The organism is Methylophilaceae bacterium (assembly GCA_018398995.1).
GTDB lineage: Bacteria > Pseudomonadota > Gammaproteobacteria > Burkholderiales > Methylophilaceae.
This window is the reverse complement of the sequence record CP073759.1, coordinates 804,717-862,387: the sequence shown is the minus strand read 5'-3', so window position 1 is coordinate 862,387 and position 57,671 is coordinate 804,717. Positions and strand designations below refer to the sequence as shown.

61 protein-coding genes, 1 tRNA gene, 2 pseudogenes and 2 riboswitches (2 of these 66 cut by a window edge) are annotated in these 57,671 nt (G+C 41.4%); of the genes and pseudogenes, 25 read left to right on the top strand and 39 right to left on the bottom strand.

Translation table 11 applies throughout. The features are described 5' to 3' along the window. Positions 1-543: the 3' portion of a hypothetical protein gene (locus tag KFB94_04500; GenBank protein ID QVL46357.1), read on the top strand. 447 nt of this gene lie to the left of the window's left edge; only the last 543 of its 990 coding nucleotides appear in the window; its start codon lies beyond the left edge, outside the window; it ends in the stop codon at positions 541-543. A 360-nt stretch (positions 544-903) separates the two neighbouring features. On the opposite strand, the gene KFB94_04495 is transcribed toward KFB94_04500, so the two are convergent. After that, a tRNA-Phe gene (locus KFB94_04495) sits at positions 904-979 on the bottom strand. A 264-nt stretch (positions 980-1,243) separates the two neighbouring features. Here KFB94_04495 and cobT point away from each other — a divergent pair. Genes cobT through cobC form a run of 3 tightly spaced genes read left to right on the top strand, consistent with a single transcriptional unit; the run spans position 1,244 to position 3,662 of the window. Further along, entirely contained in the window at positions 1,244-2,299 is a 1,056-nt protein-coding gene (cobT, locus tag KFB94_04490) for a nicotinate-nucleotide--dimethylbenzimidazole phosphoribosyltransferase (GenBank protein ID QVL46356.1), read from the top strand. Beyond that, complete coding sequence (locus KFB94_04485; GenBank protein ID QVL46355.1) at positions 2,293-3,099, top strand: adenosylcobinamide-GDP ribazoletransferase; 807 nt, start codon at positions 2,293-2,295, stop codon at positions 3,097-3,099. The genes cobT and KFB94_04485 overlap by 7 nt, the downstream gene beginning before the upstream one ends. Next, on the top strand, positions 3,096-3,662 hold the full coding sequence (cobC, locus tag KFB94_04480; GenBank protein ID QVL46354.1) for an alpha-ribazole phosphatase: 567 nt from the start codon (positions 3,096-3,098) through the stop codon (positions 3,660-3,662). The genes KFB94_04485 and cobC overlap by 4 nt, the downstream gene beginning before the upstream one ends. 4 nt (positions 3,663-3,666) lie before the next feature. Here cobC and KFB94_04475 read toward each other — a convergent pair whose 3' ends face one another. The 6 genes from KFB94_04475 to KFB94_04450 form a co-directional block, all read right to left on the bottom strand. Then, positions 3,667-3,888, bottom strand: a complete 222-nt coding sequence (locus tag KFB94_04475; protein QVL46353.1) for an RNA-binding S4 domain-containing protein — start codon at positions 3,886-3,888, stop codon at positions 3,667-3,669. A 2-nt stretch (positions 3,889-3,890) separates the two neighbouring features. Further along, positions 3,891-4,418, bottom strand: coding sequence for a bifunctional adenosylcobinamide kinase/adenosylcobinamide-phosphate guanylyltransferase (gene cobU, locus KFB94_04470; GenBank protein ID QVL46352.1), 528 nt, complete (start codon positions 4,416-4,418; stop codon positions 3,891-3,893). 1 nt (position 4,419) lies between these two features. Continuing rightward, the gene (locus KFB94_04465) at positions 4,420-5,214 is read right to left on the bottom strand and encodes a cobalamin-binding protein (GenBank protein QVL46351.1); all 795 of its coding nucleotides are present in this window, start codon (positions 5,212-5,214) and stop codon (positions 4,420-4,422) included. Beyond that, entirely contained in the window at positions 5,211-5,885 is a 675-nt protein-coding gene (bluB, locus tag KFB94_04460) for a 5,6-dimethylbenzimidazole synthase (protein ID QVL46350.1), read from the bottom strand. Before bluB ends, KFB94_04465 begins: the two co-directional genes overlap by 4 nt. Before the next feature lie 82 nt (positions 5,886-5,967). Continuing rightward, on the bottom strand, positions 5,968-6,534 hold the full coding sequence (locus KFB94_04455) for a hypothetical protein (GenBank protein QVL46349.1): 567 nt from the start codon (positions 6,532-6,534) through the stop codon (positions 5,968-5,970). 73 nt (positions 6,535-6,607) lie between these two features. After that, a complete protein-coding gene (locus KFB94_04450; GenBank protein QVL46348.1) occupies positions 6,608-8,473 on the bottom strand; it encodes a TonB-dependent receptor in 1,866 nt (621 codons plus the stop codon). Between the two features lie 151 nt (positions 8,474-8,624). Then, positions 8,625-8,842: riboswitch (cobalamin riboswitch) on the bottom strand. Between the two features lie 125 nt (positions 8,843-8,967). On the opposite strand from KFB94_04450, the gene KFB94_04445 reads away from it, so the two are divergent. Further along, positions 8,968-9,153 (top strand): hypothetical protein, encoded by a 186-nt coding sequence (locus tag KFB94_04445; GenBank protein QVL46347.1) that lies wholly within the window; start codon positions 8,968-8,970, stop codon positions 9,151-9,153. Next, positions 9,150-9,455 (top strand): cell division protein ZapA, encoded by a 306-nt coding sequence (locus KFB94_04440; GenBank protein ID QVL46346.1) that lies wholly within the window; start codon positions 9,150-9,152, stop codon positions 9,453-9,455. The genes KFB94_04445 and KFB94_04440 overlap by 4 nt, the downstream gene beginning before the upstream one ends. Positions 9,456-10,003: 548 nt before the next feature. Here the strand turns inward: KFB94_04440 and KFB94_04435 are convergent. Further along, positions 10,004-10,363 (bottom strand): DUF2237 domain-containing protein, encoded by a 360-nt coding sequence (locus tag KFB94_04435; GenBank protein ID QVL46345.1) that lies wholly within the window; start codon positions 10,361-10,363, stop codon positions 10,004-10,006. Between the two features lie 97 nt (positions 10,364-10,460). Between KFB94_04435 and KFB94_04430 the strand changes: the two genes are divergently transcribed. Continuing rightward, positions 10,461-10,613, top strand: a complete 153-nt coding sequence (locus tag KFB94_04430; GenBank protein ID QVL46344.1) for a hypothetical protein — start codon at positions 10,461-10,463, stop codon at positions 10,611-10,613. A 57-nt stretch (positions 10,614-10,670) separates the two neighbouring features. On the opposite strand, the gene KFB94_04425 is transcribed toward KFB94_04430, so the two are convergent. Together KFB94_04425 and ilvA are read right to left on the bottom strand one after the other, a co-directional pair. Then, on the bottom strand, positions 10,671-11,810 hold the full coding sequence (locus tag KFB94_04425; protein QVL46343.1) for a beta-propeller fold lactonase family protein: 1,140 nt from the start codon (positions 11,808-11,810) through the stop codon (positions 10,671-10,673). Positions 11,811-11,965: 155 nt separating this feature from the next. After that, the gene (gene ilvA, locus KFB94_04420) at positions 11,966-13,489 is read right to left on the bottom strand and encodes a threonine ammonia-lyase, biosynthetic (protein ID QVL46342.1); all 1,524 of its coding nucleotides are present in this window, start codon (positions 13,487-13,489) and stop codon (positions 11,966-11,968) included. Between the two features lie 75 nt (positions 13,490-13,564). Between ilvA and rpiA the strand changes: the two genes are divergently transcribed. After that, positions 13,565-14,230 (top strand): ribose-5-phosphate isomerase RpiA, encoded by a 666-nt coding sequence (rpiA, locus tag KFB94_04415; GenBank protein ID QVL46341.1) that lies wholly within the window; start codon positions 13,565-13,567, stop codon positions 14,228-14,230. 54 nt (positions 14,231-14,284) lie between these two features. On the opposite strand, the gene KFB94_04410 is transcribed toward rpiA, so the two are convergent. Both KFB94_04410 and KFB94_04405 read right to left on the bottom strand, forming a co-directional pair. Beyond that, a complete protein-coding gene (locus KFB94_04410) occupies positions 14,285-14,614 on the bottom strand; it encodes a glutaredoxin family protein (protein ID QVL46340.1) in 330 nt (109 codons plus the stop codon). 38 nt (positions 14,615-14,652) lie between these two features. Next, positions 14,653-14,925, bottom strand: coding sequence for an oxidative damage protection protein (locus KFB94_04405; GenBank protein QVL46339.1), 273 nt, complete (start codon positions 14,923-14,925; stop codon positions 14,653-14,655). Between the two features lie 88 nt (positions 14,926-15,013). Here KFB94_04405 and KFB94_04400 point away from each other — a divergent pair, with 88 nt between their 5' ends. Next, entirely contained in the window at positions 15,014-15,415 is a 402-nt protein-coding gene (locus KFB94_04400; protein QVL46338.1) for a diacylglycerol kinase, read from the top strand. Between the two features lie 54 nt (positions 15,416-15,469). Here KFB94_04400 and KFB94_04395 read toward each other — a convergent pair whose 3' ends face one another. From KFB94_04395 to dapF, 7 genes are all read right to left on the bottom strand, one after another. Next, a complete protein-coding gene (locus tag KFB94_04395) occupies positions 15,470-17,530 on the bottom strand; it encodes a TonB-dependent receptor (GenBank protein QVL46337.1) in 2,061 nt (686 codons plus the stop codon). A 63-nt stretch (positions 17,531-17,593) separates the two neighbouring features. Next, entirely contained in the window at positions 17,594-17,902 is a 309-nt protein-coding gene (locus tag KFB94_04390) for a hypothetical protein (protein ID QVL46336.1), read from the bottom strand. 32 nt (positions 17,903-17,934) lie between these two features. Next, a complete protein-coding gene (locus tag KFB94_04385) occupies positions 17,935-18,762 on the bottom strand; it encodes a mechanosensitive ion channel family protein (protein QVL46335.1) in 828 nt (275 codons plus the stop codon). 332 nt (positions 18,763-19,094) lie between these two features. Next, entirely contained in the window at positions 19,095-19,679 is a 585-nt protein-coding gene (locus KFB94_04380) for a superoxide dismutase [Fe] (GenBank protein ID QVL46334.1), read from the bottom strand. A 133-nt stretch (positions 19,680-19,812) separates the two neighbouring features. Further along, positions 19,813-20,694, bottom strand: a complete 882-nt coding sequence (xerC, locus tag KFB94_04375) for a tyrosine recombinase XerC (protein QVL46333.1) — start codon at positions 20,692-20,694, stop codon at positions 19,813-19,815. Positions 20,695-20,724: 30 nt separating this feature from the next. Next, the gene (locus KFB94_04370; GenBank protein ID QVL46332.1) at positions 20,725-21,375 is read right to left on the bottom strand and encodes a DUF484 family protein; all 651 of its coding nucleotides are present in this window, start codon (positions 21,373-21,375) and stop codon (positions 20,725-20,727) included. A gap of 39 nt (positions 21,376-21,414) precedes the next feature. Then, positions 21,415-22,245 (bottom strand): diaminopimelate epimerase, encoded by an 831-nt coding sequence (gene dapF / locus KFB94_04365; GenBank protein QVL46331.1) that lies wholly within the window; start codon positions 22,243-22,245, stop codon positions 21,415-21,417. A 193-nt stretch (positions 22,246-22,438) separates the two neighbouring features. Here dapF and metK point away from each other — a divergent pair, with 193 nt between their 5' ends. The 4 genes from metK (at position 22,439) to metF (ending at position 27,760) form a co-directional block, all read left to right on the top strand. Then, a complete protein-coding gene (gene metK, locus KFB94_04360; protein QVL46330.1) occupies positions 22,439-23,602 on the top strand; it encodes a methionine adenosyltransferase in 1,164 nt (387 codons plus the stop codon). Between the two features lie 101 nt (positions 23,603-23,703). After that, positions 23,704-24,924 carry an HD-GYP domain-containing protein gene (locus tag KFB94_04355; protein ID QVL46329.1) on the top strand — a complete coding sequence of 407 codons (1,221 nt, stop codon included), beginning with the start codon at positions 23,704-23,706 and terminating at the stop codon, positions 24,922-24,924. A gap of 37 nt (positions 24,925-24,961) precedes the next feature. After that, a riboswitch (S-adenosyl-L-homocysteine riboswitch) is annotated at positions 24,962-25,035 on the top strand. An 86-nt stretch (positions 25,036-25,121) separates the two neighbouring features. Further along, a complete protein-coding gene (locus tag KFB94_04350) occupies positions 25,122-26,531 on the top strand; it encodes an adenosylhomocysteinase (protein QVL46328.1) in 1,410 nt (469 codons plus the stop codon). 377 nt (positions 26,532-26,908) lie between these two features. Beyond that, complete coding sequence (metF, locus tag KFB94_04345) at positions 26,909-27,760, top strand: methylenetetrahydrofolate reductase [NAD(P)H] (protein ID QVL46327.1); 852 nt, start codon at positions 26,909-26,911, stop codon at positions 27,758-27,760. On the opposite strand, the gene KFB94_04340 is transcribed toward metF, so the two are convergent. The 3 genes and pseudogenes from KFB94_04340 to KFB94_04330 all read right to left on the bottom strand — a co-directional run bounded on the left by KFB94_04340 (position 27,752) and on the right by KFB94_04330 (position 30,441). After that, a complete protein-coding gene (locus KFB94_04340) occupies positions 27,752-28,210 on the bottom strand; it encodes a DUF494 domain-containing protein (protein ID QVL46326.1) in 459 nt (152 codons plus the stop codon). The genes metF and KFB94_04340 overlap by 9 nt on opposite strands. 13 nt (positions 28,211-28,223) lie before the next feature. Further along, positions 28,224-29,330: a DNA-processing protein DprA gene (gene dprA / locus KFB94_04335; protein ID QVL46325.1), complete on the bottom strand. Its 1,107-nt coding sequence runs from the start codon at positions 29,328-29,330 to the stop codon at positions 28,224-28,226. A gap of 12 nt (positions 29,331-29,342) precedes the next feature. Beyond that, positions 29,343-30,441, bottom strand: a pseudogene (locus tag KFB94_04330) (LysM peptidoglycan-binding domain-containing protein). A 103-nt stretch (positions 30,442-30,544) separates the two neighbouring features. Here KFB94_04330 and def point away from each other — a divergent pair. The 7 genes from def to KFB94_04295 all read left to right on the top strand — a co-directional run bounded on the left by def (position 30,545) and on the right by KFB94_04295 (position 38,449). Next, positions 30,545-31,060 carry a peptide deformylase gene (gene def, locus KFB94_04325; GenBank protein QVL46324.1) on the top strand — a complete coding sequence of 172 codons (516 nt, stop codon included), beginning with the start codon at positions 30,545-30,547 and terminating at the stop codon, positions 31,058-31,060. A 12-nt stretch (positions 31,061-31,072) separates the two neighbouring features. After that, a complete protein-coding gene (fmt, locus tag KFB94_04320) occupies positions 31,073-31,996 on the top strand; it encodes a methionyl-tRNA formyltransferase (protein ID QVL46323.1) in 924 nt (307 codons plus the stop codon). Positions 31,997-32,104: 108 nt separating this feature from the next. Then, positions 32,105-32,956 (top strand): zinc metalloprotease HtpX, encoded by an 852-nt coding sequence (gene htpX, locus KFB94_04315; protein QVL46322.1) that lies wholly within the window; start codon positions 32,105-32,107, stop codon positions 32,954-32,956. 123 nt (positions 32,957-33,079) lie between these two features. Then, complete coding sequence (rsmB, locus tag KFB94_04310) at positions 33,080-34,363, top strand: 16S rRNA (cytosine(967)-C(5))-methyltransferase RsmB (protein QVL46570.1); 1,284 nt, start codon at positions 33,080-33,082, stop codon at positions 34,361-34,363. After that, positions 34,341-34,904 carry a DUF4390 domain-containing protein gene (locus KFB94_04305; protein ID QVL46321.1) on the top strand — a complete coding sequence of 188 codons (564 nt, stop codon included), beginning with the start codon at positions 34,341-34,343 and terminating at the stop codon, positions 34,902-34,904. The genes rsmB and KFB94_04305 overlap by 23 nt, the downstream gene beginning before the upstream one ends. Position 34,905: 1 nt before the next feature. Then, entirely contained in the window at positions 34,906-37,044 is a 2,139-nt protein-coding gene (locus KFB94_04300; GenBank protein ID QVL46320.1) for a HAMP domain-containing protein, read from the top strand. Between the two features lie 142 nt (positions 37,045-37,186). Beyond that, the gene (locus KFB94_04295) at positions 37,187-38,449 is read left to right on the top strand and encodes a sigma-54-dependent Fis family transcriptional regulator (GenBank protein QVL46319.1); all 1,263 of its coding nucleotides are present in this window, start codon (positions 37,187-37,189) and stop codon (positions 38,447-38,449) included. Between the two features lie 10 nt (positions 38,450-38,459). Here the strand turns inward: KFB94_04295 and xth are convergent, their stop codons facing one another. The 16 genes from xth to KFB94_04215 form a co-directional block, all read right to left on the bottom strand. Further along, positions 38,460-39,227 (bottom strand): exodeoxyribonuclease III, encoded by a 768-nt coding sequence (gene xth, locus KFB94_04290; protein QVL46318.1) that lies wholly within the window; start codon positions 39,225-39,227, stop codon positions 38,460-38,462. A 94-nt stretch (positions 39,228-39,321) separates the two neighbouring features. After that, positions 39,322-39,906 (bottom strand): 3'-5' exonuclease domain-containing protein 2, encoded by a 585-nt coding sequence (locus KFB94_04285; protein QVL46317.1) that lies wholly within the window; start codon positions 39,904-39,906, stop codon positions 39,322-39,324. A gap of 287 nt (positions 39,907-40,193) precedes the next feature. After that, positions 40,194-40,643, bottom strand: a complete 450-nt coding sequence (locus KFB94_04280) for a hypothetical protein (GenBank protein QVL46316.1) — start codon at positions 40,641-40,643, stop codon at positions 40,194-40,196. A gap of 169 nt (positions 40,644-40,812) precedes the next feature. Next, complete coding sequence (locus KFB94_04275) at positions 40,813-42,843, bottom strand: M3 family metallopeptidase (protein ID QVL46315.1); 2,031 nt, start codon at positions 42,841-42,843, stop codon at positions 40,813-40,815. 22 nt (positions 42,844-42,865) lie between these two features. Next, on the bottom strand, positions 42,866-43,210 hold the full coding sequence (locus tag KFB94_04270) for a DUF4870 domain-containing protein (GenBank protein ID QVL46314.1): 345 nt from the start codon (positions 43,208-43,210) through the stop codon (positions 42,866-42,868). A 27-nt stretch (positions 43,211-43,237) separates the two neighbouring features. After that, on the bottom strand, positions 43,238-44,968 hold the full coding sequence (gene ptsP / locus KFB94_04265) for a phosphoenolpyruvate--protein phosphotransferase (protein QVL46313.1): 1,731 nt from the start codon (positions 44,966-44,968) through the stop codon (positions 43,238-43,240). Next, entirely contained in the window at positions 44,969-45,238 is a 270-nt protein-coding gene (locus tag KFB94_04260; protein ID QVL46312.1) for an HPr family phosphocarrier protein, read from the bottom strand. It lies immediately after the preceding gene. After that, complete coding sequence (locus KFB94_04255; protein QVL46311.1) at positions 45,235-45,639, bottom strand: PTS fructose transporter subunit IIA; 405 nt, start codon at positions 45,637-45,639, stop codon at positions 45,235-45,237. The genes KFB94_04260 and KFB94_04255 overlap by 4 nt, the downstream gene beginning before the upstream one ends. A 60-nt stretch (positions 45,640-45,699) precedes the next feature. After that, positions 45,700-46,536: an RNase adapter RapZ gene (rapZ, locus tag KFB94_04250; protein ID QVL46310.1), complete on the bottom strand. Its 837-nt coding sequence runs from the start codon at positions 46,534-46,536 to the stop codon at positions 45,700-45,702. A gap of 174 nt (positions 46,537-46,710) precedes the next feature. Then, on the bottom strand, positions 46,711-47,037 hold the full coding sequence (gene raiA, locus KFB94_04245; GenBank protein ID QVL46309.1) for a ribosome-associated translation inhibitor RaiA: 327 nt from the start codon (positions 47,035-47,037) through the stop codon (positions 46,711-46,713). 134 nt (positions 47,038-47,171) lie between these two features. Continuing rightward, positions 47,172-48,719 (bottom strand): RNA polymerase factor sigma-54, encoded by a 1,548-nt coding sequence (locus KFB94_04240; GenBank protein ID QVL46308.1) that lies wholly within the window; start codon positions 48,717-48,719, stop codon positions 47,172-47,174. Between the two features lie 12 nt (positions 48,720-48,731). Continuing rightward, positions 48,732-49,454, bottom strand: coding sequence for an LPS export ABC transporter ATP-binding protein (lptB, locus tag KFB94_04235; protein QVL46307.1), 723 nt, complete (start codon positions 49,452-49,454; stop codon positions 48,732-48,734). Positions 49,455-49,463: 9 nt separating this feature from the next. Further along, on the bottom strand, positions 49,464-50,081 hold the full coding sequence (lptA, locus tag KFB94_04230; protein ID QVL46569.1) for a lipopolysaccharide transport periplasmic protein LptA: 618 nt from the start codon (positions 50,079-50,081) through the stop codon (positions 49,464-49,466). Between the two features lie 16 nt (positions 50,082-50,097). Beyond that, complete coding sequence (gene lptC / locus KFB94_04225) at positions 50,098-50,676, bottom strand: LPS export ABC transporter periplasmic protein LptC (protein QVL46306.1); 579 nt, start codon at positions 50,674-50,676, stop codon at positions 50,098-50,100. A 16-nt stretch (positions 50,677-50,692) separates the two neighbouring features. Continuing rightward, entirely contained in the window at positions 50,693-51,154 is a 462-nt protein-coding gene (locus KFB94_04220; protein QVL46568.1) for an HAD hydrolase family protein, read from the bottom strand. Positions 51,155-51,246: 92 nt separating this feature from the next. After that, entirely contained in the window at positions 51,247-52,254 is a 1,008-nt protein-coding gene (locus tag KFB94_04215; protein ID QVL46305.1) for a KpsF/GutQ family sugar-phosphate isomerase, read from the bottom strand. 138 nt (positions 52,255-52,392) lie between these two features. Between KFB94_04215 and KFB94_04210 the strand changes: the two genes are divergently transcribed. Next, complete coding sequence (locus tag KFB94_04210; protein ID QVL46304.1) at positions 52,393-54,375, top strand: cation:proton antiporter; 1,983 nt, start codon at positions 52,393-52,395, stop codon at positions 54,373-54,375. After that, entirely contained in the window at positions 54,375-55,379 is a 1,005-nt protein-coding gene (locus KFB94_04205) for an FAD-dependent oxidoreductase (protein QVL46303.1), read from the top strand. Before KFB94_04210 ends, KFB94_04205 begins: the two co-directional genes overlap by 1 nt. A gap of 1 nt (position 55,380) precedes the next feature. Here KFB94_04205 and moaC read toward each other — a convergent pair. Then, positions 55,381-55,539, bottom strand: a pseudogene (moaC, locus tag KFB94_04200) (cyclic pyranopterin monophosphate synthase MoaC). A 240-nt stretch (positions 55,540-55,779) separates the two neighbouring features. On the opposite strand from moaC, the gene KFB94_04195 reads away from it, so the two are divergent. The 3 genes from KFB94_04195 to KFB94_04185 all read left to right on the top strand — a co-directional run. Further along, positions 55,780-56,451 carry a hypothetical protein gene (locus KFB94_04195; protein QVL46302.1) on the top strand — a complete coding sequence of 224 codons (672 nt, stop codon included), beginning with the start codon at positions 55,780-55,782 and terminating at the stop codon, positions 56,449-56,451. Between the two features lie 12 nt (positions 56,452-56,463). Then, a complete protein-coding gene (locus KFB94_04190) occupies positions 56,464-57,006 on the top strand; it encodes a site-specific integrase (GenBank protein ID QVL46301.1) in 543 nt (180 codons plus the stop codon). Positions 57,007-57,124: 118 nt separating this feature from the next. Next, on the top strand, positions 57,125-57,671 hold the 5' portion of the coding sequence (locus KFB94_04185; protein ID QVL46300.1) for a porin. 614 nt of this gene lie beyond the right edge of the window; 547 of the gene's 1,161 nt are visible here — the first part of the coding sequence; its start codon is at positions 57,125-57,127; its stop codon lies beyond the right edge, outside the window.

The window sequence follows — 57,671 nt, the reverse complement described above, 5'->3', positions numbered from 1 at the left end:
CTGATGCCTATTATTGAACTAATTAATCATTCACCTGATGGTAAGCAATATCTTGCCAGTGAGGGTGTAAAATTTGTGGGCACATTTAAGGGGGAAGTTTTAGCCTCTTATCACGGGAGTTTTGATGCCATACATTTTTTTAGAATTTATCACTTCAATTCACAATCTACTACCGTCTTATCTTGTGACGTCAAAATAGATGTGCCAGATCTTGGTTTAATCAACATCTCTAGATTTGATGCGATGGTTGATATTAAAGATGGTGTTATTACACCAAGGATGCTTAAAAATAAGAATGGCATCCAAATTGATTTTGTCGAGCTGGTAAACAATAAAAATAAACTATCACCAAGAAAGGTATTTATCGATGGTTTAAGCCAGTTTAATGTTACTTTATTAGTAGCCAATCAAATATTTGACGGCTTAATTGAACATAATCGTAGGGCTTATGCTGACTTTATTAGTGAGTGTAGATTATCAGATAATAAAGTAGCAAAACAACTTGAGTCCATTGCATTAAATCAGTTGAAACTTCTTAACTAAATTTTTGCTAATTAATCATCTGAACCTGTTGACATATGGAGCCACCTAAAGCCGCAAGTAATTTTGCAATTATTTATAAAAGTGCTCCAAAAAACGACGCTTGTGATCATTGTTTTGAACAACATTAAGATGGTTTGACACTATCGGGATGGACTACAAATAAAATTTATAGACATAAAGCTATAAGTTTTCACACCGGTAAAGTGTGTGATGGGTGTGTGATTGAATGAAGTTTTACTAGAGGCCCGTAAGTTCACAGTTTAATGGGCTTTGATGGATGTCTTCGTATGATATCTCCGCGGACACGCGGATTAAAATTTAAATGACCAGATAGAATGTCACGTAAGTCATTGATTTTACTGGTGGCCCGAACTGGAATTGAACCAGTGACACGCGGATTTTCAATCCGCTGCTCTACCAACTGAGCTATCGGGCCGTTGCGACTAATGAAATTAATTGCAAGTCGCGCATTATAGCAAATATTATTCAACTGGGAACATTTAATGATATTTAATGTTTGAAAAATGATAAAAAATAAGTCTGGCATTGTACTTTGGTGATGAGTTAATCAGGTTGGCATGACTGGAGGGTTGTTTGCTTTAAAGGAGTCGAATAATAATTGAGTGATGTATTATTTGTCTATCAGTACAGAAAAGTCTGTGCGGGCTTTTTTGTTGGTTATCAATTATAGTAATGCTGTATGCAAACAATTCAATTTTCTGATATTTGTGTTGATCCTATCAGTACAGAAATCACATCCATTTTACTGCAAAAAATCAATAGCAAAACAAAGCCCTTAGGTGCGTTAGGTGCGTTAGAGTCGATTGTACTGCAAGTGGGTGCAATTCAAAATACACAGTCTCCGCAATTGCATCGGCCTAGTGTGTTGGTGTTTGCTGGTGATCATGGCATTGTAGAGGAGGGCGTGAGTCCTTATCCGCAGGCGGTAACTGCGCAAATGGTGATGAATTTTTTAGCGGGTGGCGCAGCCATTAATGTGTTTGCCAAGCAGCATGATATGGCTTTGCAGGTGATTGATAGTGGCGTTAATTTTGATTTTAATCATACGCCACATTTAATCAATACCAAAATTGCATTTGGCACACAAAACTTTTTGCACACGCCGGCGATGACTGCGCATGAGTGTGAGCAGGCGCTAATTGCTGGGCAGGCAATTGTAAAGCAAGAATTGGATGCGGGCACCAATATTGTTGCTTTTGGCGAGATGGGGATTGGTAATACTTCTTCTGCAAGTTGTATGATGAGCCTATTGTGCAACTTACCAATTACGCAATGTGTTGGGCGCGGCACAGGGTTGAATGATGAAGGGCTGCTTAAAAAAACAGCGGTATTGCGCCATGCGCTTGATCAGCATGAGTTGGATAATGCCGACCCATTGAAAGTATTAATGACTTTTGGTGGATTTGAAATCGCCATGATGGTTGGTGCAATGTTAGGCGCTGCGCGGGGTAAAGCAGTGTTGTTGATTGATGGTTTTATTGCAACTTCGGCACTGTTGGTTGCGGCAAAAATGCAACCGAATATAGTGCAATATTGTATTTTTTCGCATTGCTCGGATGAGCTGGGGCATCAATTAATGTTAGATTATTTAAATGCAAAACCATTATTGAATTTGGGTTTACGGTTGGGTGAAGGCACGGGCGCTGTGCTTGCCTATCCATTAGTGCAATCTGCCGTGAACTGTTTAAATGAAATGGCGAGTTTTGAAAGTGCTGGGGTGAGCAAACAATGTTAAGTCGCTTTACATTAGAGTGGCGCTATTTTTTATTGGCAGTTGGCTTTTTTACACGGGTGCCAGTGCCTAGTTTTACAAATTTTAAGGTTGAAGACTTAAATCATTCGGCCAAATATTTTCCATTGATTGGTATTTTAGTTGGCGCAGTAGGCGCTGGTTTTTATCTATTGAATGCAAGATTTTTGCCCCAAACCCTTGCTGTATTAATCAGTATGGCAAGCACAATTTATTTAACGGGCGCCTTTCATGAGGATGGCTTGGCGGATAGTGCAGATGGTATGGGAGGCGGATGGAAGCGTGAGCAAATACTTACTATCATGCAAGATTCTAGGCTGGGTACTTATGGCGCAATTGCTATATTTTTAGCGTTATTTGTTAAGTTTGAATTGTTATCAAGCTTGAGTCATCAGCTTGTTGCTTATGCATTAATAATGGGTCATGCGCTCAGTCGTTTAAGTGCAGTATGGATAATGGCGACATTGCGCTATACAAAAATGGAAGGTAAAGCAAAGCCGCTGGCTACATACATTAACCGACCCGATTTAGTGTTGGCTAATGTGTTGGGCTTGTTGCCTTTTTTAGTTTTTATTGCCTACCAATATGCTCATCATGGTCTTACGCAATCGCTTTTGAATGTTGCATTATTAACGCTTCTCCCCATGCTGTTAGTTGGTGTGTGGTGGCATCGTAAAATTAACTATTGGTTAGATGGTTATACGGGAGATACGCTGGGTGCCATGCAGCAAATGGCAGAAATTGCATTTTATTTTGGTTTGGTTTTATGGAGTATGTCTCGTTGAAATTGACTTTAATTCGCCACACAAGCTTGCAAATTGCACCGGGTGTTTGTTACGGGCAAACAGATGTTGATGTTTCTGTTAACTTTATGCAAGAAGTGTTAATCACGCAAAAAAAATTATCTACTATGCCGATTGATGCGGTATTTTGTAGCCCATTACAACGTTGCGTTAAATTAGCTGAAGCACTTAATTTAAATAATATCAGGCAAGATGATCGTTTAAAAGAGCTGCATTTTGGCGATTGGGAAATGCAAGCGTGGGATGATATTCCGCGTGATTATTTTGATGAGTGGGCGCAGAACTATGCACACATGCCACCACCGAATGGCGAGACCTTTAATCAACTGCAAACCCGTGGCATCGCCTTTATTAATGAAATCCTCAGTCAATATCACAAGCAACATGTGCTGCTTGTGACCCATGGCGGCATGATTAGAGCTTTGCTTGCCTATGTGCTGAGTATGGAATTAAAAAGCTTGTTTAGATTTAATATTGATTATGGCAGTCTGACGCAACTCGATTTTAGTGGTGATAGTCCAAAAATTAATTTTGTGAATCACTAACGAATCATTGTTTATTAGCGGCAATCACTTTTACTTGTTGCCCTAAACATTCAACCATTTGCCCAGCACGAATTTTAGCTGTTTTACGTAATTCTATTTCACCATCTACCGTGACAATACCCTCCGCCACCATGGCTTTGCCTTGGCCCCCACTCTCTGCAATGCCTTCTGCTTTCAATAAATCGCATAAGGCGATATATTCATCTTTTAGTACAAATTCAACCATGGCTATCCTTTTAGTTGTATTGGCAAACCAGCAGCGATAAAGCTTACTTTATCTGCTAATGTTGCTATCGATTGATTTAAACGACCTTGTTCATCTTGAAATTGGCGATTAATTTCACCCAAGGGCACAATGCCCATGCCAACTTCATTGCTCACTAAAATGACATCGCCTTTAAGATTCGGCAAGACATTAATGAATGCCGCCCGCTCATTTTCCCAGCTCACCTTTGCGGGTAATGCACAATCGGGGCAAATGCATTGTGCTAGCCATAGTGTGAGGCAATCTACAATAACAACGGTATATTCTTTTGCTTGTGTTGCTAATACCGATGCAAGATTGAACGGGGCTTCAATCAGTTGCCAATCTGCGGGGCGACGTGCTTGATGGTGTGCAATGCGTTTTGCAAATTCGTCATCGTACACTTGCGCAGTTGCAATGTAAGTGACTGATAACTGACTAGTTGCCGCAAGTTTTTCTGCAAAAGCGCTTTTGCCAGAGCGCGCGCCACCTAACACCAAATGCACTGCCATCTTATTGTGTCTTTCCCCATTGTTGCATAATGGTTTGTAATTGCTGTAGACCATGTAAAAATATCGAAGGACCAGGCTGCAAAATATCTGCAGATTTTATCTCAAATACCATCTTATTTTTTACGGCAGGCATGACATGCCAACCTGGTCGCGATATGATTTCTGTGGGCTTAAATTTTTTACCACACCAAGAGCCAATCACAATATCTGGCATGCGTTCTAGCACTTGGGCGGCTGTGACAATACGTTCAGTTGCACTGTGTAATTGGCTTAATTCAGGAAAACAATCTTCTCCGCCAGCTATATCAATCAGTTCAGCTGCCCAGCGTATGCTACACATCATGGGGTCATTCCATTCTTCAAAGTAGACCTTGGGCTTACGCGGCAATGTGCTGGCACTGTTGCGTGCCGCAGCAATTTGACTTTCTAATGCTTGAACAATATTTTCCGCTTTCGATGTTGCCCCAACGAGGCGACCCGTGGTGATAATCATGCGAAAAATATCTTCTATAGAACGCTGATTGAATACGTGCACTTCAATACCAGCGCGTATGAGTGCAGCAGCAATATCGGCCTGTAAGTTAGAAAAGCCTAATACTAAATCTGGTTTTAGCGCTAAGATTTTATCTATTTTAGCGGTCGTAAAGGCAGCGACTTTTGGTTTTTCTTGACGTGCAATAGCAGGACGCGTTGTATAACCAGAAATGCCAACAATGCGATCTTGCTCGCCTAGCATATAAAGCACTTCTACAGTTTCAGTAGTCAGACAGATAATGCGTTGCGGTAGAGTGTTCATTTGATCTCAGAATCACTGTCCCAATAATTTTCCATTAACATTTCGCTCAGTGGTTTTTCTGTTGCCCAACCTTCTTCAACTAACATTGGCGCTTTATAAAAGCTGTTGACATAACCTAAACATAAAACGGCAATTGGTTTTGCGCCTGTCGGCATTTTTAATAAGCTGGCGAGTTTTTCTGGGTCAAATAAACTCACCCAGCCCATGCCTATGCCTTCTGCTCGTGCTGCCAGCCATAAGTTTTGAATCGCACAGCTTACCGATGCCATATCCATTTCAGGGATGGTGCGGCGACCGAAAATATACTTCTCTCTATCATTGCATAAAGTGACTACAAGTAACTCACCGCAGTCTAAAACGCCTTCTACTTTCAGCCGCATAAACTCAGCCATGCGCGCTGTGGTTTCATATTCACCAATCGCTGCTGCTGTTTTGATGCGCTCTTCATTAACCTGCTGATGGATCTTTTTACGCAGCGCTATATCATTAATTCGAATAAATCGCCAAGGCTGCATAAGCCCAACACTGGGTGCTTGATGGGCGGCTTGTAATAGTTTGGTCAATAACGCAGTTGGAATAGGGGTAGGCAGAAAGTGACGCATGTCACGCCGTTCGGCAATGACTCTGTAAATCGCTTCTTTATCTTGCTCAGAATAACTGTGTTTTTTCATCTTTATAATTAAAAAGCCGCGTTAGAACTTATTGCTAACGCGGCTTATGTTTACCATATCATTGGATGATGAACCAACGGGGTTATGAACTAGAAGCAGCCGCACGCAGATTAAGGGTTGGCAATACTCGAGCCAGCACCCAAAATACGATGAGATACATCAAGGTATAACCCATATAACTTGGTAAGTATTCCCAGCCATGCTTTAGCGATTCTATCAAGCCATTAGCAGGAAAGCGCCCAGAGAATAGATAATAAGTTTGAGTTGAAATGACAAAAGCGAACAATGTTGACAATACGCTAGTGACGGCATATTTCAGCAAGTGATATGGCTTGCTTTGCTGACCTAACCAAAGCCCTGCAACCCACATCACAGCGTAAGTTGGCAACATACCCCAATAACCATCTGTTAAACAAAAAGCCTGAAAGCTATCAATCGCCGCTGCACCAAAATCAATGCTTGTTGCAAGCACAACAAAAAAAGCAAACCAAACAGCCCTTTTTAAATAAAGACCACCAATCAGTAATAACGCCAAACTGGCATCAGGAAGTGCTACATGCGTCATGACATGGCTACCGCGCGTGAGTAACATGAAAAAAGCCAAGATGGCTGCAATGGTTAAAGGGCTGATGATTGGTGATTGCTTCATAAACTTCTCCGTATTCGTAGACAACATCATAACATTTTTTAAAAAAAGCACGCTAATGCTGGTGGTAAATTAACTACTTTGATTCCCATCTAAGGTTGACAAATAAGTTGGCGCCTGGCACTTGATAGGGCAAGTTATTAAAATCTAAACCAAAGGTGTATTCTTTATTCAATACATTATTTAAACGGGCTTGTATTTTTAAGTTGCTATTGAGTAGATACTCAGTATTTAGGTTAAGCACGCTATAACCCGCTAATCTGCGTGTATTTGCTTTGTCATTAAACCGATGTGAACTTGCTAATATTTCAGAACCGAATCGCCAATTGCGTAGTTGGTAGCTTAAGTTAAGTTGCGCATGACGGTTTGCACGTCTGGCTAAGATGAGGTTGCTAGTGTCATCTGTTGGTGATTGTATGTCAATACTACCCCCCAGCGTAAACGGTCCTGTTTGATAATCTCCGTATAGGCTAATGCCTTTAATCGTTACATTACCTAGGTTTACCGCAGTATCAGCAGGGATACCTTGTGCAGGCAAAATAAGATTGCTAATTGTATTTTCAAAAGCAGTGACATTGAGGCCAGTATTACCATCGTTATAGGATAATGTGATTTCTTTGTTTTTAGACTTTTCAGGTTGCAAATTAGGGTTTCCTTGATAGCTAAAGCCAAAACCAAAATCTTCGAAAGGGTAGTATAGGTCATTAAAAGTAGGAACCTTATAAGCTGTCCCATAGCTACCGCTAACACGCCATGCAGGCGAGAGTTTAAAGCCATATCCAATATTGCCCGTACTCGCTTGACCAAACTGTGAGTTAAGATCACGTCTGAAACTTGTTTGAAAGCTATGGTTACCATAATCTGCAAAATAACTGGCAACGTAACCATTATTGACTCGCTCAGTTTGGTCATAAACCGTTGTCGAAGTCACTTCTTCCTCTAGACGATCATACATTAATGATAAAACACCTACTGGCAAACTGAAGTCATGTTGCCAATTGATTTGTGTTTGTTCAGTATCAAATCTACTGCGCGCAATGGCACCAATAAAATCTTCATCAACGTTAGATTGTTGATCTTGGCTCATGCCAACGCGTAATTTTGATTGCCAAAAAGATAGCCATTGATTATTGGCGGTAAAATTGATTGATCTTTGTAGTAACTTTGTTCTTGAATCGAAGTTTGTTAAATTAAAGCTATCATCAAAAGCTGTCTCACCTTTGCTTTGAAAAAACTGCATCCCAAGTTCATGACCTAAAGCAATTGTTTGATTCAGTCTAAAATTAACTGCAAGATTGTCATAGCCATCATTATCTTGAATGTTTGGATTATTATTTTTTATGCTGTCAAATCCATTTGTATTAACACCAGATAAGCCAACTGTAAATGCCGTATCATTCACCTTTCCGGAAGCGCCAATATCACCTTGAAATGTGTTGTATCGGCCATAACCTAAACTGCCATAAAATGAGGGTTTATTGTAGTTTTTACGGGTAAAAAGTTGAATGACACCTCCTATTGCATCTTGACCATATAAACTTGTTGCTGGACCACGTAATATTTCAATTCTTTCAAATTGAGCTAATGGCAAATTCTCTATTGCAGTTGTGCTAAAAGTTGCTGAGCTAATTCTCATGCCATCAATTAAAATAACTACATGACTGCTATTGGTGCCTCGCATAAAAATGCTGGCAGGCTTTCCTAAGCCGCCGCTATTACTCACTTCTATACCATGTTGCATTTGCAATAAATCAACCAAAGTAGATTGCCCAGAGCGATCAATCATTTCTTGATTAATCACTGTGACGTCAGCTATTACACTTTCACGCGGTTGCGATACGCGTGCAGCAGTCACTACAATATCTTGAAGAGCGATATTTTCATTGGCGTAAAGAGGTGTAAATGCCAGCCCGAATAGGCTGGCGATGATGGTTTTTTTCATTATATTTTCCCTATTAACATGCGACCCCGCATGCGTGTGATTTAAACTAGGGAATACAGAAGGTTGGTGGATAAACAAAAAAAGCACGCTGAAATGACAGCGTGTCAGCTTTTGGTACCGTCACCCCGCGGTATGTCCTAGCGTGCCTACAGTAGGCAGGTCGTTGTGAGGCCGGTCTCCGGGCTTGTGAGCTCTGATAGTGCGCCTTCCCAAGTTTTACACTCAGTGGCTGATAGCAGTATCATGAATAACGCTCACTTACCGTTGCGGGGGCAGCATAGGACTTATTAAATGTTATTTAATGCACCTATTTCCCAGTTTCACCTTATTGTTTAAAACAATAAAGGCACCTAACAATGCTTCGAATTATAAGCGATGTGAGAGAGAAAACAACCAAAACTTGAAAACAACAGAATGGGTATTTTTATTAAATTACTTTGAATGGCGCTTGTTAACTATTGACTAGTATGAATTTTTTAAATTATAGTTGGGTAATGGACGCAGATATAAAAGAGTTGGAAGTAAAGTTGGCAAAGCTGGTTGATTTGTGTGCCTTGTTGCGCGCAGAAAACATGCAATTACGTGAAAAAACAGATGCATTAAACAGCAAAATAGTGCAGGCCAGTACTAAGCTTGAAGGTTTATTAAGCACATTGCCAGAAAATGAAGAGGTTGCATGAGTATCGCAAAATCAGTAGATGTGCAAATTATGGGACGCGAGTTTACTGTGTCTTGCACCGATGAGGAACGTCAAGGATTAATGGATGCTGTTGCTTATCTTGACAAAAAAATGCGTGATATACGTGATTCTGGCAAGGTAGTTGGTGCGGAACGTGTTGCAATCATGGCGGCGCTGAATCTATCGCATGAAGTGTTGAATACCAAGAGTGGTAATATTGATATTGGGGATTATAGGCGTAGGATTAGTGCAATGCAGAATCAAATTGATGATGCGATTGCTGAGCAAAGTAAGCTACTTTAAATTATCAAAATACACAATCTGTTATATTTCAAACTGATTATTCGCTTGTTTTCTCTGGTGTTGCTTGGGTCTAATATTCCTTGAACTAGTCTTTGTTATAGGTTTCGGCTCATCAAGTTGCGGTGTGATCGCTCTAAGTTGGGTTCACTTTTAAGTGACCCTTGGCGAGCGAACCTAATGCGCTTTAGGCTGTTACCACCTGAACTTATTTGGTTCAGGATTAACGGCCCAGGCAACACCAGAGCAAACAGTTTTTGTTTTTAATGCGAAATTACTGCGTTGTTCTACGCTTGCCGTACCAGTTGTACCGTCGGCGCTAAAACGCCTTGTACTCTCGCATTAACAATCAAAAAAAATTTTAATTGTTTAACACAATTGCGACGTTATCTTACCTTGTTGTACTAAATGTACTCCCTGCGGTTGGATGCCTTGCACTTGCATCAATAAAACCAAAATTAACTGTCTTAATCCATCCAATTGATACAATGATTTTTTGCTTCTCATGCTAGACGTAATTTCACATAAAAATGCACAAAGATACTTTGATTTTAGCGTAATTCGTGATATTTCAAGTCTGACAAACTGACAATAGCTAAACATTTTTCATGACTGGACTCTAAGATAACTGGCGGTGCAAACCCCGCTTCACTCGCTTCTAGCCAACGTGCTGCACAAATACACCAACGATCACCAGCTTGTAGGCCTTCAAAACCATATTCAGGACGCGGTGTGCTTAAATCATTACCTTGCGCTTTGGAAAAGGCGAGAAACTCGTCAGTTACTTGAGCGCATACCGTATGACTGCCGACATCTTCAGCACCCGTTTCACAACAGCCATTGCGAGTGAATCCAGTGAGTGGCGTTAAGCTGCACACTTGTAATTCGGTTCCTAGTACATTGCGCGCCATACTTTTACCTTATAGTGAAAACTCTATTTATCATACCAAAAAATAACTGTATTTCATTAATAAATAGCCTAATAGGAATTAACAATGCGTGGACGTTATGAAGAAACGCCGTGCAATGCAGGCTGATTTTGAAGCGCCAGTCATAGCGGATGCCGTTAATGCGATGATTGTGATGCCAGACTTGGCATCAAAAGCAGGATTGATCTCACCAGATGAATATGGTGAGCTTGTCATGATAGGTAAAGGGTAAAAAATGGGCACTTAGTTATTAAGTGCCCATGGCGTTTGTTGGTGCAGTTTATCTCGATTAAAGTTTGGTATCTAAACTACCCATTGATTTAGGATAAGTCACAATTCCCCAAGGCATACCAGGTGTTGGTATTTCTTTTGTTACTGCTTGGGTTTCAGTATCGATTACAAAAGTTGCATCGGATTTACCGCAGGCCAACAAAATTTGTTTGTCATCTGGTGTAAAACTAAAATGCCAGCAACGGTTGCCAGTTGGAATATCTTTAATTTTTTCGTAAGTTTTTGCATCAAATACTTGCAATACTTTGTCTTTATTCGCAGCCACATAAATGTGATCACCAGTTGCATCAAAAGAAACGCCATATGGTACGTTGCCAGTATCTACTGTACGAATAAGATTAAAGTCTTGATCCAGAACCATTAATTTATTGCCATACTCTAAGGTTGCAACATAGGTTTTGCCATCTGGCGATATTTTGATGCCGCGAGGGCGGTCGCCATACTCATGCGTATGAATTGTTTTAACTAACTCACCAGTTTCAATATTATGGACGGTGATTGTGTTATCCGCTTCATTGGTGATGACGATTTGTGTGCCGTCGCCTGAAAATTCGATACCTTCAGTTTCTGGTCCACCAACAATCTCTTTGATTTTTTCACCTTTGTTTAAATCAACAATGGCAATGCGTGCTGGTGTTTTGTCATCGTCATCATCGTCGTCGTCATCTTCCTCTTTTGATCCAGGTTTTGGTGGAGGGCCACCAACCGCGCTTGGTTCTGATGAAACAAACGCGAAATTACCACGAATACGCACAAATTCTGGGTTTTTGCCGACATTGATTTGTTGGATAACTTCACCAGTTTCTGTGTCAATAACAGCAATACTTTCATTTTCTCGGGTAGCAACAATTAATTTTTTGCCATCATCTGTGATGCCTAAGCCACGCGGACTTTCAGCTTTTACATCAATATTCTTGATGATTTCCATTGTGCTCAAATCTACCACACTCACACCAGCATTTTGGCTAGTGATGTAAGCTACACCTGCACTATTAGCCGTCACTTCAGTGGCTTGTGCTGGTGTTTCCGCTGCTGTCACTTCATCAGCATTTTGCTGATTACAAGCACTAAGCGTTGTGATGAGTGTAATTAACATTAAACTTACTCGCGTTTTACTAAACGCTATACTTTGTTTCATCCCGATTCTCCATTGTCGTTATTTACTAAGGTATTTTTACTAAATACCGATGCCAAAATGATGCAAAAGTTCTGATTGAATTATAAAGGAAAATGCACCATCCGTTTTAAGCCTATCTGACCAGTTAGGATAGTCCACTAAGTAAAAGCTTGAATTTAACCCAGGAATAAAGCATAGGCTGGGTTATTGGACTCATCCCAATAGGGGTAGCCTAGGTTCTCTAAGAAAGCATGGAATAGCTTGAGTTGGTGTGGCGGTACCTGCATACCAACAAGCACGCGACCAAAATCGGCACCATGATTACGATAATGGAATAAGCTGATATTCCAATCATGTTGCATGGCATTTAGGAATTTTCTGAGTGCGCCTGGTTTTTCAGGAAATTCAAATCTGAATACCACCTCATTATCTGCTTGTGGTGCTCTACCGCCGACTAAATGGCGTAAATGTAATTTTGCTAACTCATTATCAGTCAAGTCTAGGGCGTCTAAACCTTGCGCTTTAAGGTTTTTAATCAATGATTGTGTTTCCATTACATCAACGATGGCGATACCCACATAAATATGTGCTATTGCTGAATCGGCATAGCGATAATTAAACTCGGTGATATTATGATTACCTAATAAACTACAGAATGACTTAAAAGCACCTGGTTTTTCAGGAATAGTAACGGCTAAAAGCGCCTCTCTCTTTTCACCCACTTCGGCTCGTTCTGCAATAAAGCGCAGACGGTCGAAATTGACATTCGCGCCAGAAGCAATGCCAATTAAGGTTTTGCCAGTTATTTTTTGTTGTTCAACATAGGTTTTTATGCCGGCCGTTGCAAGTGCCCCAGCAGGCTCTAAAATACTACGCGTATCTTCATAGACGTCTTTAATCGCAGCGCAAATAGCATCATTGTCGACTACAATCATTTCATCTACATAATGCTGGCATAAGGCAAAAGTATGTTCGCCGACTTGTTTAACAGCTGCACCGTCTGCAAATAAACCAACCTGTTCTAGCATGACGCGGTGACCAGTTGCTAGGGATTGGGTCATGGCCTCTGCGTCTTTGGCTTCTACACCAATAATCTTGATTTCGGGTCGTTTTGCTTTGACATAAGCTGCAATACCAGCAACTAGACCACCACCACCAACGCAGCAAAAGATTGCTTCAATAGGCTCAGGATGCGCATTTAGAATTTCCATCCCAATCGTGCCTTGCCCAGCAATCACATCAGGATCGTCATACGGATGCACAAAAGTCAGGTTCTCGGATTGTTCTAATTGCAAGGCATGCACATAAGCATCTGAATAGCTATCGCCGATTAGGATGACTTCAGCGCCACGACTTTTGACGGCATTAATTTTAATGTGTGGGGTAGTGGTTGGCATCACAATCACGGCACGGCAATTAAGTTTTTGTGCTGCCAAAGCAACGCCTTGTGCATGGTTACCAGCGCTGGCCGCAATCACACCACGACTGAGTTGCTCGGCAGATAAATGGGCCATTTTGTTATACGCGCCGCGCAATTTAAACGAAAACACTGGTTGCATATCTTCGCGCTTTAATAAGACGCGATTGGATGTGCGCGTCGATAAAATAGGCTGTAAATCTAATGGTGTATTGATGGCCACATCATACACCCGGGCGTTTTCAATCTTGCTGAGATAATCTGGTATGGGTAGTTTTGACATTGTTTAAATTTTATAGAGCAGTGTATAGTTACGCTTTGGTTATATTATAAAGACTTTGTTAAGGATCTACTTAAAATGGCATATACGCAAGATGAATTAAAACAACAGGTCGCTAAAGCAGCGGTTGAATATGTTAAAGAAGGCATTATAGGCGTTGGTACAGGCTCTACAGCTAATTTCTTTATTGAAGAGCTGGCGAAGGTGAAACACAAAATTGAAGGTGCTGTAGCAAGTTCTGAAGCAACGGCTGCACGCTTGCGGGGACATGATATCGAAGTGTTTGATTTGAATAGCGTTGATGGTATGGATATTTATGTTGACGGTGCGGATGAAATTACCGAGCACATGCATATGCTAAAAGGTGGTGGTGGTGCATTAACCCGTGAAAAAATTGTGGCGGCGGTGGCAAAAAAATTCATCTGTATTTGTGACGAAACCAAATATGTACCTGTGTTGGGTAAATTTCCATTGCCAGTAGAAGTGTTACCAATGGCTCGCTCACAAGTAGCGCGCGAGTTAGTTAAGCTGGGTGGTCAACCAAAATTGCGTGACTTTACAACCGATAATGGCAATATCATTTTAGATGTACATAACTTAACAATTTCAGATCCTGTTGCAATGGAAGCGAAAATCAATCAAATTGTTGGGGTGGTGACAAATGGTTTATTTGCCGCGCGTCCAGCTGATATATTATTGTTAGCGACTGCTGAAGGCGTTAAAACGCACCAGTCAAAAAAATAAACAATGCATACAATCAAAAACCCGCTAATAGCGGGTTTTTTGTCTAAAAGCAAGCTACATTAAATGCAAAGTACTTAATACATGTTTGGTATTTTTCATGTCATAGCCATAAATAATCGTGCCTTTGATATCGAGCACTGGAACGCCTCTGGCATTAAGCGCAGCATATTGTTGGCGTCCTTGTTCTGATTTTTCAATATCATATTCGGTATATTGAATATGATTTTCGTCCAAAAATTGACGGGTTTTTGCACAATAACCACACCAATCCGTTGCATACAAAATGATGTCATTATGTTTAATAGCGCCAACTTGTATCGTTTCATGTTGGTAAAACCGCTGAAACAAAAAGAAAGCCACCAGTAAGAAAACAACTTTTTTCACAGGTTCCTTAAGTTTTTTACAGCAATAAGAAAAACGATTTATTTGTTTTCTGGCACATAACCTTCTGCCACATCAGCACCTTCTCCAAAGAAATATTTCTCTGTTTGCTCTTTTAAATATTGGCGTGCAGTAGGATCAGCTAAACTGAGACGATTTTCGTTGACCAGCATGGTTTGTTGTTTTAACCAAGCTGCCCATGCTTCTTTGGAAACTTCCAAGTAAATGCGTTTACCGAGCTCGCCAGGATAAGGTGGAAAATCCATGCCTTCTGCCTCTTTACCTAATTTGATGCAATTTACCATACGTGCCATGTCACAAAACCTTTACTATGTAGATGTTCAAGAAAACAACATAATAACGCATGTTAAAATATAGCGAATATTTTTTTGGTGATGCATCATGAACAAATCCGACTCAAACAATCAAGCACATACAGAAAGTCCGTTTAAAGGCAAAACTGGATTGCGGCGTTTGATGAATGCGCTTGGTTATTCTTTAGAGGGTTTTAGGGCAGCGTTTAAGCATGAGGATGCGTTTAGACAGGAAGTGTTTTTGGCGGTGGTGCTTATTCCGCTGGCGCTCTATCTGACCCCTGAAGTCATTCACCGTATTTTGATGATTGGTAGTGTGCTTTTAGTGTTAATCGTTGAGTTGTTGAACTCTGCGGTAGAGGCGGTAGTTGACCGTGTTTCTATTGAGCGACATGCATTAGCAAAACGCGCTAAAGATATTGGTAGTGCGGCCGTTTTTGTTGCACTTGTTAATGTGGTCATGATTTGGGGTTTAATTCTACTGGCTTAAAAACAGGATTGACATCATAAGATGCCAACCCTGTTTTTTCATTTTACAACGTTTTTAAAAATCTGCGCGAGCACCTATCAATATTGAGCGCTCACCAGCTGGCGCTACGTCTTTCAAAAATGAGGCGTGTTCACGTATCTCATCATTCAATAGGTTATTGGCTCTGGCAAACAACTCCATGTTAAACCTGGTTCGTAATTTGTAAGCAATCAGCGCACTGACGTTGGTGTAGCCATCGGTAGCCAATTCATTATTCGCAGTGTTATTTTGATTGAAGGCGCGTAAGACATCCATGCGCGCACTGAATCCGTTCAACTGGTATTGCAATCCAGCGCCCAAACGCAAGGGTGAAATACGCGGTAGATAATCGTTGTTACGGGTATCTCTGGCATGAACGTAATCACCACGCACGTTTAGGTTGAGTTGGTCATTCAGCGCGAAACTACCTTCTGCCTCTAGGCCTTTGAATGTGGCTGGCACTGCAGAGAATCGTGCTTCTGGCACATCCGGTTCTGGAAATACGCCGGTATTGAATAAGCCAATAAAATTACTAAAGCGGGTGTAGTAAGCGCCTAAACTGAAGCTGTGTTTTGCATCTTTCCAGCGTATCTGTGCGTCAACGCCACGCGAGCGTTCCACATCAAGATTGCTATCGCCCACCTCAAACACGCCAACAGCCTTGTGCTCGCCATCGGCAAATAATTCAAAGTAGCTTGGTGCGCGCTCGTTGTGCGATAAGTTGCTGGTGAGCGACCAGTTTTCATCAATTTTATACAAACCACCCAATGCAAAACTGTTGGGATTAAAGGTATTGTTAATGCCAGGGCCAAATCGGTCACTATTGCTTGAATCCACACTGGTATGCCCCAAACGACCACCAAAGGTAATTTTGTGTTGGTCGATGGCTAATTCCTCATAGAGATAAACCGCTTTATTTTGCGTGTTGACACTCGGCACAAAAGCCTCTTCTCCAGAAGCTTCAAAATTGGTATTGCTAAATTGAACGCCGATTAAACCGTTTAAGTTACCAATACTGGCATGACCGGCCTCAAATGCACCTTCAACACCGCGGTTTTTAAATGTGGTTTCCACCACGCCCTCTTCAATTTCTTGATGTTGATAATCCGTATACGCAAGGCGAACCTTAACACGGTTAATCAATCCACCAAGGTCGGTGAATTCACTGGCGATATCCCAGCGGTCGCTGGTCATGTCAATACGCACATCATCTTTTGCGACAACGCCATAATTATTATTTAAGGTAGAAACCGAAGCGCCCACATAACCATTATCAAAGGTTAATGAAGCCCCTAATGCTGCACCATCAGCTTCAGCACTGCTGTTCGCCAATCTACCGCGATTCTCACGTGGTGTTCCATCGGCTTGGCTTTTGCGACGAGAGACAGCATAACCTGGGATATCTAGGTCGTTTGTTTCACGTTTGTAGGCATCAATATGCATAGCAAATTGACCATTACCGATATCGATGACGGCTGCACCATTACGCTGATCATCTGGACCACCAAATCGTGCTTCTGCGCGTCCAACGATTCCCTCTAATGATTCTGTTGGGATGCGATGATCAATTGCATTGACTATACCGCCCACAGCACTTCCCCCATACAGTAATGCTGCTGGGCCACGAACCACGTCAATTTGCTCAATAATCAATGGATCTATGCCCACTGCATGATCGAAACTGAGGCTGGACGCATCCAAAATCCCCACCCCATTTTGCATAATGCGTACACGCTCAGCATCTAAGCCACGAATAACAGGGCGTGATGCGTTCGGGCCAAATTGTGTTGCAGTAACACCTGGAATACCGTTTAGCGTTTCACCTAATGTACTTTCTCGACGCAGACTCAGTTCGCGTCCATTGAGCACAGATACCGGGACAACAAGCTCATCTGATCGAACACCTAATGGGTTGCCAGTAACAGGAACGGGTGCAATATTGAGGCTGTTATTTCTCGGTAGATTGTCTTCTGCTGCCCAGCTTAACGCGCTTGTTGTTAAGCACCCAGCAAAAGTGGCAGTAATGGCAATAAAAATTTTGCTATATTCAATAGCAGGGTTTGTCGCGGCTGAGCGCGACGATTGTTTATACAGCATTGTATAATCCTCACAAAATAATCAATAAAACGAACATTGCAAACGCAATACTCGCGTAACAAGTTATTGTTGTGAGATGGGTGGTGCGCGCGCACTATAAAAGGCAGATGTAACTGATAAGCTGTTAGTCAGCGCTTTGCTAGTAAAGAGATGTTCAGCTGGGTTAAGCTCAAAGCTAAAAACAGATGCTAAGTCTGCTATGTTGGCATGGCTATCACTTAAACATTGTTTACATTGACTGTTATGGTTGTGCTGTTCTTCCTGATGCTGCTCAGTTTCATTGAGGTGGCTAATTTCATGCGTAACTACCCCAATTTGCGTGAAAGCAAATAAGACAATTAAGCCTATGTGAATGATTACTCGATGCAACATCGCATTATATTAACACAGACTATCTGAGTTGTTTATGAGGCTTGCTTATCATTGTGCTTGACATTGAAAGCAGGAGATAACCCGTCACGATTGACGCCTGGATAAATGGTTAAGTGTGGGAATGGAATCTCGATACCTTGTTCATCAAAAGCGGCTTTTAAGCGTTTGAAATACTCTCGCTTGATCAGCCATTGTGACAGCGGGATGACTTTAAACCGACAACGAATCATGACTGCTGAATCAGCGAGTTGATCGACGCCTGCCATTTCCATGTCGTCCAATATATTGTGTTTAAACGATTCGTCTAGTCTGAGTGTTGCCCCCACCGCTTCCATAATGCGCATCACTTGCTCGATATTTTCACGGTAAGCCACACCAACATCAATCACCGCAAAAGCAAACTCTCTGCTCATATTGGTTACTGTTGTAATATTGCCGTTTGGGACATAGTGCACGTTGCCACCATAATCGCGCATTTTGATATAGCGTAGAGTAACCTCTTCAACAAAGCCACTTTTGCTACCAACCTCTACAACATCGCCTTGCCTTACCTGATTCTCGAGTAACAGCACGAAACCAGTAAAATAGTCTTTAACAAGGCTTTGCGCACCAAAACCAATAGCGACACCAACCACGCCGGCTGCTGCTAAAACAGGTGCGATAGAAATACCTAGCTCATTTAGAATTTGAATAATCGCTATGACTGTGATGACGATAGTTGCGATATAACGAAAAACCCTGCCTAAGCTATCAATGCGTTTATATTCTTCTAAATTGTCTTCAGCCTTAACTTTTAAATAGTTTTTGAGTTTATTAATTAAGCGACTGGCGATTAATTTAATCACGAATGCCACTGCCATAATAATGACAATATTTAATCCTGTTTTGGTTAGGATTAAAAATGATTGCTATCAGTTAAACCAATAGAAATTAAAAAGTCTTGCATGTGTTTCCTCCTAAATCATAAACAGCCTAATGATGAATAGTCAGGACGAAAAGCATCTTGGCTTTCAATCAATAAAACAATCACGCTTAAAGGGAAGATTTGAGGCTTTTTTGCTGATACATAGGCTTTTTACCCGCGTATCGATTGCGTAATATTGATGATATTGCTTATTATCAATAAGCAAAGTTGCAGTAAGCAAAAAAAGCCAAGTAGGATTTACTTGGCTTTCAATTGAACTATTGCCAGTTAAGCGGCAAAATTTGTGCTTGCAAAGTCCCAGTTCACTAAACTTGTTAAGAATGTTTCAACAAACTTAGGACGCGCATTGCGGTAATCGATGTAGTAAGCGTGCTCCCATACATCAATACAAAGAAGGGCAGTATCACCAGTTGTTAATGGTGTACCAGCAGCACCCATATTCACAATATCTACTGTGCCATCTGCTTTTTTAACGAGCCATGTCCAACCTGAGCCAAAATTGCCAACCGCTGATGCTTGAAAGGCCGCTTTAAAGTCTTCGTATGAACCCCATTTTGCAGCAATTGCATCGGCAAGTGCACCCGTTGGTGCAGCGCCGCCATTTGGCTTCATGCAATGCCAAAAAAAGGTGTGATTCCAAATTTGCGCTGCGTTATTGTAAACGCCACCAGATGCTTTTTTGATAATGTCTTCTAGTGCAGCATTTTCAAACTCTGTGCCAACAATTAATTTGTTTAAGTTAACCACATAAGCATTGTGGTGCTTGCCATAGTGAAAATCTAAAGTCTCGGCAGAAAGGTGTGGCGCTAATGCATCTTGCGCGTAAGGTAATGCTGGTAATGTATGTTCCATGGTAATCCTTATTTTGTGAACGATTGATATTTTGATTTTATGTTGCTTATTTTGCCATAATTAATGCGACATAAAAACCATGATTTAGTTGCGGTCTAATTGATGCATGGCGCAACAATACAGCGCTAAATTTTTATTTTTTCTTCGCTCTAGGATGTGCTGTGTCATAGACTTCCGTTAAGTGCTGGTAATCTAAATGCGTATAAACTTGGGTGGTGCTGATATTGGCGTGACCTAACATTTCTTGAACTGCTCGTAAGTCACCGCTAGATTGTAAAACATGCGAAGCAAAGCTATGTCTTAACATATGCGGGTGAACAGAAGAATCTAATCCTTGTTTAATCGCCCATGCTTTAAGTCGGTATTGAATGTTACGCGCAGACATACGCTTGCCTTGCTTGCCAATAAAAACAGCTTTTTCCTCAGCAGCGTTGATGTGTAAGCTTGTTCGTAACTTTAACCATTGTTGCATAGCAATAATTGCATGATTGCCCAATGGAACAATGCGCGTTTTATTACCTTTACCGGTAACCGTAATCGTGCCCTCTGTAAAATCCATTTGATTCATATTCAGATTAATAAGCTCACTTAAACGCAAGCCCGATGAGTAAAATAATTCTAAAATAGCATGATCTCTGACACTTAATACATCATCACCTTTGACATCAACCAGTTTAATTGCTTGCTCAATTGAGAGTGCTTGTGGCAATGTTTTTGCTGACTTTGGTGCACGTAATCCTTTCACAGGATTGTTGGGATAACCGTGGCGTAACATTAAATAATCAAAGAAGCCACGCCAGCTTGATAGCATGCGCGCAATACTTTTGCCGCCTAAGCCCTTGCTATGTAAGCGAGCAATATAGTGACGGACTTGCGCTGTCTGTAATGCGTTTAGCGCAGTAGCATCGCTCAGTGTGCATAATTGTTGAATATCGCGCGCGTAATTTTCTCTTGTTAGCGGACTCAAGCCACGTTCGAAAGTCAGAAATTGTAGATATTCGCTTAATAAATCCACAAGATTGGTGGTACGTTAAATATTGTTAGTTTAATCGAGATAACGAGAAAGTGCGGCACTTACATGGTTGCCGAGCTTTTGTAAAAAATCCGTACCCATGCCAAGATAAAAGCGTTTTTGTTGGTCGCTAGCCAATGCTAAATAACCATAAACTGCTTTATTTTTTAGTGGTAATACCGCAATAGACTGGGCGGGAACCATAAACCAATCATCGATACTGATGCTTGCAGGAGTTTCTCCACAATACACGTTGTGAATGTCATTTACCCAACTGCGAATAGACTCGGGTGTTGCTGAGAAGACTAAATTTGCGGCATCTTTGCTGTCGGCTGGACTTGTCCAAATACGCAGGCAAGTATCTGTCATATTAAAGTCCTCAGTTAGATTGTGGCTAATTAATTGCTCAACGGCATCAAAATTTTTGGCTTGTTGTAATAGCACAAAAAATTGATGCATCTTGTTGGTTATTTTGTCATTTTCTTGCGCATTGTTTACCAGCTCAGCGTAGCGTTCTTCTAATGCGGTTATTTTGTCACGCTGTGCAAGTTGTTGGCGTTCTGCAAGTGAAATGGTGCCATTGCCATGTGGGCTGGGTAGATGAATCTGCGCAAGTAAGTGCGCATTTTTTTCAAAAAATGCTGGATGTGCTTTTAGATAATCGATGATTTCATTTTCTTGCATGACTAATCCTCATGTTTGATCTGCTTAAATGCTAAATACTTAGAGTTGTATTTCGCCTTCAAATACAATCACTGCTGGACCTGTCATCATCACTGCAGATGATGCTCCCTGCCAGGTGATATGCAGTTGTCCACCGCGGGTATTAACGAATACAGGTGATTGTAGCAAATTTAATTGTATGCCACTCACAACAGCAGCGCATGCACCCGTTCCACAGGCTAGCGTTTCGCCACTGCCACGTTCAAATACACGTAGATGAATTTCATGTGGATTGACTATCTGCATAAAGCCAGCATTGACACGTTGTGGGAATTGCGAATGTGATTCGATTTGTGGCCCAAGCTCAGCTACTGGTGCGGTATTGATATCATCCACGACTATTATTGCATGAGGGTTCCCCATAGAAACAGCCGCTATTTGCAGGGTCACGCCGTTAAGTGGGAGCAAATATTGCAGTTGTTGCTTGTCTGCAAGAAAAGGGAGCGCTTGAGGATTGAAATTTGGTGGCCCCATATTAACCGTTACTTCCCCATTTTCTTCTGCTGTTAGTTCGATAACACCGCTCGCTGTTTCTACAGCAATAATTTTTTTATGCGTTAAGCCTTTATCAATTACAAAGCGCACAAAGCAACGAGCGCCATTACCACATTGCTCAACTTCGCCACCATCAGCATTAAAAATGCGATAGCGAAAGTCGACATGTGGTGTATTGGTTTTTTCAACCATGAGTAACTGATCGCAACCCGCACCAAAATTGCGATTGGCGATATGCCGGATTTGTGCAGCGGTTAATTCAACAGGTTTTGTGTAACTGTCAATAACGACAAAATCATTGCCCGCACCTTGCATTTTGGTGAATGTTAATTTCATCGTGCTTTTTTTCATGGTATGGATAATACTGCATCATGGGTCGTTTTAGTACTGCAAACATAAAAATTGTGTATGGTTGGTTGTTATTTTCATCTACAATATCGAACTCGTTGGTTTGATGCCCTAGCTTTAGCCTTTAGTTGGTGTGTCATCTCTTCTTTTTTTTACAACTTTATCATTTTCAAGGCGCACAATGAATGAATTTCTTTTTACTTCAGAATCCGTTTCTGAAGGCCATCCTGATAAGCTAGCAGATCAGGTTTCCGATAGTATTTTAGATGCAATTTTAGAACAAGATCCCACAGCGCGTGTTGCAGCTGAGACACTTGCAAATACCGGTTTGATTATATTGGCTGGTGAAATCACAACAACCGCCAATGTCGACTATATTAAAGTAGCACGCGAGGCAGTTAAGCGAATTGGTTACGATAATGGTGATTATGGTATCGACTATAAATCTTGTGCAGTAATGGTCGCTTATGACAAGCAATCGCCTGATATCGCACAGGGTGTTGATCATGCAAACGATGACCCACTCGATCAAGGTGCGGGCGACCAAGGCTTGATGTTTGGTTATGCAGTCAATGAAACACCACAACTGATGCCGTTACCAATTTGGCTCAGTCATCGTATCATGGAACGCCAAGCACAATTGCGTAAAGATGGCCGTTTACCATGGTTGCGTCCCGATGCAAAAGCTCAAGTCACTTTGCAATATGTGGATGGTAAACCTTTTAAAATCGATACCGTATTGGTTTCAACACAACATGCGCCAGAAATGACTTTAGATGCGATCCGTGAAGCTACCATTGAAGAGATTATTAAACCATTGTTGCCTCAAGAATTGATTAAAGGCGATGTCAAATATTTGGTGAATCCAACAGGACGTTTTGTGGTTGGCGGGCCACAGGGTGACTGTGGGTTGACTGGACGTAAAATTATTGTAGATACTTATGGTGGTGCGGCGCCTCATGGTGGTGGCGCATTTTCAGGTAAAGATCCGTCTAAAGTCGATCGTTCGGCTGCTTATGCAGGTCGTTATGTGGCAAAAAACATTGTGGCGGCAGGTTTGGCTGATAAATGTATGGTGCAAATAAGTTATGCTATTGGCGTGGCTCAGCCAACATCTATTATGGTAGATACCTATGGAACAGGTAAAATTTCTGATGATAGGCTAACCGCGTTGGTGCGTGAACATTTTGATTTGCGCCCTAAGGGTATTGTGCAAATGTTAGATTTGCTACGACCCATTTATGCAAAAACTGCTGCTTATGGACACTTTGGGCGAGATGAGCCAGAGTTTACATGGGAAAAAACAGACAAAGCGGCAGCGTTAAAGGCAGCAGCAGGTATCTAATTTAAGATAAGTCATTTATTGAGGAACCTAATTGAAAGAGAGCATTTATGCCCTCTTTTTTTTAATTTAAATCGCTGTTTTATTTGCCAAAATGTCAACCTATGCTGAAAACAATATTAACCAAACAAGTCAGGCTTGGCATGTATATCCATGCACTAAAAGGGGCTTGGATTCACCACCCATTTTGGCAGACAGAGTTTGTTTTAAATAATCCAAAAGATCTGGCAAAACTATATTCAAGTGCAGTCAAAGAGGTTGAAATTGATACCAGTAAAGGGCTTGATGTAGAGCAAAAGCAACAAGCTGATATAGCGCTTTTTGAAGAGTCGGCGGGTTTATCTGATGCACCAGTTGTCAAACGCAAGCCAGTTAAAATGGTGCGTGTATCTCAGGAAATAAAAGTAGCCAAAAATGTTATTATTGCTTCTAAGGAAGCGGTGGCCACTATGTTTAATGACGTGCGTTTAGGTAAGGCGGTTAATGCGGAGGCCGTGATGCCATTGGTTGATGATATTGCAGCATCGATAGATCGTAATAAGGCAGCATTAATCAGCCTGGCACGTTTGAAGACGCAAGATGACTATACTTACATGCACAGTGTTGCTGTCTGTGCCATGATGACCGCGCTAGCAAAAGAACTGGCGTTGTCAGATATTGAGGTTAAACAAGCTGGACTAGCTGGGTTATTACACGATATTGGCAAGGTGGCAGTGCCATTGCATGTGCTCAACAAACCTGGTGGATTGACTAATCAAGAGTTTTCTTTGGTTAAACTACATCCTGAAAAGGGGCATGCATTGCTAATGCAAGCCGGTATTAAAGATCCTGTCGCACTAGATGTGTGCTTGCATCATCATGAAAAAGTCGATGGTACAGGTTATCCTAAAAAGTTGCTTGGCGATAATATTAGCTTATTTGCAAAGATGGGGGCTATCTGTGATGTGTATGATGCGGTGACTTCAAACCGATCATATAAAGCAGGTTGGGAGCCCAGTGTATCTCTAAAAAGAATGGCACAATGGCAAGGCCATTTTGATGAGGCAATATTCAAGGCTTTTGTTAAAAGTGTCGGTATTTATCCAATTGGATCAGTGGTTTTATTAAAGTCTAAACGTTTAGCTGTGGTGGTTGATCAATCTTCGAAAAGCTTATTACAGCCCATCGTCAAAGTCTTTTTCTCAACCAAATCAAAGACACGCATACCCATAGAGGAAATTGATTTGTCAAAATCCTCAGTAAAAGACGAGATTGCGGGGCCGGAGACCACCGAAACTTGGGGGATTGATAATGTAGATGAACTATGGGCAGACCCTGGGGTCTGATTTTTTGCAAATCATTCATTTAACGATATAATGCAAAAATTCTGAGGAACGTTGCGAGAGTTTGTTCTAAAACTCCCAGGCTCAGAGATGTTCTAACTGCGTTCACTTTTTACTGTGCGAGCACGGAATATAAAAGGTGAGCAATAGCCCGCAAAGACTTATTTCCTTGCTCAGTTTTCATTTATTAAAGGAAAAATATGAATACTGTAGCTGATATTAAAGACTATGTAATTGCTGATATTAATTTAGCAGCTTTTGGTCGTAAAGAAATTTCAATAGCCGAGAATGAAATGCCAGGCTTAATGGCAATTCGCCAAGAGTATGCAAAAGCACAACCATTGAAGGGTGCTCGTATTACTGGATCGCTGCATATGACCATTCAAACCGCTGTGTTAATTGAAACACTCAAAGATTTGGGTGCTGAAGTGCGCTGGGCATCATGCAATATTTACTCAACACAAGATCACGCTGCTGCAGCCATTGCAGCTGGTGGAACGCCTGTATTTGCTATTAAAGGTGAAACGCTAACAGAGTATTGGGACTATACTCACCGTATTTTTGAATGGGCTGATGGTGGTTATTCCAATATGATTTTAGATGATGGTGGTGATGCAACATTGTTATTACATTTGGGTACTCGTGCGGAAAAAGATTTATCTGTCATCGCTAACCCAAGTTCTGAAGAAGAAACCTGTCTGTTTGCAGCAATTAAAGAAAAGCTAAAAGTTAATCCAACTTGGTATTCAACTCGCTTAGCACAAATTAAAGGCGTAACAGAAGAGACGACAACTGGCGTGCACCGTTTATATCAAATGCATAAAGAAGGCAAACTGGCTTTCCCAGCAATTAACGTCAATGATTCTGTGACAAAATCAAAATTCGATAACTTATATGGTTGTCGTGAATCATTAGTGGATGCAATTAAGCGTGCAACGGATGTCATGATTGCGGGTAAAGTGGCTGTGGTGATTGGTTATGGTGATGTGGGCAAGGGCTCTGCTCAAGCGTTACGTGCTTTATCTGCACAAGTGTGGGTGACAGAAATTGATCCAATTTGTGCCTTGCAAGCAGCAATGGAGGGTTACCGTGTAGTTACCATGGATTATGCTTGTGCACATGCTGATATTTTTGTGACTACAACTGGTAACTATCATGTGATTACACATGATCATATGGTCAAAATGAAAAACGAAGCCATTGTTTGTAACATTGGTCACTTCGATAACGAAATTGACGTTGCTTCATTAGAAAAATATGAATGGGATGAAATTAAACCACAAGTCGATCACGTCATTTTCCCTGATGGTAAACGTATTACCTTGTTGGCAAAAGGTCGATTGGTTAATTTAGGCTGTGGTACTGGCCATCCAAGCTATGTGATGAGTTCTAGCTTTGCCAATCAGACGATTGCTCAAATTGAGTTGTTTACCAAAACACAGAATTATCCAGTGGGTGTTTATACTTTACCTAAACATTTGGATGAGAAGGTGGCTAGACTGCAATTGAAAACACTCAATGCCGAGTTAACTGAGTTAACTAAAGAACAAGCAGATTATATCGGCGTGGATATCAACGGCCCTTATAAGCCAGAGACTTATCGATATTAATGTTTGGTAATTTGTTGGTATCAGGAATGTGGCTTGCCCAGCTGGCTGGGTAATGCATTAGAATGACTCGTCTTGGCTTGTCTTGTTCCTGATAATCCTGTGTCTGGTTAACACAAGGCGTTAATACAAGCATGGCGATTGTGTTGGCCAATAGGCCATCAACCGCTAAGCATTGTGTTAACGCCACCATTTACTGGATTGATACTTGGCTTATTTGTAAGAGTGACCATGGTATTTTATTTTGGCTTGTTGGCTATTATCTAGCAATATTCGATATTAATACCTTAATCGCACATTAGCCTACAATATTATTTTTAGGTGCTGGCTTCTTGTGCTTGGCAATCACTGTTGTTGAAGGCATTAATTTGAGTATAAATATGAAAAATACTGCATTAAGTTTCGAGTTTTTCCCACCAAAAACTGCGGATGGTATTGCTAATTTACGTGAGACACGTAAAAAATTGGCTGTCTTTAATCCTGAATTTTTTTCAGTCACTTTCGGTGCTGGCGGTTCGACTCGGGATCGTACTATGGAAACAGTATTTGAGATTCAAAATGAAGGGTTTCAAGCAGCACCACACATATCATGCATCTCATCCAGCAAAACTGAGATAGCTGAGTTACTGAAGGCTTATCAAGATAGGGGTATTAAACGCTTAGTCGTGCTGCGCGGCGACGTACCTTCAGGTGAAGTCAGTACTGGTGATTTTAAATATGCAGTTGATTTAGTCTCGTTTATTCGCCAACAAACAGCCGATTGGTTCCATATTGAGGTGGCAGCATATCCAGAATTTCATCCAGAAGCTTTATCCGTAGCTAAAGATATTGATAACTTTAAGCGTAAGGTTGATGCAGGTGCTAATTCAGCTATTACCCAATATTTTTATAATGTAGATGCTTATTTTCAGTTTTTAGAAAGTTGCTATAAGGCGGGCATTCGCACAACTGTCGTACCTGGGATTATGCCGATTTATAACTACACCCAGCTTGCACGATTTTCGGGTATTTGTGGCGCAGAGATTCCACGTTGGTTAAGATTGCGTTTGGAAGCTTACGCCGATGATTTAGTCTCATTGCGTGCTTTTGGTGCCGATGTCGTTAGTGAACTCTGTGAGAAGCTCTTAATAGCTGGTGTGCCTAGTTTTCATTTTTATACACTCAATCAAGCAGATACAATTGCTAAAATAATCAATAATGTTGGCTTAGAAGATGACGATTCATTATTGTAAAGTTAAGCCCCGAGGATTGAATAGTGCATCCTCAACAAAAGAATAGTCTTTATCGCGGCCTTGGCTCCATAAAGCCATCATGGTAATCCAGCGCATTTCTTCAATGCCTAATCTGTTTGTATCGAGCGCCATCGCTCGTTCAACAATCAAATCGCGCTCAACGTCATTAATGACTTTTGCCTGCTGTAAAAAGATTAAAAAACCTAAACTTTCGGTATTAATCCTTTTGCATTCATTAGATGAAAAAATACGAATGGCTGTTTTTTCATGAGAGTAATCAAATAGTGGTGCGCTAAACATGGATTGCATTTGTTGAAACCAATCAAAGGCACCCAAAATATCATCTTGTTCGAATCCTGCTGCTGATAGTTCTTGCTCCATAACAGCATCATCTAGTGTTTCGTGGTGGGTAAAGTAATTTTCGAACATGAATACTAAAACCTCAAACATACCGTTCTCCTGACTACATTAAGCGTTGATAATTGCTGCCAGCTAGCGTTGTTACTTTACCTTCTAATTCTAATACCATTAGCATGGACGAAAGCGTCTCTGGCGTCAATCCTGATGTTTCAAGTAATGTTTCAAAACTAATGGCATCAAACCCCATTGAAGATAATACTAGATTGGCTTCTGCTACGGCCTCATCAGTTTTAGCTTGCCTGTTTACTAATGATGATGTTGGTAATAGGTGTTGTAAGTCTTCTAAAATATCGGCCGAACTCTCGACCAGTTTGGCACCTTGCTTAATTAGCTGGTGACAACCCTTGGAAACTGGGGAGTGAATAGAACCCGGAATAGCAAAGACTTCACGCCCTTGCTCGGTTGCTAAACGAGCAGTAATCATTGAACCACTATCAATATTGGCCTCTACCACAAGACAGCCTAAGCTCAAGCCACTAATAATACGATTGCGACGTGGGAAATGTTGGGCTTTGGATGGCGTGCCTAATGGGAATTCGGAAACGATGAGTCCACGTTGTGCAATTTGATGGGCTAATTCTCGATGCTTTGCTGGATAGACAATATCTAAGCCCGTGCCCACTACTGCAATGGTGGCACCATTGCTTTTTAGCGCACCACGGTGGGCTGCGCCATCAATTCCCAAAGCGAGTCCGCTGATAACACATAAGCCTTGATTACAAAGATGTTCAGCAAAATTTTCTGCATTTCTTTCACCTTGTGGTGTTGCATGACGGCTACCAACCACTGCAATACTAGGCTGGTTGAGCCAATTCAATTGTCCAATCGCATAGAGCACAGTAGGCGGGTTACTGATTTGCAATAAAGCCTGTGGATAGGTTGTATCGGCTAATGTCACTAGATGTGTATCATCTTTTTGTAGCCAATCTATCGTTGGTTGGCACTTTTCAACTGATACTCCCTGTATTATTTTTGCGGCAATGTCATCACTAACTACCGTTTTTAATTGATGAGCGCTAGCCCCAAAAATATGATCCGGTGAACCAAGTAACGTCAGTAATTGACGAATGTCTGCATTTCCTAATCCTGGTATTTGAGTCAGTGCAATCCATAATTGCACATCATCTGACTCAGGTTTAGTTGTTTCCATTAGTGTTGACTTTTAGGGTGTGTGTACGGCATCCAATGTAAATACTGAACTCGATGCGCGCATGATAAGACCATAAGAAACGCGATCAAATGTCCTGAATATCATCAATAAACCCACGCGCTCATCTGGTAGTTTTACTTCATCTGGCGCTAGAGCAAGTTTTTTTGCCTTGCCATCTGCAGGCATGTTGTCACTTGGCGTGTATTCCGAATCTCGGATAATGCGGCCATAACGACTAATCGCTAATACGTGACCTATTTCTAGTCCATCTTGTTCACCCAGGTTAATGGCTACCACTGAGTTAGGACCAGCTTCTGCAATACCGCCAGCAACACCACCATAAATACGCAAGATGCGACCATTTACTTGTGTGTCTGGTGCATGAGGAACAAAGCGATCTTGAATTTCAGTATGTGCGGCGATTAAGCGATCTTTGACAAAAACCTCTTCCTTTACGGCATGAATATCAGCAGTTGCGGGTTTGCCAAAACGGATAATATTTAAATCACCCAAATGCATTGCTTCCGTAGCAAGGACTTCTTTTGTATCGGGATCGATGAGCGGATTACCCGGTCTATAAATATCCCAGTGAGCGCCTTTTTCTTCTTCAATTTCATTGATATAAACACGCGTGCCGGGACTAAGAATCACGCGGTTGTCTGGCCCCGCAATAATACGCGGCGCAGTCAATAACGCATCATTTTCAATCAATAGTGGTTGGGTTAGAAATGGTGTAATAATGTGTGGAGAAATTGTTTGAATGGCTTCTTTTTCTAATGTTTCCACGCGGGCAGAAGGTTCTAGTTTGACAGTTTCATTGAGTAAGCGCAGTTTCGGCTCACTACCACTTAAATCAAGGATAACAATATCACCAGGATAAATTAAATGCGGGTTTCTAATTTCATTACGGTTCATGCCCCCAAAGCTTTGGCCATAACCAGGGATCTTTTAAAAACGTTGCAGAAATATCCCAAAGTGTATCGCCTTTAACCACCACATGACGGTAAGGATGATCTTTTTTTAATTGAATTTCATCAGCAAAAACATTAAGGCTTAAGCAAGTAAATTCAAGCAGCGGTATAATGGCGTGATGCAGCTTTTTTTTATACATTATGTCATCTCTGTTAAATTGTTGGGTTTATCCGTGAAGTTGCATTAAACTTATCATGTAATTCATTAAGAAATCAAGCTTTTTTGGCAAAATACGTAACGATATGGCAACCTTAACTATATTAAATTATCCAGATCCACGTTTACACGAAGTGGCAAAGCCAATTTTAGAGGTGAACGATGAGATTCGACAGCTCATTCAAGACATGGCGGAAACGATGTACGCCGCGCCAGGTATAGGCTTGGCGGCGACACAAGTTGATCGGCATATTCAATTAATTGTGATTGATACGAGTGCAGAGCAAAATGAATTGCAAGTATTCATTAATCCTAAAATTGTTGCAAAAAGTGGACTAAAAGAATACGAAGAAGGCTGCCTGTCTGTTCCTGGTGTCTATGAGTCAGTGACTCGTGCAGAAAGTGTAACGGTTGAAGCCTTAAATGAAGACGGCAAGCAATTTCGATTAAAGGCGGAAGGCTTGCTGGCAGTGTGTATTCAGCATGAAATGGATCACTTGTTAGGCAAAGTATTTGTAGAGTATTTGTCGCCGCTTAAGCGTAATCGTATTAAGAAGAGGTTGATTAAACATGCGCGGGAAATTGAGAGAAACGCGTATTAAGCGACGATTAAGATGAAAATGATTTTTGCAGGCACGCCAGCATTTGCTGTTCCAGCTTTAACGGCTTTAATTGAAGCTGGTCATGAAATAGTGATGGTGCTCACACAGCCTGATAGGCCGGCAGGTAGAGGAATGAAGTTGCGCGCCAGTCCAATTAAAGAATTAGCGCTACACCATCACTTACCCCTTTATCAGCCTGAGTCATTAAAGTCTGCAGAGGTACAGGCAACAATTGCTGCAGTGCAAAGTGATGTCATGATTGTTGCAGCTTATGGTTTGATTATTCCGACTGCAATCCTTAATATGCCAAAGCAAGGTTGTTATAACATTCACGGCTCATTGCTGCCAAGATGGCGTGGTGCTGCGCCGATTCATCGTGCTATTTTGGCAGGAGATCATGAGACAGGCGTCACCATTATGGAGGTTGTCCCCGCATTAGACGCAGGTGCGATGGTGAGTAAAGGGCGTTTGCCTATTCTGGATAGTGATACGACACAGCGCTTACACGATGCAATCAGTCAGATGGGTGCGACGCTGATGGTGGAGGCGATGCAGACGCTGCAGGAGACGGGACACTTAGACGCAGAAATGCAAGATGAGGCTTTGGTAACTTATGCCCACAAAGTTGAAAAATCTGAGGCTGCTATAGACTGGCAAAAGTCAGCTGTAGAACTGTCACGACAAATACGTGCATTTAATCCATTTCCAGTTGCAACCACACAGTTTAGAGGCGAAAGCTGCCGCATTTGGTTTGCTAACGCCATTCAAGGTAAGGCGGCGCCAGGCGAAGTTGTTGATTATGGTGATACGATACAAGTCGGTTGTGGTGAAGGTTTGCTTGATATTGTTGAATTGCAAATGCCGGGTGCTAAAAGACAAACTGCAAAACAGTTTGTTCAAGGATATCACCTGCAAAAAACTGATTTTTTTATTTGATGATGTGTACTTGAAGATAGTGGAATGCGCCTGCATATACGATGATATCAATATCAATATCAATATCAATATCAATATCAATTTATTACATTGTACGAAGGAAATATCATGTTAGGAAACTGGATTAAAACATTTGTATTAATGGCGGCAATTACTGCCTTATTTGCCAGTATTGGTGCGGCCTTGGGTGGTGCTAGCGGCATGTTAATGGCACTTGTGTTTGCTGGTGGTATGAATATTTACGCTTATTGGTTTTCGGATAAAGCGGTCTTAAAAATGTATGGTGCCCAAGAAATAAGACCAGATAATACGCAATTTCGTAATTACTACAATATGGTGAAAGAATTGGCAGAAAATGCGCAATTACCTATGCCCAAAGTATACGTGATTGATGAACAACAGCCCAATGCGTTTGCTACAGGCCGTAACCCAGAGCATGCCGCTGTGGCAGCAACAGTAGGGATTATGCGTATATTAAATGAACGTGAACTGCGTGGCGTGATGGCGCATGAGCTTGCTCACGTGAAGCACCGCGACACCCTGATTTCCACCATCTCTGCTACAGTTGCTGGTGCAATCTCGGCAATAGCGCAGTTTGGTCTATTTTTTGGCAATAGCAGCGATAACAGACCACATCCTATTATCGGCATTTTAATGCTGTTTTTAGCGCCATTGGCAGCAGGTTTGATTCAGATGGCAATTTCTCGTGCACGCGAGTATGAGGCAGATAGAGGTGGTGCAGAAATCAGTAAAGACCCTAAGGCGCTCGCAGCGGCTTTGGAGAAAATTCATCATTACGCGCGTCAAATTCCTAATCAAACAGCCGAAATGCATCCTGAAACTGGGCAGATGATGATTGTCAATCCATTATCAGGTCAAAGCCTAAGAGGACTCTTTAGTACCCATCCACAGACTGAAGAGCGAATAAGACGATTGTTGGCGATGGCTAATCATTATTAAAGGTATTGTGTGAGAGTCAACGCTCACATTGAATTGCAAGGATATTGAGATGAAATAGGCAAGCGTCTCCCTGTTTGTATTGATATGCAGTAAAATCTTAGTAACCTAAACTTGGAAGATATTGTGTATATTTCTCAACAAATTGCAGCGATGGCCGTAGCCGATGTGTTATCTGGGCGAAACCTGACTTTAGCACTGCCAGATGCACTGAATGTTTTCCCTAACGCTACGCTCCAACAAAAAGGCGGAGCAGCCGATTTGAGTTATGGCACTTTACGATTTTATGGTGAGGTGAATGCCTATTTAACGCAGCTACTAGAAAAGCCACTGAATAATACCGATATCAATGCTTTGTTATTGGTGGCTATCTATCAATTATTGCATGATAAAGCAGAGGATTTTACCGTTGTTAACCAAGCTGTTAAGGCGGCTGGTAATGCGAAACCGCGTTGGGCAAAAGCACTTGTTAATGGCGTATTGCGTAATTTTTTACGACTTAAAGATACGCTTTCTAAAACAGTAAAAACAGACATGGTTGCACTTTATTCTTACCCAACGTGGTGGATTGAAAAGCTGAAAGTGCAATATCCAGGCAATTGGCAGGATATTTTGCAAGCTGGAAACGCTCATCCACCAATGACATTGCGAGTGAATATCAAACAGTCCAATGCGCAAGCTTATGTAAAATTACTGATGCGTCAAGATATTGTCGCCACTGTTTTGGGAGCGGAGGCAGTGATGTTATCTAAGCCTATGCCAGTAGAGCAAGTGCCCGGTTTTGTAGAGGGTGCAGTTTCAGTGCAAGACTATGGAGCGCAATTAGCTGCACACTTATTGGATGTGAAGCCTTCAATGCGTGTCTTAGATGCTTGTAGTGCGCCAGGTGGTAAAACGGGGCATCTATTAGAGCTTGCTCATCTTTCACTGACGGCATTAGATAATGATCGTAATCGTTTAGATCGTGTTGCTAGCAATTTGGCGCGCTTACAGTTGCAAGCCGATTTGCAACTTGGCGACGCAGGCAATTGGCAATCAGAACAATTATTTGACCGCATTCTAGCAGATGTGCCATGCACGGCTTCAGGTATCGTGCGGCGACATGTCGACATTAAGTGGTTGCGTCGAGAATCGGATATTGTCTCGTTTACACAACAGCAGGCGGTGATTTTGGCTAATTTGTGGCATTTGTTGGCAAAAGGCGGTAAATTACTTTATGCAACTTGTTCAATTTTTGCTGAAGAAAACCAGCAGCAAATTGATCGTTTTTTACAATTAAACGCTGATGCAATTCAATTGCCGCTTGCGTTGACTGATGACATGACTGAAAACATGACGCTTCAGCATGGTCAATTGGTTCCTTCAAATAGCCATGATGGTTTCTTTTATGCCTTATTACAAAAAGTGTAGCTTATTTTTTGTTTTTATACTGACATGCCTATTAGCATCGGCAGCGCCTCGACATATTCTCATCAAAAATGCAGACTTAAAGCTGAGTGGCGAAGCTTATATGCTGAATGCTGATCTGGAGATTGCTCTTGGGGAAAAAGTTGAAGAGGCAATCAATAAAGGTGTGCCTGTTGAGTTTGTGTATGAATTCGAATTAGTTCGTCCGCGTTTGCTGTGGTTGGATGCGGACGTGATGAAAACAAGTACTCGGATTAAGGTTGGTTACCATGCCTTAAGTCGACAATACTTAGTCAGCCAAGATGGTCGTCAGACCTCACATGATATTTTAAGTGAGGCAATGATAGAACTTGTACAGCTCTATGATTGGAAAGTCTTCAATAAATCTATCATAGATCCTAACCGAACATATCAAGCAGTGCTGAGTATGAAGTTAGATCAGAGCAAATTGCCAAAGGCTATACAGGTAGATGCTATTGGCTCTGAAGGCTGGGATCTTGCCTCAGAACAATTTGAATGGGTACCAAAAGATTTAAACCGCTAGTATGAAATATATTGTATTTTTTAGTGCGGCACTCGGACTCATCTTACTGTACTTACTTTCATTCGCAAGTGCTAATACCGCTGTTTCGGGTGATTATTACAAGATTTTACTCTATCTCAATATCGGTCTTGCAACAGTCTTAGTAGTACTCATTACCTTCCAGATAAAAAGTCTTTACAAAAATATCAAAAATCATGTTGTTGGCAGTCGGCTTAATTTACGTATGGTAAGCGCTTTTGCGATGATGGCGATTATCCCTGGTTTAATTGTTTACCTAGTCTCCGTCAATTTTTTATCGCGGTCTATAGAGTCTTGGTTCAACGTTAAAGTAGAGGCTGCATTAGATGGTGGTTTAAGTTTGGGACAGCGTGCATTAGATACCTTATTGCGTGATTTAGAAAATCAAGCAGAAAGCATGGCAACAACACTGGCTCTGCAACCAGGGCTAGCACAATATCGAGTGCTCAATGATTTACGGGAAAGAACGGGCATACAAGATGCCACACTGCTTTCAGCTGGCGGTCGCATTATGGCGGTATCGAGTGCAGATGCTTCCAGTTTTTTACCAGAGTTACCCAACCTGTCACAATTACGACAGGCAAAATATAAGTTGATTGGCAAAATAGAACCAATCCTTGATAAGGGTTTATATCTGCGTATTTTAGTGCCAGTCAATTCACAAGAGCTAACAGGTGAAACATTGATTTTACAGTTGTTACAACCTGTCCCTAAGTCGCTATCAAACACGGCTGAAGCAGTACAAGATGTATACCGCGATTATCAAGAACTCTCTTATAGTCGCGATTCAATCAAAGATGTATTTAAGCTGACATTAACATTGGTATTAATGTTAGCAATGCTTTCAGCACTGGCAATCGCTTTTGTTCTTAGTCGTCGCTTGTCTCGCCCTTTAACAGTATTGGCTGAAGGTACGCGGACCATTGCCGATGGTGATTACAGCAAAATGCTGCCAGAGTATGGTAATGATGAGCTTGGTGTGTTGGTCAAGTCATTTAATAGTATGACGCGACAATTGGCAGATGCAAATAAGGCGAATGAACATAACAGAATGAGGCTGGAAGCGGCTCGTGGTTATTTAGAAACCATTTTGGCGCATTTGTCTTCTGGCGTGCTGGCGATTAATCGAAATGGCGACTTGCGGACTTTTAATTTAGCTGCAATGAATATACTAGGGTTACATTTAGCACCATATGAAAATCAACCGTTTACCAAAATAGCAATTGAACATCACTTTTTGGCTGAATTTGTCAAAGTAATACAAACACATTTTGAGGTTACGTTTAACGAAGGCCAAATGACGGCTGAAATGAGCCGGCAATTAGAGCTTGTGGGGCCGCAAGGTAAGCAATTATTATCAGTACGCGCAACACGACTGCCAGAAAACGCAAATAGTGGGTTTGTTGTGGTATTTGATGATGTGACAGCCATGGCGCAAGCGCAACGTGATGCTGCTTGGGGTGAGGTTGCAAGACGATTGGCACATGAAATTAAAAATCCTTTAACGCCAATTCAGCTGTCAGCTGAACGTATGCAACTTAAGTTGGCCGGTAAACTGAATGACGAAGATGCAGCCATGTTGGCGCGCGCCACCAACACAATTGTCAATCAAGTTGATGCCATGAAAGCAATGGTGAATGAGTTTAGTGAATATGCGCGTGCGCCTGCAGTAAATATGGCAAAAATTAATTTGAATAAATTAATTAAAGATATATCGAGTTTATATGACAACTCCCATGCCACAATTACTTATGATTTGGCAGTAAAAATGCCTGATTTATTAGGTGATGCAACGATGTTAAGGCAGGTTTTACATAATTTAATGCAGAATGCACTAGATGCATTAGAGGGTAAGCCAGAACCAGAAATTAAGGTAAAAACCAATTGGGATGACAGTTTTATTTACTTAGAAGTGCGCGATAACGGACAAGGATTTACCGATAACGTTTTGATCAATCCCTACGAGCCTTATGTCACAACTAAAGCGCAAGGCACAGGGTTGGGCTTGGCGATAGTCAAGAAAATGGTAGAAGAGCATTTAGGACAGATTATGATAGAAAACAATGCTGATAGTGGTGCTTGTATCCGCATTCAATTGCCATTAACAAAGGCATTAGACTGAGTTGAGTAGAAGCTGAGAAATAGGCAAAACAACAGATGGTTGGAAAGATGATTTAAGTGGTATGCATTAAATCTTGTATTAAATGTAGAATAACAATGATGAATAGTAGTACATAATCGTTAAGAGAGAAGGTAGTATCAATATGGCATCAAGAAATATCATGGTTGTAGACGATGAGGTTGGCATTCGCGAGCTGTTGAGTGATATTTTACAAGATGAAGGACATCGGGTCGTCACTGCAGAAAATGCACAAGTTGCGCGTGAACTGCGCTTGTCGGCAAGACCTGATTTGGTATTGCTAGATATTTGGATGCCAGATTGCGACGGGATTAGTTTGCTCAAAGAGTGGGGCAATGCGGGCCTGTTAAATATGCCAGTGGTCATGATGTCGGGACATGGCACCATTGATACTGCAGTAGAAGCAACGAGAATTGGTGCTTTTGACTTTTTAGAAAAACCAATTGCATTACAAAAGTTATTGAAAACAGTCAATTCTGCATTGTTACACGCGGATAGCCTACCTAAAACAAAGATGAATTTGGTTAGTCTAGGCAAAGGCCAATTAATGCATGAGTTAAAACAACGATTAGAGCAAATATCGCGTACGCAAACGCCATTATTATTAATTGGTAAAAAAGGTGGCAGCATTGAACTTTGCGCTCACTTCTTGCATACAGCAGGCACGCCATGGGTGGCATTGAGCGAGTATGAAAAGCTAGCAAGTGCACCGCTAGAAATTTTAGAGCAGGCGCGTGAAGGTGTTATCTTTATTGAAGAGTTAACGGCACTCAGCAAAACCGAGCAAAAAGGGTTGAATCTATTATTATCAAATGCAAGTAAATACCAAACAAGGATAGTGTGTGCTAGCGTGTATGGCTTGGCGCAGCTGGTAGAAAGTGGTGCTGTCGAACAGTCATTACTGCAGTTACTTTCTAATACCAATTTAAAAGTGCCTTGTTTGAATGATCATCGAGAAGACATTCCCGAGCTTGTACTCTCGATGACGGCATTATTGTCGGAGTCTTCTGGTATTACGTATAAAGATTTTGATGTTGCAGCACTCAATGCGCTTCGAAATACAGAGTGGGTAGGTGATTTGAAACAGCTGGAAGCGGTGGTGCAAAATTTAATGCTGACGAGCTTAGGTGAAAAAATTACCCTAGATGATGTATCGCGTGTATTAGAACAATTTTCTGGTGTGACAGAGGCTGTTGATATTGTGTTGCCGATTGAGTTAACCCAACCGTTGCGTGAGGCGCGAGATGAGTTTGAGCGTTATTACTTTAAATATCACATGAAATTAATTAATAACAACATGAGCAAGCTAGCAGAAATTTCAGGTTTAGAGCGCACCCACTTATATCGCAAATTAAAGCAGCTGGGCGTGAGTATTAAAGGTAATTAGACAGTCTGTTTTAGTCGCTAACTTCAAGTACAACGGGCGTATGGTCGCTTGGACGCTCCAGCTTTCTTGGTGCTTTATCAATGATGCAAGAAACACACTTGTCTTTCAGTGCATCACTGACCAAAATATGGTCAATGCGCATCCCGTGATTACGCCTAAAGCCCATCATGCGATAATCCCACCAACTAAAATGACCATCGCCAGCTTCAAATAATCTAAAGCTGTCATGTAGCCCTAGTGCAAGCAATGCTTCAAATGCATCACGCTCTTGTGGGCTCACCAGAATATTGCCTTCCCATGCAACAGGATCATGACAATCTCTATCATCCGGCGCAATATTGTAATCGCCCAATATCACCAGCTTGGGATATTTCTTCAACTCATCGTTAAGCCAGTGCCTCAGCGCTGTTAACCAACGCATTTTATAATCATACTTTTCTGATTCAACCGCTTGACCATTCACCACATACACACAAATAACGCGAACGCCGTTGATTGTTGCCGAGATAACACGCTTTTGCTCATCTTCAAAGCCAGCAATGCCATGCATGACATCCGTCATTTCGTGTGTGCTTAAAATTGCTACCCCATTGTAGGTTTTTTGCCCATTATGAATCGCATGGTAACCAGCATTTTGTAAATCAGCATAAGGAAACTTAGCATCTTCCTGCTTGGTTTCTTGTAAACACAACACGTCAATTGGATTTTCTGCTAACCAATCTAAAACATGTGGCAAACGCACATTTAAAGAATTGACGTTCCAAGTGGCTAATTTCATGAATAGGGATCTAATTGAATTTGAATGGCACTCACTTTATCACGCGCCTGTTTAATGGTCAAAATGCGCTTGTGAGATTAAGCTGCGATGATGCTTATCGAATGTTATCTAATGCGTTAGCCACACAAATGGCCGCATGCGCATCATTTGCTGCATATTGTATCTGATGTTTTTGTAGCGGATACGCTCCCCAATTGGATGTTTGCGCACCTTTAGTTAATCGCAATTTAAGCACCATCGCCACCGCTGACCTCACTCCAATAGTATTTTTCTCATCAACTAGATGCTTTAATTCAATTGATAAATCTTGCGTATTTATTATCTCAATTGCCAGCTTATTGCGCAGCTCCTTAATATCATCACGAATCCCAAACCCCACTTTTATAATATTCGCGTTACTTAATAAAGCATGAGCGGAAGCAACAGCCGCAGGAAAGCGCACAGGAAATAAAAAGGCTTTAGATGCAGTTGCAAGTTGGATTAAAGTCGGACCAGGACTCGCCTCACCTTGACGAAAAGTCGGTTTCGTTTCCGTATCGAAACCAAGCTTGGTTGCATGGTTTAAAACAGCTAATGCTTCAGCCGCATCTTGTTCAGTTTCCACAATGTGAATGTCAATAAGATTAAGCCCTTCATACATAGGGAGTGATCTAATTTCTTCTTTGGTTGGACGGTGCATGTGAACTCATTAAATGTTTAGATTGAACAATATCATGATTTAGGATGGAGTTTAGTTCATTGTTGACCAAGTCGGGGGTAGCCCGACGGCTAGTTACTTTCTTTTGCTTATCCAAAAGAAAGTAACTAGCCTAAAGGCGAAAAGGAAGGTTGCTTAAATGAGATAAATCGTGCGCACCGTAATCGAATCCGTTCTATGAACTCTGCTTTTTTAGACTTAATTGTCTTACGTCATCTATTGTTCCATACGAGAGGTGGTATCCCGTTTGATAGATGGATTAAGCATCTCTATTTGAACCCCACCAACGGGCAAACGTTGTCGAGCGCTTTGGTCGACATCTGTTGCAATGGTCCGAAAACGGGAAACTGCTTGTAGCCAGTTTGGATGTATCTGAGCTCTGTTGAGCTATGGAGATCGCTTATTAAGCCTAGGATAACAAGCTCTTCCTCCGAAAGGCACACATGCTCAGTAACAACATATTCGCACGCCGCGTACCAGCAGTTATCTAGATTGTGCCCCACCTTTTTCAAGTACCCTAGATCTACACCTTTCCATCTCAGATATGCCTTCAACACAAATTCGATCGCATGAGCGATTAAAAACATTACTGGCGCGGGGGCGACAACCTCGTAGCCCTTTCGATTGCCGATTACATTGTCTGCAGTAATAGCCGCATCGTAGTACTCACCGGAGTAACGTGCGAGGCCGATTGCCGATGTTCGATCTTCCTCGTTCATGATGACCAATGTAAAGTGGAGGTCAAAAAAGAGACTAATAATTTATCAGGACTGGATCTTATCGTGTTTAAAGAAATTATTATCATTATTAAATCAACAACTAAACCTTTTTATGCTGGCTATTTTATATTTATTAGATTGTATCCAAGCTTAGCCGACCATGAAAAAATTAATCACCCATCCCATTATGCCTCAACAAAGCATCCATACTAGGCTCTCTCCCCCTAAACGCCAAAAACGATTCCATCGCAGGTCTAGAGCCGCCTTTAGCTAATACTTCATTTTTAAAGCGACTGCCAGCTTCGTCTGAAAGCACACCTAACTCTTCAAACAAACTATAGGCATCGGCAGATAAGACTTCTGCCCATTTGTAGCTGTAATACCCTGCGGCGTAACCGCCTGCAAAAATATGGCTAAAGCTATTAGGAAAGCGATTCCATTTGGGTGGGCGTAGTACAGCAACTTCGTCACGCACCTGATCAATCACATCTAATGCGGTTAATTTGCCATTTGGATCAAAGTCACCATGTAGGCGCATGTCAAATAGTGAAAACTCGATTTGGCGGACGGTTTGCATACCCGCTTGAAAGTTTTTAGCTGCAATCATTTTGTCGAATAATTCGCGTGGTAGTTGGGCGCCTGTATCAACGTGTGCCGTCATATTGCGTAGCACTTCCCATTCCCAGCAAAAGTTTTCCATAAATTGGCTCGGTAATTCCACCGCATCCCATTCGACGCCTTTGATGCCGGAAACGCCATATTCTTCCACTTGCGTGAGCATGTGATGCAAGCCGTGGCCAAATTCATGGAACATGGTGGTGACTTCGTCATGCGTAAACAGAGCAGGTTTATTACCAACTGGTGCCGAGAAGTTGCAAGTGAGATAAGCCACAGGCAATTCGAGGCCAGTGGCTTTTTTGCGACGGGTAATGCATTCATCCATCCAAGCGCCGCCGCGTTTGTTTTGGCGTGCGTATAAATCTAGATAAAAGTAGGCAATGGGGTTATTGGCATGATCGCTAATTTCGTAAAAGCTGGCATCCTGATGCCAAACAGGCGCTTCGGATTTGCGTACATGTACGCCAAAAATAGTTTCGGTGACTTTAAATAAACCGGCCAGCACTTTTTCTTCTGGAAAGTATTGTTTTACTTCTTGGTCAGAAAAAGCATATTTTTCTTGGCGTAATTGTTCGCTCACAAAACCAACATCCCAAGCTTGCATATCGGTTAAGCCTAGTTTGTCTGCATATGCTAATAACTCTTCCATATCGCGTTCTGCATAGGGTTTAGCGCGTTGAGCGAGGGTATATAAAAATTCAGATACTTGCGCGGGTGTATCTGCCATTTTAGTGGCTAAAGACAATTCAGCGTAATTATTGAAGCCAAGTAGGTTGGCTTCTTCTTTTTTCAACTTAAGAATATCGCTAATTAAAGGTGTGTTATCCCATTCTGGTTTACTCAACTCAGATGCGCGTGTGGCATAAGCGCGATAGAGTATTTCGCGTAGTTGGCGATTTTCTGCATATTGCATGACAGGTAAATAAGAAGGGAAATGCAGGCTAAATAAATAACCTGTTTTACCAGCTACTGTTGCGGCTTCAGCAGCAGCTTCGATGGCATCCGCAGGAAGGCCTGCTAAGTCATTCACGTCAGTAATTAGGTGTGTGAAATCATTGGTGTTATCCATGATGTTTTCTTCAAACTTACTACTTAGTTTTGATAGCGCTTCGCTGATGGCTTTGAAACGCGCTTTTTGCTTGGCGGGTAATTCTGCACCACCTAGTTTAAAGTCGCGCACCTCGTGATTGATAATGGTTTGTTGCGTTGGACTCAGTTGCTTGAAATCTGCACTAGATTGAATGGCTTTAAATTTTGCATATAAGCGTTCATCTTGCGCTAAGTCACTCCCAAAATCAGTTAACTTCTGCAAACTTTCATTATAAGCCTCGCGCAATTCAGGGCTATTCACGACTGCATTCATATGACCCACTTGGCTCCAAGCGCGCCCTAGCTTTTCACTATGATCTTCTAACTTTAGTGCAAAATTTTCCCATGTTGGCGTTTCTTGGCTGGTTGCTAATTGTTCAACCAAGGCACGACCTTCAGCAATCAAGCTGTCAATAGCAGGATTGATATGCGCTGGTTTTATTTCATTAAATTTAGGTAGTCCAGAAAAGTGGAGTAGTGGATTTGATGACAAAGTGGTTCCTTCAAAAAGTGGCTTAATTGATTAAGCGTAGACAAAATGGATAACGATAGGTTTCACCCTTACTCGTAGAGATGGCGGCAATAATACAAAAAACAATATTGGCAAGCCAAATGATGGGGATCAGCATAATGCCGATGAGTACCCAAGATAAAATTGAGCCACATACAAACATGGCAATCGCAATGGTTATTTGAAAGTTAAGCGCTTCTTTGGATTGATCTGCAATAAAAGCGCTATCGCTCTTTTTTAATATCCACACGATCAGTGCTGGAACAAATGAAAACACAGTGCCAGCTAGATGCGTCATGGTGGCGATATTTTTATCATCATTGCTGGGGACTATAATTTCTGTGGCCATGTTGTGCTCCTGCGTTTTAATCTTGTGTTAGTGATTCAGTTTGTTAACGTGTAATTCTGTTTTTGCAACATCTTCCATTTTAAGGATTCTGTTCACAGCTTTGGTTATTTTATTCAGATTGCTCTGTAAAATTTTTTGCTTTACGCTTAACACTTGGCTTGGATGCATAGAAAATTGGCGTAGCCCCATGCCGAGCAATAATTTGGTTAATTGCATATCACCTGCCATTTCTCCGCAAACAGAAACAGTTTTATCAAATTTAGCGCCAGCCATAATCGTATGGGCAATTAAATGCAACACAGAAGGATGGAGCGAATTATATAAATGCGCAACTGTACTGTCAGTGCGATCAACAGCAAGTGTATATTGTGTGAGATCGTTGGTGCCTATTGAAAGAAAATCTAATTCACGCGCAAATGCGTTGGCGTTAATGGCTGCGGCTGGTACTTCTATCATGCCACCAAGTTCAATATTGTTATTGAATGGAATATTCTCTTTTTCTAGCGATTGTTTAGCATGTGCTAATAATAATTTAGTTTGTCGCAATTCGGCCAATGAAGTCAGCATGGGAATCAGTATTTTGATATTGCCATAATGCGATGCGCGCAACAATGCGCGAAATTGGGTATGAAAAATGTGTGGTTCTGTTAAACAAAGTCTAACCGCACGCAAACCTAATGCAGTATTGGATGTTTCTATATTATGGAGATTCACTTGTTTGTCAGCGCCAAGATCAAGTGTACGGATAATCACCGGTGCTTTTTTCATCGCTTGAGCAACCGTTTTATAAGCGACAAACTGCTCCTCTTCATCTGGTGGTTCTACCCGATTCATAAACAAAAACTCGGTGCGGAATAAACCAATACCTGTTGCACCTGATGCATGAATGGCATCCATCCCTTCAGGACTTTCAATGTTGGCAAATAAGGCGATGGGAGTGCCGTCAATGGTTTTGGAAACAGTTGATTTAATTAACAACAGTTTTTGTTGTTCTAATTCCCATTGGCGCTGGCGTAATGTGTATTGTTGAAGAATTTCTTTGCTAGGATTGACGATGACAACGCCTTGGCTACCATCAACAATAATGATTTCGCCTTCGCTGATTAAATCGCGTGCTTTTTTTAAAGCAACAATGGATGGAATATTCAGACTTCTTGCTAAAATCGCGGTATGAGATGTGACGCCGCCGACATCAGTAATAAAGCCAGAAAATTGGTTTTTTTTAAACTGAATGGCATCGGCAGGGGAGATGTCATGCGCGACCAAGATAATATCTTTATCATTACTTTTTTTAACGCCGTCACTCAATTGTGCGTTTGGGTGTCCTAGCAATGCTTTAATCACCCGCTCTACAACTTGAATAATATCTTGTTTGCGTTCGCGTAAATATTCATCAGTAAATGCATCAAACTGCTCGATGATGTTATCTAGCTGCAATTTAATAGCCCACTCTGCATTACATTGTTCTTGACGAATCATTTTTTTGGCGCCGTCCAAAAACGATTTATCGGACAAGATGGCAAGATGGGTATTAATAAAAGCGCCTAAGTCTCCCAGTAATGGCAATTCTTGGCGGATTGTTTCTAGATCTTGCTTAACTGTGTCGATGGCTTCAGTAAATCGTTTTACTTCAGCCGCAATACGCTTTTTGGGAAGCTGATAATGTGCAACCTCCAACAGGGCGTTAGAGATTAAATGGGCTTTACCAATGGTAATGCCTTGCGAAACAGCTACGCCATGTAAGCTAAAACTCGACAATTATTCGCTCTCATCAAAGTAATTATTGATGAGCGCCTTCAGTGCGTTAATCGCTTTTACTTCATCGGGGCCATTCGCTTCTATTTCGATGACAGAACCTTTTGCCGCGGCTAACATCATGACGCCCATAATGCTTTTTGCATTGACGCGTTTTCCGTTGCGCGTAATGGCAATCTCGCTTGAAAACCCACTTGCTATTTGTGTGAGCTTAGTAGAGGCTCTAGCATGCAGTCCTAGCTCGTTAATAATTTCAACATTTTCTTTTATCATGAAGGCATACAACCTTTCTCATTGAAATAAACTACACTTTCTTGACCGCTATTCATTGCTTTATTTAAACAATCGCTGAATGGCAAGTTGCGATAGCTGAGTGCAACAATTAACATGGGCAGGTTTAATCCAGAAATGCCCTGCGAGTGACTGCTACTGACTAGCTTCGTTGCAATGTTACAAGGTGTCCCGCCGTATATGTCAGAAAGCACTAAAACACCATCGCCTGAATCAATCTCATCTGCAATTGCTTGCGCTTGTTGTAACAATATCTCTGGTTCATCACTACTTTTAACTGCTAATGCATGTAGCTGTTTAGGCCTTTCTCCGAGCATGTGCGTGGCACACTCAATTAAACTTTCTCCCAGTCTTTCATGCGCAATAATTAAAATTCCAATCATATTAACCTTCAATCAGTAAACAATCAGTAAAACGTTTTATTGAGTGCCAGCATGTCTATTTTAGTCTAACTCTCGATGTCGAATAATGACTTTATATTGGGAGGCTTTAAAATAAGCACTTAATTGCTCTACAAAATAGACTGAGCGATGCTGACCACCTGTGCACCCAATACCAATTGTTAGATAACTGCGGTTATCTTGCTCAAAGCTAGACAACCACTTTTCAACAAACTGTTTAATGTCCGTCAACATTTCTATTGCCATTGGTGTATTTTCTAAAAAAGTAGCAACAGCTGCATCTTTACCTGTTAGTAAGCGTAATGCTTTATCGTAGTGTGGGTTTGGCAAGCTGCGTACATCAAAGATAAAATCAGCATCAAGCGGTAATCCGTTCTTAAATCCAAACGAGCTAAATAGCAGTACCATTTTATTAGATGGTTGGGCGATGAGTTCGCGCACATGTTTGCGTAAAGCATTAGCATTGCTATTGCTGGTGTCAATGCGATGGGCAATCTGACTTAAGTTAGAGAGCAAATCCTGTTCATGCGCAATACTTTCAGCTAGTGTGGTTTCTTTATCACTTAAAGGATGTTTGCGTCTTGTTTCGCTGAACCGTTTGACGAGCGTTTCTGTGCTGGCTTCTAAGAAAATTAAATCAACGATATGAGCACGCTGTTTTAACAAGGCAATAGCATTAGGCAAGGTTTCGATTGCAGCGCTGCGGCTATCAATACTCACCGCAATATTCTGATGTGTATTGGTTTCGATATGCTGTGAGATAAGTGGCAACATGGTTGCTGGTAAATTATCAATACAGTAAAAACCACTGTCTTCTAATGCGCGCAGTGCAACACTTTTACCAGAGCCAGATAGTCCTGTTAAGATAATTAAATGCACGTTATTGAGCCTTTTAAGATTGAAATCTGTTCACTAGTATAGTGTAACATTCTGTGCAAAATTTAATAGAAGTGTAAATAGTGCAGGAGGCGCTTGTGACCGCCTCAAGTATGATGACTTGAGACGGTGTTGAACAGACGCGCTGTGATGCGTCTGAAAAGTGATTATCTTACATTAACTAAGTGACTGGTGCTTGAGAGCGCCATTCACCTTGTGATGGTCGCTATTTTTTTCTTTGTGTTTTAATACTTGGCGATCCAGTTTGTCTGTCAAAATATCGATGGCACTATACATGTTTTCATCGCTACTTTCGGCATGCAAATCATTACCAGGAACGTGTAGTGTTGCTTCAACTTTTTGAGCCAGCTTTTCTACGCGCAGGGTTACTTTTACATCAATCACATGGTCAAAATGATTGCTTATTCGTCCTAGTTTTGTTTCTACGTACTCCCTTAAGGCAAGTGTAACTTCTAGATGATGTCCTGTTAATTGTAAATTCATAATAAGATCCTTTTTTTAAGTTTGTTCTTCGGTTTTTACGTTAGAAAACTAACTCAATAAAAAACCAAGAACACTTTTAGTGTACACCTTTTAGGGTGAATGTAACTAGCCCAGTTGGTGATTTTACCTATTTATTATAATGATTTGCGTAGGTTTGCTGGCGGAATATTGAGTGCCTCGCGATACTTGGCAATGGTGCGTCTGGCGACAACAATGCCTTGTTTAGAGAGAATTTCGCTGATTTGATTGTCGGAAAGTGGTTTTTTGCTGTTTTCTTCGGCCACCAGTTGCTTGATCAGTGCGCGAATGGCGGTAGCAGAACATTCTCCACCCGAATCAGTGGAGACGTGGCTACCAAAAAAGTATTTCAGTTCAAAAACACCTCTTGGCGTCAGCATATATTTATGTGTGGTCACTCTTGAAATGGTCGATTCATGGAGTTCCAATTCTTCTGCAATTTCACGCAGCACCAGCGGCCGCATCGCAATTTCGCCATGCTCAAAAAAGTTACGTTGTCTATCGATGATTGCTTGCGAAACACGCAAAATGGTCGAGAAACGCTGTTGAATATTTTTGATCATCCAGCGTGCTTCTTGCATTTGACTTTGTAAGTATTGGCCTGAATTCTCACGATTGCGTTTTAATATGTCGGCATACATTTGATTAATACGTAATTTTGGCATGACGCCATCATTAAGCGTGGCAACCCAAATGCCTTTTATTTTTTTGACAATCACTTCATGTTGTATAAAGTGATCAGGACTAAATTGTGCAAAACTTGCCCCAGGTCTTGGATTTTGTAATTGAATGAGCGCCTGTGCACGCCTCAAGCTTTCTTCATTGCAGCTAACGAGTTTACGTAACTTGTTAAAATCTTTATTGGCCAGCACGTGCAAGTGGTCTTTTACAATCATTTTTGCCAGTGCTAGATCGGGCACATTGTGCGGTAGTGTATTGAGTTGCAATAAAATACACTCTTGTAAATTAGTGGCACCAATGCCGATTGGATCTAAATTTTGTATATGTTTGAGTGCTGTTTCTAGTTCAACAAACTCTATTTCGAGCTCATCAGGCAGCGAATTCATGATGTCTTCAAGGGATGACTCAAGATAGCCGTTCTCATTAATGCTATCAATGAGCAATAACATGATTCGCTGGTCTCTATCAGACAATGTTAATAATTTAATTTGGTCTAATAAGTGATTGCGTAAACTGGTAACAACAGTTTCTTGACGCGTAAAATCATCATCGTCTTCGTCACTATGTTGCCTGCTACCTTCGTCCCATGGGCTTGCGCTACCATACTCTTCATAATCTTCATCAAAATCACTTTGCTTAAAATCATTTTCTGAGAGGGGTGCCTCTGTTAATGGCTCTTGGGCACCGGCATCATGCGTTTCTTCATTTGCATGATGATCATCACCATTGGCTTCATGCTCATCGATTGGATGATCGTTGTTTGTTTCTTTCGATAATTGATTTGTACTTTCATCACCACTATGCTCATCACCACTAAGCTCATCATCTCCCTCAACCAATTCTAGGAGTGGATTGTCTTGTAAAATCATTTCAAGCTCTTGATTAAGCTCAAGTGTAGATAATTGCAGTAAACGAATAGACTGCTGTAATTGTGGCGTTAGCGCAAGATTTTGCGAGATCTTTAATTGTAAGCTTTGTTTCATCGCTATTTTTAATTAGAGTTTAAAGTCTTTGCCTAAATATACTTCACGTACAGCTTCATTGCTGATGATTTCTGATGGGCTACCAGAAGCGAATACCGTCCCTTCGTTGACAATATAAGCACGATCACAAATGCCCAATGTTTCACGTACATTGTGGTCTGTAATCAACACACCAATATTGCGTGAGGACAAAAAACGAATAATTTTTTGAATATCCAATACCGCGATTGGATCAATACCAGCAAAAGGCTCATCTAGCAAAATAAAGCTAGGATTGGCTGCTAAACAACGGGCAATTTCAACGCGTCTACGCTCACCGCCAGATAAACTCACCGCCGTATTGCTACGAATGTGCATGATGTTTAAATCTTGTAACAGTGATTCTAGTCGGTCATTGCGCGCTTTTTCTGACAGTTGTTGCAACTCAAGCACTGCCATGATGTTTTCTGAAACGGATAGTTTACGAAAAATAGAGGGTTCTTGAGGCAAATACGCCAGCCCTTTATTTGCACGCAAATGGATGGGTCTGTGACTAAGGTCATCACCATCAAGGATAATACGACCCGAGTCTAAAGGGAGCAAACCAACCATCATATAAAAGCTTGTGGTTTTGCCTGCGCCGTTAGGACCAAGCAAGCCGACGACTTCCCCACTATTAATTTGCAGAGAAATATCATGTACAACCGTACGTGATTTGTAAGATTTGCGGAGGTGTTCTACAACAAGTTGGCTCATAATATTAAGTTATTCAGTTGTGATGGTAAGCTCATTACTTAATTTTAGGCTAGGTGCGCTTGGTGTTGTTTGCACGCTAGAGGTCGTTTTATTTTTTGGCTGGATAATTGCTCTGACTCGACCGCTTTCAGGACCCGCACTTTCAGATTTTTCACCGCCAATCACTTCAGCATATTCCGCATTGGCATCATAACTAATGTAATCGCCATAAACGATATCCTCTCCACGTTTTACCCATGCCTTGGTGTAAAGCTCCACCTTGTCCATACGTCCGTCATATTCAATTCTTCTGGCACTGCCTGTCATGTATTCGTTTTTACCTTCACGCTTTTGTTTGAATGTTGTTGGGTTACCTGTAGACGTGCTGCTCTGGAATCCGTTTTTACCTTCACGCACAATCAGTTTATCGGCATGAATAACCAATGTGCCTTGAGTTAACACTACGCCACCAATATAAGTACTGATTTTTTTAGCGTCATCAACGATAACGCTATCAGCTTCCAACTCAATTGGTTTGTCTCGATCAGCCGCTTCAGCATGTGCCCGCTCGGCAGAAAGTAAGCTAGTGGCCAGTACGGCAATGTAAAAAAGCTGCGTCATGATTAGCTGGCATTTGCTCAATCGCATGCTGTTGAAGTGATCATTAGTTTGTTGGTTTTTCATAATGTGCATTTACTTTTTTAAGTAGCCGTATGGTTTTATTGCGCTTGTCGTAGATCATGCCAGTTGCATGAATCACCGTTTTAGGTGCTTGTTTAATGACAACAGGACGATCAGTTTTTGCTAAATCTTTGTTAGGAAAAATAGTTAACTTATCGGTAAATACATGCATTTCACCACTATCTATAGTTGCCTCTCGTACAACCACAACATCTTTCAACACTTCAATTTCTTCACCATCACTAGAAACATTCGCGTGATTACCTTCAATTTGGGTGTAGGGTTTATTGATTGCATATTGCGTATATTTAGGTTGTTTTAAGACGGTACTATCATCGTCTGGATAATGCGTCATTTTGTCTGCAGCCAAAATATAGCGTAATTTGCCTGTCTCATCCGTCTGTTGCGTGACAAAATTTTCCATCATGTAGTCGGGGTCGTGTCGATTGCTGCCATCGGTTCTGGGCCCTTGTTGATCAACAGATTGGTTAATCCAAAACGTGATGAGCGCCATAAAGCCGGCCAAAATCAGTGGGAATAAAATCGTTGAGCGATTAGGCATGTTCTACGGCACTTGTTTATTGAAAGTATTTGCTGGTCACTGTGTCAAAGGTATGTTGTGCAGTCATAATGAGTTCGCAAACTTCTCTGATCGCGCCTTTTCCAGCTTGGCTATTTGTAATGTAGTGCGCATATGGCTTAACAGCCGTTTGTGCAGTTGGCACCGTAATGGCAAGACCACACTTGCGCATTGGTGGAATATCAACAATATCATCCCCCATAAATGCAGCTTCATCTGGACTAATGCCCAACTGATTAATCAAATCATCAAATGCAAGTCCTTTGTCTTCAACGCCTTGATAGCAATGTGTAATATGATTCGTTTCTGCGCGTATCTTCACTACATTAGAAGTGCGGCCAGTAATGATGGCCATTTTAACATCAGTTTTGTTTAGTAATTTCATGCCCAAACCATCATGCGAATGAAAGACTTTATATTCCTGACCATCGTCGCCTATGATCAAACTACCATCCGTCATGACGCCATCAACGTCTAAAATAAGCACTTTAATTTTTTTTGCTCGCGCAATAATTGATTCTGATACGTTGCTCAATTTTTCTTCTTTCTATATTAAATGATTTTTGCCATTAATAAATCATGCATGTTAAATGCACCCACTAACTTGCGCGCTTCATCTGTTACCAGCAGGCCATTGATTTTATGATGTTCCATTATTTCAATGGCTTCAGCCGCCAATTTTTTGGCAATAATCGTGGTGGGATTGGCGTGCATCACCTCTGTGATGATGGTGGACTGCGTGTTGTTGCCTGCCGCAAACACGCGACGTAAATCACCATCGGTAAAAATACCAATCAGCTGATAGTGTTGATTAACGATTGCCGTAAAGCCCAAGCCTTTATGCGTCATTTCAAGTAGCGCATCAGCAAGCGTTGCCGTATCCATGACATAAGGAATAGCATCACCAGAGCGCATAATGTCTTCAACACGGGTGATTAAGCGCCTGCCCAGACTGCCGCCAGGATGCGATTTTGCAAAATCTTCAGCAGAAAAATCTCTACAGTCTAATACACATACTGCGAGCGCATCGCCAAGTGCAAGTGCGGCGGTGGTGCTGGCTGTCGGCGATAAACCGAGCGGACACGCTTCTTGAGAGACTTCTGCACTAAGATGAATATCTGCTTGCTTAGCTAACGTTGACGTTTTTCTGCCAGTGATACCAATCACTTTAGCGCCTAAACGCTTAATGGTTGGGAGGATGTTGATGATTTCGTCACTTTCACCCGAGTTTGAGAGTGTAATCACCACATCGTCACTGGTGATCATGCCTAAATCACCATGGCTAGCTTCAGCCGGGTGCATAAAAAAAGCAGGTGTGCCTGTACTAGCCAATGTTGCGGCAATTTTGCCGCCAATATGACCAGATTTACCTATGCCACTTACGACAATACGTCCTTTACAATGTAAAATAAGTGCAACAGCGGCTTCAAAGTTTGCATCTAAGTTTGAAGCGAGCGTTTCAATTTCTTTTGCTTCAATCATTAGCACTTTGCGCGCTAGTGTAAGAGATGCACGTTTAGGTGAATGTAACTGTTCTGTTTGCAGTAATGTAGGGCTCATATACAATTAGTATAAAAGGGAATCGCTCTTGAATCAAAGTAAAAACACAGCTTTTTGCCTAAATAGAGACAGGTAGGCACAATTTTTGCGTATTTGTTTATTCTTGGCGTTTATATAAAAAATTGAGAAAGAAAATCATTGTTTAATTCACTTGCCAGTATTCTGTTAGTGCTTACCAGCTCCGTTCTGTTCGTGGCGTTTTTTCGCGCTTTACGATTGCCACCTATGCTTGCTTATTTTGTGGTTGGTGTGCTATTTGGCCCATATGCTTTCAGCTTATTGCCAGATACAGAGTCAGGTCGACATTTGGCAGAATTTGGCATTGTGTTTTTAATGTTTAGTATCGGTTTAGAGTTTAGTTTGCCCAAGTTATATGCGATGCGTAAAACTTTATTTGGTTTAGGCGGCGCTCAGGTGGTGATTACGATGGCAGTCATTATGGCTGTTTGCTGGATAGCTGGATTAAGTTTAACGGTTGCTTTTATTGTAGCCTCAGCTTTAACCATGTCTTCAACAGCTATTGTTTCAAAGATACTCATGGAGCGTGTTGATTTAAATTCACGTCATGGCCGACTCAGTATAGGCATTTTATTATTTCAAGATTTAGCCGTTATTCCAATTTTAGTGCTTATTCCTGCATTAAGTTCACAGTCTGCTGATTTAGTTAACTTGCTTGGTTTGGCGTTGATTAAAACAGTCGTTTTATTATTCATTTTGTTCAAGTTTGGTAAAACAGTTATTAACTTTTGGTTTGGCTTAGTGGCTAGACAACGTTCTCGTGAGTTGTTCGTGATGAATGTTTTGATGGTCACCTTGTTACTGGCTTTTGCAACTAATCTTGCTGGTTTATCTTATGCCTTGGGTGCTTTTATTGCCGGCATGTTAATTTCAGAAACGCGCTATCGTTACCAAGTTGAATCAGATATTGCGTCCTTCCGTGATATTTTGATGGGTCTATTTTTTATCAGTGTGGGCATGCTGCTCGATTTTAATTATTTAATCCACAATATTCTATTGGTCTCTGCTTTATTATTGGCTTTTGTTTTGTTTAAAGCAGTTGTGATTACCGTATTGGTTCGATTGTTTGGGTTTGAGTGGGGCGTTGGTATGCGCACTGGTGTGATTTTGGCACAAGCAGGTGAGTTTGGGTTTGTGATTTTAACCTTAGGATTAGGTCGTGGATTAATTGCTGGTGCTGAGTTGCAATTGGTGCTTTCAGCGTGTTTGTTATCGATGATTACTGCACCATTTATCATTCAATATAATGGACGTATTGCGCGGAAATTAGCAAAAAGCTACCTCATGAACAGCAATCAAAAAGATGAAGCATTGCAAGAAATTGGTAAAACGCTACACGGTCATGTGATTCTGTGTGGCTATGGCAGAAGTGGCCAATACCTGGGGCGATTTTTAAAAGAAGAGAATATTCCTTTTATTGCCTTGGATATTGACCCTACCCGTGTTCATGAGGCAACAGTGGCCGGTGAGCATGTGATGTATGGTGATGCCAGTAGAGGCGCTGTGTTGGAGGCTGCAGGCGCGGCACATGCAAAAGCACTGATTGTCAGTTATGCCGATATGCGATCTTCGATGAAAGTATTGCATATTACCCAAGAAAATTATCCTACATTGCCAGTGATTGTGCGAACCTCAGATGAAACGCACATGGAAGCATTTAGAGCGGCTGGGGCAACGGAAGTGGTGCCAGAAGTGCTAGAGGGTAGCTTGATGTTGGCGTCCCATGCGCTTGTCATTCTCGGTGTGCCGCTCAATCGCGTGGTGAAACGTATTCGCTTATTCCGCGAAGAGCGCTACCAAATGTTTAAAGGTTATTTCAGAGGCACCTCAGATGAGAGCGCAGAGTTTGGTAATAACGAGCAATTAACATTGCACCCAGTTGAAATTGGTAGCAATGCCTATGCCAATAAAAAATCCTTACGACATATTGATTTGGCTGAGTTTGGCGTTGAAGTACAGCATTTGCGCCGGCCTGATATGCGGACAGACATCATGCCGCGTCCAGATATTGTGTTAATGGAGGGAGATGTTGTGGTGCTGTTAGGCACACAGCAAGGTATAACCGCAGCTGAGATGTATTTGACCTCAGGCAAAACGCGATAATGGCTTCAAATGTTGTGGTAGTAGGTGGCGGCATAGTCGGCTGCATGACTGCTTTGGCGTTGGTGCAAGCTGGCCACCACGTCATCGTTGTCGAGCGCAACCAAATTGCAGCACAAACATCAGGAGAAGCCTCTTGGGCAGGTGCTGGTTTATTGTTTCCACTTTTGCCTTGGTTTTATCAACAAGAAGTGAATCGGCTAAGTTTGGAAGGTGCTGCTTTATATCCGGATATTTGTCAGCAATTAAGGCAACAAACAGGCATAGACCCTGAATATATCCAAAGTGGGCTGTTAATAAAACCACCTTTTGATGTAAGGCTAGCGCTTAGCTCGTGTCAGCAAAATAACATTGCGGTAGAAAAGCAAGCAGAAGATTTGTTTTTGCCTCACGTAGGGCAAGTACGCAACCCAATATTAATGCAGGCGCTCAAGCAAAGCTTGATATTGCATGGTGTGACATTAATGGAAAATACACAACTAGCGCCAATCATAGAAACAACGCAAATAAATGCTTGGACAACATCCAGCGGCGAAATAATCGAGGGTGATTGTTTTATTGTCACTTCTGGCGCATGGAGCTTTGAGCTGCTAAAAGCAACGGCATCAACAGTCAATATTAAACCGATGCGTGGGCAAATGTTGCTCTATAAAGTGCCAATTAATCATTTAACGACGATTGTGTATCAAGATGGCTTTTACTTGGTGCCGCGCAAAGATGGTTATTTGTTGGCAGGTAGCACACTAGAGGATGTTGGTTTTGACGCTGGTGTGACTGACATCGTTAAACAAGAAATGCAAGCCAAAGCCGAAGCGATGATGCCAAGCTTAAAGCAAGCGCCCATTGTTAAGCATTGGAGCGGTTTGCGGCCTGGCACTCCAAACAACTTGCCAACAATTGGCCCGCACCCAACGATTAAGAATCTCTATCTGAATACAGGTCATTTTCGATATGGTCTCACCATGGCGCCAGCCTGCGCAAAAATGGTTGCCAATTTAATCATATAATCTACGCATGCGTGGCAAGTTGCCAATGACCAGATTTACCACCTTGTTTTTCTAATAACCGAATATCGCTGATGGTCATGCCTCTATCAACTGCTTTGCACATATCATAAATCGTCAGTAAGCCCACACTCACCGCGCTGAGGGCTTCCATTTCAACGCCGTTGAAAACCGTTATGGGAGATTTAATCTATTTTTAAAATTAATTAAAAGTCTTAAACCTTAAATTGTTAAAAAATAATTGGGACTTAATTAACCCAATTAAAAATGTATCACAAATTGTCATTAATTGAATAGGAGCGGCTTCACCTTAGTCGAGTTTTAGTTGAGAACTAAATCGACTACTTTTGGTAGTAGAGTTTTATGTAATCAATAATAATTATAGCTTTTGAGGGCTAGCATTATGATTACTGAAAATTTGCCTACTTTAACTTCACAAGACATAATAAGACACAGAACAGCTGCTATTTTAGGAACAGTTACGCCAGTACCTGGTTACCCAAAAAAACTCAAAGTTTATCTAAATAATGCATCACCGTATTGGCAAGCGGTATATTGGGATAGAGGCAAGACTTATCGCCGCAGTCTTAAAACAACCGACAAATTAACTGCTTATAAAAATGCCAAGCTATTTTATGAGCAATTAATTCTCGCTAAATATCAGCATCCAGCTCACTTACAAAATCATATTATCACTCCAATCAATCAGCCTACTCAATCAATTCAGCCAGATCATAGCTTTAAGCTAATTGCCTTACAGTGGATTTCGCGTAAATCAGTAAAATGGACAGCGCGGCACAAACTGATGGTAGAAAAGAGGTTAGAAAAAAATATCTACAAGTTCGTAGGCAATAAAAATATACAGCGTATTACTAGGAAAGAACTATTGGCTTTGATGCAGAAAATTGAGGCGCGTGGTGCAAACGATGTGGCTAAGCGTGTATTAAATGACTGTAGGCAAATATGGCAATACGCAATGGTGATTGGCATTTGTAAGCAAGACATTACCGTTGGCTTGAATGCAGCATTGCATGGGCACGTCGTTGTTCATCAAAAAGCAGTAGCGACTGAATAGTTACCAGAACTAATGCGAGCGATTGCGAACTATGACAAAGCAGGTGATGAAATAACACGCTATGGTTTACAGCTGATGGCAATGACATTTGTGCGTAAAAATGAGTTGCTATTAGCACAGTGGCAGGAGTTTGATTTTGATAAACAGCTTTGGAAGATACCAGCAGAGCGCATGAAAATGCGGGTTGAGCATGTTGTGCCATTGTCAGTTCATGCGATTTCAATTCTTCAGCATATTCAGCAAACTTATCCAAGTAGTAAATACGTATTTCATAAAGCCAACAAGCCGTTGGTAGATCACGCACTCATCCAAGCACTTTATTGGCTTGGCTACAAAGGAAGAATGACAGTACATGGCTTTCGCGCTATTGCAAGCACAATATTAAATGAACAAGGCTTTAGGGCTGACGTCATTGAAAGGCAGTTAGCACACGCAGAAAGTAATCAAGTCCGTCGTGCTTACAACCGTGCGCAATATATGCCTGAGCGTATAGAGATGATGGATTGGTGGAGTACTTATTTGGATAAAATCACGCCATTTGTTACCAGCGATTAATAGGAAAATATCGACTATTTTTAGTATTTAAAAAGTATTAATCGATTCAATAACATAAAGGCAATTAACTTTTGCAGCAGCGTTAGTTGCTGGTGCTTCAAGCGCACAAGCTGGTATCATGATCCCAGCTGGTGATTGGACACTAGACATCGGCGGTGTGGTAAATGCTTACTACACTTCAACAAGTTACAGTGGCGATAATGGTCCTGCAGGCGTTTTGGGTCTTGGCTCGGGCGACCAAGATACAACAAATAACATTACTACTGGTCTTTTACCTAACTACCTATCAGTTTCTGGTAAAACACGTCAAAACGATTTAGATGTTGCTTTCACTATCTCAATCAACCCAGGTGCTTCTACTACAAACGGTGGTATTCAAGGTTCTAACCAAGAAAACCGTCAAGCATTCTTAACATTTGGTGATGCTTCATGGGGTTCTATCAAGCTAGGTAAAGATTTAGGTATCTATGCTTCTGACGCGATCCTAAACGACATGACACTATTAGGTGTTGGTGGTGGTGCTGGTTCTCTAGCTGGTAATACAACTACAGTAGGTCGTATCGGCTCAGGTTTTATGTATGCTGACTGGAAATCACAAGTAGCTTACACATCACCAAACTGGAACGGTTTTGATTTCACAGTGGGTGTAACACAATCATGGAATG

What these genes read in the sequence shown, in the direction of transcription:
- cobT (QVL46356.1), top strand. Translation starts at nt 1,244, where the DNA reads ATGCAAACAATTCAATTTTCTGATATTTGTGTTGATCCTATCAGTACA.
- KFB94_04485 (QVL46355.1), top strand. Translation starts at nt 2,293, where the DNA reads ATGTTAAGTCGCTTTACATTAGAGTGGCGCTATTTTTTATTGGCAGTT.
- KFB94_04475 (QVL46353.1), bottom strand. Translation starts at nt 3,888, where the DNA reads ATGGTTGAATTTGTACTAAAAGATGAATATATCGCCTTATGCGATTTA.
- cobU (QVL46352.1), bottom strand. Translation starts at nt 4,418, where the DNA reads ATGGCAGTGCATTTGGTGTTAGGTGGCGCGCGCTCTGGCAAAAGCGCT.
- KFB94_04465 (QVL46351.1), bottom strand. Translation starts at nt 5,214, where the DNA reads ATGAACACTCTACCGCAACGCATTATCTGTCTGACTACTGAAACTGTA.
- bluB (QVL46350.1), bottom strand. Translation starts at nt 5,885, where the DNA reads ATGAAAAAACACAGTTATTCTGAGCAAGATAAAGAAGCGATTTACAGA.
- KFB94_04455 (QVL46349.1), bottom strand. Translation starts at nt 6,534, where the DNA reads ATGAAGCAATCACCAATCATCAGCCCTTTAACCATTGCAGCCATCTTG.
- KFB94_04450 (QVL46348.1), bottom strand. Translation starts at nt 8,473, where the DNA reads ATGAAAAAAACCATCATCGCCAGCCTATTCGGGCTGGCATTTACACCT.
- KFB94_04445 (QVL46347.1), top strand. Translation starts at nt 8,968, where the DNA reads ATGGACGCAGATATAAAAGAGTTGGAAGTAAAGTTGGCAAAGCTGGTT.
- KFB94_04440 (QVL46346.1), top strand. Translation starts at nt 9,150, where the DNA reads ATGAGTATCGCAAAATCAGTAGATGTGCAAATTATGGGACGCGAGTTT.
- KFB94_04435 (QVL46345.1), bottom strand. Translation starts at nt 10,363, where the DNA reads ATGGCGCGCAATGTACTAGGAACCGAATTACAAGTGTGCAGCTTAACG.
- KFB94_04430 (QVL46344.1), top strand. Translation starts at nt 10,461, where the DNA reads ATGAAGAAACGCCGTGCAATGCAGGCTGATTTTGAAGCGCCAGTCATA.
- KFB94_04425 (QVL46343.1), bottom strand. Translation starts at nt 11,810, where the DNA reads ATGAAACAAAGTATAGCGTTTAGTAAAACGCGAGTAAGTTTAATGTTA.
- ilvA (QVL46342.1), bottom strand. Translation starts at nt 13,489, where the DNA reads ATGTCAAAACTACCCATACCAGATTATCTCAGCAAGATTGAAAACGCC.
- rpiA (QVL46341.1), top strand. Translation starts at nt 13,565, where the DNA reads ATGGCATATACGCAAGATGAATTAAAACAACAGGTCGCTAAAGCAGCG.
- KFB94_04405 (QVL46339.1), bottom strand. Translation starts at nt 14,925, where the DNA reads ATGGCACGTATGGTAAATTGCATCAAATTAGGTAAAGAGGCAGAAGGC.
- KFB94_04400 (QVL46338.1), top strand. Translation starts at nt 15,014, where the DNA reads ATGAACAAATCCGACTCAAACAATCAAGCACATACAGAAAGTCCGTTT.
- KFB94_04395 (QVL46337.1), bottom strand. Translation starts at nt 17,530, where the DNA reads ATGCTGTATAAACAATCGTCGCGCTCAGCCGCGACAAACCCTGCTATT.
- KFB94_04390 (QVL46336.1), bottom strand. Translation starts at nt 17,902, where the DNA reads ATGTTGCATCGAGTAATCATTCACATAGGCTTAATTGTCTTATTTGCT.
- KFB94_04385 (QVL46335.1), bottom strand. Translation starts at nt 18,762, where the DNA reads ATGGCAGTGGCATTCGTGATTAAATTAATCGCCAGTCGCTTAATTAAT.
- KFB94_04380 (QVL46334.1), bottom strand. Translation starts at nt 19,679, where the DNA reads ATGGAACATACATTACCAGCATTACCTTACGCGCAAGATGCATTAGCG.
- KFB94_04370 (QVL46332.1), bottom strand. Translation starts at nt 21,375, where the DNA reads ATGCAAGAAAATGAAATCATCGATTATCTAAAAGCACATCCAGCATTT.
- dapF (QVL46331.1), bottom strand. Translation starts at nt 22,245, where the DNA reads ATGAAATTAACATTCACCAAAATGCAAGGTGCGGGCAATGATTTTGTC.
- metK (QVL46330.1), top strand. Translation starts at nt 22,439, where the DNA reads ATGAATGAATTTCTTTTTACTTCAGAATCCGTTTCTGAAGGCCATCCT.
- KFB94_04355 (QVL46329.1), top strand. Translation starts at nt 23,704, where the DNA reads ATGCTGAAAACAATATTAACCAAACAAGTCAGGCTTGGCATGTATATC.
- KFB94_04350 (QVL46328.1), top strand. Translation starts at nt 25,122, where the DNA reads ATGAATACTGTAGCTGATATTAAAGACTATGTAATTGCTGATATTAAT.
- metF (QVL46327.1), top strand. Translation starts at nt 26,909, where the DNA reads ATGAAAAATACTGCATTAAGTTTCGAGTTTTTCCCACCAAAAACTGCG.
- KFB94_04340 (QVL46326.1), bottom strand. Translation starts at nt 28,210, where the DNA reads ATGTTTGAGGTTTTAGTATTCATGTTCGAAAATTACTTTACCCACCAC.
- dprA (QVL46325.1), bottom strand. Translation starts at nt 29,330, where the DNA reads ATGGAAACAACTAAACCTGAGTCAGATGATGTGCAATTATGGATTGCA.
- def (QVL46324.1), top strand. Translation starts at nt 30,545, where the DNA reads ATGGCAACCTTAACTATATTAAATTATCCAGATCCACGTTTACACGAA.
- fmt (QVL46323.1), top strand. Translation starts at nt 31,073, where the DNA reads ATGAAAATGATTTTTGCAGGCACGCCAGCATTTGCTGTTCCAGCTTTA.
- htpX (QVL46322.1), top strand. Translation starts at nt 32,105, where the DNA reads ATGTTAGGAAACTGGATTAAAACATTTGTATTAATGGCGGCAATTACT.
- KFB94_04305 (QVL46321.1), top strand. Translation starts at nt 34,341, where the DNA reads ATGCCTTATTACAAAAAGTGTAGCTTATTTTTTGTTTTTATACTGACA.
- KFB94_04300 (QVL46320.1), top strand. Translation starts at nt 34,906, where the DNA reads ATGAAATATATTGTATTTTTTAGTGCGGCACTCGGACTCATCTTACTG.
- KFB94_04295 (QVL46319.1), top strand. Translation starts at nt 37,187, where the DNA reads ATGGCATCAAGAAATATCATGGTTGTAGACGATGAGGTTGGCATTCGC.
- xth (QVL46318.1), bottom strand. Translation starts at nt 39,227, where the DNA reads ATGAAATTAGCCACTTGGAACGTCAATTCTTTAAATGTGCGTTTGCCA.
- KFB94_04285 (QVL46317.1), bottom strand. Translation starts at nt 39,906, where the DNA reads ATGCACCGTCCAACCAAAGAAGAAATTAGATCACTCCCTATGTATGAA.
- KFB94_04280 (QVL46316.1), bottom strand. Translation starts at nt 40,643, where the DNA reads ATGAACGAGGAAGATCGAACATCGGCAATCGGCCTCGCACGTTACTCC.
- KFB94_04270 (QVL46314.1), bottom strand. Translation starts at nt 43,210, where the DNA reads ATGGCCACAGAAATTATAGTCCCCAGCAATGATGATAAAAATATCGCC.
- KFB94_04260 (QVL46312.1), bottom strand. Translation starts at nt 45,238, where the DNA reads ATGATAAAAGAAAATGTTGAAATTATTAACGAGCTAGGACTGCATGCT.
- KFB94_04255 (QVL46311.1), bottom strand. Translation starts at nt 45,639, where the DNA reads ATGATTGGAATTTTAATTATTGCGCATGAAAGACTGGGAGAAAGTTTA.
- raiA (QVL46309.1), bottom strand. Translation starts at nt 47,037, where the DNA reads ATGAATTTACAATTAACAGGACATCATCTAGAAGTTACACTTGCCTTA.
- KFB94_04240 (QVL46308.1), bottom strand. Translation starts at nt 48,719, where the DNA reads ATGAAACAAAGCTTACAATTAAAGATCTCGCAAAATCTTGCGCTAACG.
- lptB (QVL46307.1), bottom strand. Translation starts at nt 49,454, where the DNA reads ATGAGCCAACTTGTTGTAGAACACCTCCGCAAATCTTACAAATCACGT.
- lptA (QVL46569.1), bottom strand. Translation starts at nt 50,081, where the DNA reads ATGCGATTGAGCAAATGCCAGCTAATCATGACGCAGCTTTTTTACATT.
- lptC (QVL46306.1), bottom strand. Translation starts at nt 50,676, where the DNA reads ATGCCTAATCGCTCAACGATTTTATTCCCACTGATTTTGGCCGGCTTT.
- KFB94_04220 (QVL46568.1), bottom strand. Translation starts at nt 51,154, where the DNA reads ATGACGGATGGTAGTTTGATCATAGGCGACGATGGTCAGGAATATAAA.
- KFB94_04215 (QVL46305.1), bottom strand. Translation starts at nt 52,254, where the DNA reads ATGAGCCCTACATTACTGCAAACAGAACAGTTACATTCACCTAAACGT.
- KFB94_04205 (QVL46303.1), top strand. Translation starts at nt 54,375, where the DNA reads ATGGCTTCAAATGTTGTGGTAGTAGGTGGCGGCATAGTCGGCTGCATG.
- KFB94_04195 (QVL46302.1), top strand. Translation starts at nt 55,780, where the DNA reads ATGATTACTGAAAATTTGCCTACTTTAACTTCACAAGACATAATAAGA.
- KFB94_04190 (QVL46301.1), top strand. Translation starts at nt 56,464, where the DNA reads ATGCGAGCGATTGCGAACTATGACAAAGCAGGTGATGAAATAACACGC.